44 protein-coding genes and 1 other RNA gene are annotated in these 57,671 nt (G+C 49.9%); 30 read left to right on the plus strand and 15 right to left on the minus strand.

Features of this window, described 5'->3' with window-relative positions; all coding sequences use genetic code 11:
- The coding region (locus IQ268_RS21470; RefSeq protein WP_193883547.1) for an AAA family ATPase at positions 1-924 on the plus strand (924 nt) is incomplete at its 5' end.
- Positions 925-1,080: 156 nt separating this feature from the next.
- Positions 1,081-1,707: a late competence development ComFB family protein gene (locus IQ268_RS21475; RefSeq protein WP_193883550.1), complete on the plus strand. Its 627-nt coding sequence runs from the start codon at positions 1,081-1,083 to the stop codon at positions 1,705-1,707.
- An 81-nt stretch (positions 1,708-1,788) separates the two neighbouring features.
- Here the strand turns inward: IQ268_RS21475 and IQ268_RS21480 are convergent, their stop codons facing one another.
- Positions 1,789-2,106: a hypothetical protein gene (locus IQ268_RS21480; protein WP_193883552.1), complete on the minus strand. Its 318-nt coding sequence runs from the start codon at positions 2,104-2,106 to the stop codon at positions 1,789-1,791.
- A 330-nt stretch (positions 2,107-2,436) separates the two neighbouring features.
- Here IQ268_RS21480 and IQ268_RS21485 point away from each other — a divergent pair, with 330 nt between their 5' ends.
- The 4 genes from IQ268_RS21485 (at position 2,437) to IQ268_RS33025 (ending at position 6,482) form a co-directional block, all read left to right on the plus strand.
- The gene (locus tag IQ268_RS21485) at positions 2,437-2,967 is read left to right on the plus strand and encodes an orange carotenoid protein N-terminal domain-containing protein (protein WP_193883554.1); all 531 of its coding nucleotides are present in this window, start codon (positions 2,437-2,439) and stop codon (positions 2,965-2,967) included.
- 219 nt (positions 2,968-3,186) lie between these two features.
- On the plus strand, positions 3,187-4,425 hold the full coding sequence (locus tag IQ268_RS21490; protein WP_193883556.1) for an amidohydrolase family protein: 1,239 nt from the start codon (positions 3,187-3,189) through the stop codon (positions 4,423-4,425).
- A 178-nt stretch (positions 4,426-4,603) separates the two neighbouring features.
- Positions 4,604-6,214 (plus strand): ATP-binding protein, encoded by a 1,611-nt coding sequence (locus IQ268_RS21495; RefSeq protein ID WP_193883558.1) that lies wholly within the window; start codon positions 4,604-4,606, stop codon positions 6,212-6,214.
- A gap of 136 nt (positions 6,215-6,350) precedes the next feature.
- The gene (locus IQ268_RS33025) at positions 6,351-6,482 is read left to right on the plus strand and encodes a hypothetical protein (protein ID WP_255527244.1); all 132 of its coding nucleotides are present in this window, start codon (positions 6,351-6,353) and stop codon (positions 6,480-6,482) included.
- Positions 6,483-6,484: 2 nt separating this feature from the next.
- Here the strand turns inward: IQ268_RS33025 and crtD are convergent, their stop codons facing one another.
- Positions 6,485-8,017, minus strand: coding sequence for a C-3',4' desaturase CrtD (gene crtD, locus IQ268_RS21500; RefSeq protein WP_193883560.1), 1,533 nt, complete (start codon positions 8,015-8,017; stop codon positions 6,485-6,487).
- A 397-nt stretch (positions 8,018-8,414) separates the two neighbouring features.
- On the opposite strand from crtD, the gene IQ268_RS21505 reads away from it, so the two are divergent.
- Both IQ268_RS21505 and IQ268_RS21510 read left to right on the plus strand, forming a co-directional pair.
- Positions 8,415-9,716, plus strand: a complete 1,302-nt coding sequence (locus IQ268_RS21505; RefSeq protein ID WP_193883562.1) for a pitrilysin family protein — start codon at positions 8,415-8,417, stop codon at positions 9,714-9,716.
- A gap of 171 nt (positions 9,717-9,887) precedes the next feature.
- Positions 9,888-10,754 carry a fructosamine kinase family protein gene (locus tag IQ268_RS21510; RefSeq protein WP_193883564.1) on the plus strand — a complete coding sequence of 289 codons (867 nt, stop codon included), beginning with the start codon at positions 9,888-9,890 and terminating at the stop codon, positions 10,752-10,754.
- A 165-nt stretch (positions 10,755-10,919) separates the two neighbouring features.
- Here IQ268_RS21510 and IQ268_RS21515 read toward each other — a convergent pair whose 3' ends face one another.
- Entirely contained in the window at positions 10,920-11,069 is a 150-nt protein-coding gene (locus tag IQ268_RS21515) for an isochorismate synthase (protein WP_193883566.1), read from the minus strand.
- A 583-nt stretch (positions 11,070-11,652) separates the two neighbouring features.
- On the opposite strand from IQ268_RS21515, the gene ffs reads away from it, so the two are divergent.
- From ffs to IQ268_RS21540, 5 genes are all read left to right on the plus strand, one after another.
- An RNA gene (ffs, locus tag IQ268_RS21520) (signal recognition particle sRNA small type) lies at positions 11,653-11,749 on the plus strand.
- A gap of 260 nt (positions 11,750-12,009) precedes the next feature.
- A complete protein-coding gene (locus tag IQ268_RS21525; protein ID WP_193883568.1) occupies positions 12,010-12,372 on the plus strand; it encodes a phasin family protein in 363 nt (120 codons plus the stop codon).
- A gap of 73 nt (positions 12,373-12,445) precedes the next feature.
- Positions 12,446-12,907 carry a hypothetical protein gene (locus IQ268_RS21530; RefSeq protein WP_193883570.1) on the plus strand — a complete coding sequence of 154 codons (462 nt, stop codon included), beginning with the start codon at positions 12,446-12,448 and terminating at the stop codon, positions 12,905-12,907.
- A 119-nt stretch (positions 12,908-13,026) separates the two neighbouring features.
- A complete protein-coding gene (locus IQ268_RS21535; RefSeq protein WP_370584692.1) occupies positions 13,027-14,478 on the plus strand; it encodes a LuxR C-terminal-related transcriptional regulator in 1,452 nt (483 codons plus the stop codon).
- Positions 14,479-14,750: 272 nt separating this feature from the next.
- The gene (locus tag IQ268_RS21540) at positions 14,751-15,302 is read left to right on the plus strand and encodes a hypothetical protein (protein WP_193883572.1); all 552 of its coding nucleotides are present in this window, start codon (positions 14,751-14,753) and stop codon (positions 15,300-15,302) included.
- Between the two features lie 63 nt (positions 15,303-15,365).
- Here the strand turns inward: IQ268_RS21540 and IQ268_RS21545 are convergent, their stop codons facing one another.
- Positions 15,366-15,866: a hypothetical protein gene (locus IQ268_RS21545; RefSeq protein ID WP_193883574.1), complete on the minus strand. Its 501-nt coding sequence runs from the start codon at positions 15,864-15,866 to the stop codon at positions 15,366-15,368.
- A gap of 50 nt (positions 15,867-15,916) precedes the next feature.
- Here IQ268_RS21545 and aroA point away from each other — a divergent pair, with 50 nt between their 5' ends.
- The 3 genes from aroA (at position 15,917) to IQ268_RS21560 (ending at position 18,425) form a co-directional block, all read left to right on the plus strand.
- Positions 15,917-17,263 (plus strand): 3-phosphoshikimate 1-carboxyvinyltransferase, encoded by a 1,347-nt coding sequence (aroA, locus tag IQ268_RS21550; protein ID WP_193883576.1) that lies wholly within the window; start codon positions 15,917-15,919, stop codon positions 17,261-17,263.
- A gap of 127 nt (positions 17,264-17,390) precedes the next feature.
- Positions 17,391-17,879, plus strand: a complete 489-nt coding sequence (locus IQ268_RS21555; RefSeq protein WP_193883578.1) for a hypothetical protein — start codon at positions 17,391-17,393, stop codon at positions 17,877-17,879.
- A gap of 78 nt (positions 17,880-17,957) precedes the next feature.
- A complete protein-coding gene (locus IQ268_RS21560) occupies positions 17,958-18,425 on the plus strand; it encodes a DUF2358 domain-containing protein (protein WP_193883580.1) in 468 nt (155 codons plus the stop codon).
- 246 nt (positions 18,426-18,671) lie between these two features.
- Here the strand turns inward: IQ268_RS21560 and IQ268_RS21565 are convergent, their stop codons facing one another.
- Positions 18,672-18,971 carry a ferredoxin gene (locus tag IQ268_RS21565; protein WP_193883582.1) on the minus strand — a complete coding sequence of 100 codons (300 nt, stop codon included), beginning with the start codon at positions 18,969-18,971 and terminating at the stop codon, positions 18,672-18,674.
- Between the two features lie 18 nt (positions 18,972-18,989).
- On the opposite strand from IQ268_RS21565, the gene IQ268_RS21570 reads away from it, so the two are divergent.
- Positions 18,990-19,313 carry a hypothetical protein gene (locus IQ268_RS21570; protein WP_193883584.1) on the plus strand — a complete coding sequence of 108 codons (324 nt, stop codon included), beginning with the start codon at positions 18,990-18,992 and terminating at the stop codon, positions 19,311-19,313.
- 180 nt (positions 19,314-19,493) lie between these two features.
- Here IQ268_RS21570 and IQ268_RS21575 read toward each other — a convergent pair whose 3' ends face one another.
- Both IQ268_RS21575 and IQ268_RS21580 read right to left on the minus strand, forming a co-directional pair.
- Complete coding sequence (locus IQ268_RS21575; RefSeq protein WP_193883586.1) at positions 19,494-22,232, minus strand: hybrid sensor histidine kinase/response regulator; 2,739 nt, start codon at positions 22,230-22,232, stop codon at positions 19,494-19,496.
- A gap of 187 nt (positions 22,233-22,419) precedes the next feature.
- Positions 22,420-26,808: an amino acid adenylation domain-containing protein gene (locus IQ268_RS21580; protein ID WP_339383457.1), complete on the minus strand. Its 4,389-nt coding sequence runs from the start codon at positions 26,806-26,808 to the stop codon at positions 22,420-22,422.
- A gap of 1,362 nt (positions 26,809-28,170) precedes the next feature.
- Between IQ268_RS21580 and IQ268_RS21585 the strand changes: the two genes are divergently transcribed.
- The 11 genes from IQ268_RS21585 to IQ268_RS21635 all read left to right on the plus strand — a co-directional run bounded on the left by IQ268_RS21585 (position 28,171) and on the right by IQ268_RS21635 (position 47,453).
- Positions 28,171-28,491, plus strand: a complete 321-nt coding sequence (locus IQ268_RS21585; RefSeq protein WP_193883588.1) for a hypothetical protein — start codon at positions 28,171-28,173, stop codon at positions 28,489-28,491.
- Between the two features lie 450 nt (positions 28,492-28,941).
- Positions 28,942-29,178 (plus strand): hypothetical protein, encoded by a 237-nt coding sequence (locus tag IQ268_RS21590; RefSeq protein WP_228035606.1) that lies wholly within the window; start codon positions 28,942-28,944, stop codon positions 29,176-29,178.
- Positions 29,179-29,470: 292 nt separating this feature from the next.
- Positions 29,471-29,740 (plus strand): hypothetical protein, encoded by a 270-nt coding sequence (locus tag IQ268_RS21595; protein ID WP_228035607.1) that lies wholly within the window; start codon positions 29,471-29,473, stop codon positions 29,738-29,740.
- Between the two features lie 315 nt (positions 29,741-30,055).
- Positions 30,056-32,077, plus strand: coding sequence for a ShlB/FhaC/HecB family hemolysin secretion/activation protein (locus tag IQ268_RS21600; protein ID WP_228035608.1), 2,022 nt, complete (start codon positions 30,056-30,058; stop codon positions 32,075-32,077).
- A 104-nt stretch (positions 32,078-32,181) separates the two neighbouring features.
- Positions 32,182-34,923 (plus strand): S-layer family protein, encoded by a 2,742-nt coding sequence (locus tag IQ268_RS21605; RefSeq protein ID WP_193883592.1) that lies wholly within the window; start codon positions 32,182-32,184, stop codon positions 34,921-34,923.
- Positions 34,924-35,078: 155 nt separating this feature from the next.
- Entirely contained in the window at positions 35,079-38,450 is a 3,372-nt protein-coding gene (locus IQ268_RS21610) for a filamentous hemagglutinin N-terminal domain-containing protein (protein WP_228035609.1), read from the plus strand.
- A 120-nt stretch (positions 38,451-38,570) separates the two neighbouring features.
- On the plus strand, positions 38,571-41,147 hold the full coding sequence (locus IQ268_RS21615) for a CHAT domain-containing protein (RefSeq protein WP_193883597.1): 2,577 nt from the start codon (positions 38,571-38,573) through the stop codon (positions 41,145-41,147).
- A 212-nt stretch (positions 41,148-41,359) separates the two neighbouring features.
- Positions 41,360-42,277 carry a DUF928 domain-containing protein gene (locus IQ268_RS21620; RefSeq protein WP_193883598.1) on the plus strand — a complete coding sequence of 306 codons (918 nt, stop codon included), beginning with the start codon at positions 41,360-41,362 and terminating at the stop codon, positions 42,275-42,277.
- Positions 42,278-42,490: 213 nt separating this feature from the next.
- Entirely contained in the window at positions 42,491-45,391 is a 2,901-nt protein-coding gene (locus IQ268_RS21625; RefSeq protein WP_193883600.1) for a CHASE2 domain-containing protein, read from the plus strand.
- Positions 45,391-46,782, plus strand: coding sequence for a sensor histidine kinase (locus tag IQ268_RS21630; protein ID WP_193883658.1), 1,392 nt, complete (start codon positions 45,391-45,393; stop codon positions 46,780-46,782). Before IQ268_RS21625 ends, IQ268_RS21630 begins: the two co-directional genes overlap by 1 nt.
- A 395-nt stretch (positions 46,783-47,177) precedes the next feature.
- Positions 47,178-47,453: a hypothetical protein gene (locus tag IQ268_RS21635; protein ID WP_228035610.1), complete on the plus strand. Its 276-nt coding sequence runs from the start codon at positions 47,178-47,180 to the stop codon at positions 47,451-47,453.
- Between the two features lie 342 nt (positions 47,454-47,795).
- On the opposite strand, the gene IQ268_RS21640 is transcribed toward IQ268_RS21635, so the two are convergent.
- Positions 47,796-48,215: a DUF2267 domain-containing protein gene (locus IQ268_RS21640; RefSeq protein WP_193883602.1), complete on the minus strand. Its 420-nt coding sequence runs from the start codon at positions 48,213-48,215 to the stop codon at positions 47,796-47,798.
- A gap of 403 nt (positions 48,216-48,618) precedes the next feature.
- Here IQ268_RS21640 and IQ268_RS21645 point away from each other — a divergent pair, with 403 nt between their 5' ends.
- The gene (locus tag IQ268_RS21645) at positions 48,619-49,323 is read left to right on the plus strand and encodes a GntR family transcriptional regulator (protein WP_193883604.1); all 705 of its coding nucleotides are present in this window, start codon (positions 48,619-48,621) and stop codon (positions 49,321-49,323) included.
- Between the two features lie 36 nt (positions 49,324-49,359).
- Here the strand turns inward: IQ268_RS21645 and IQ268_RS21650 are convergent, their stop codons facing one another.
- The 3 genes from IQ268_RS21650 to IQ268_RS21660 form a co-directional block, all read right to left on the minus strand.
- Positions 49,360-49,629, minus strand: coding sequence for a hypothetical protein (locus IQ268_RS21650; RefSeq protein ID WP_193883607.1), 270 nt, complete (start codon positions 49,627-49,629; stop codon positions 49,360-49,362).
- 62 nt (positions 49,630-49,691) lie between these two features.
- Positions 49,692-49,925, minus strand: coding sequence for a hypothetical protein (locus tag IQ268_RS21655; RefSeq protein WP_193883609.1), 234 nt, complete (start codon positions 49,923-49,925; stop codon positions 49,692-49,694).
- A gap of 215 nt (positions 49,926-50,140) precedes the next feature.
- Positions 50,141-50,998, minus strand: coding sequence for a fatty acid desaturase (locus IQ268_RS21660; RefSeq protein WP_228035611.1), 858 nt, complete (start codon positions 50,996-50,998; stop codon positions 50,141-50,143).
- Between the two features lie 198 nt (positions 50,999-51,196).
- Between IQ268_RS21660 and IQ268_RS21665 the strand changes: the two genes are divergently transcribed.
- Positions 51,197-52,486 carry a TetR/AcrR family transcriptional regulator gene (locus IQ268_RS21665; protein ID WP_193883611.1) on the plus strand — a complete coding sequence of 430 codons (1,290 nt, stop codon included), beginning with the start codon at positions 51,197-51,199 and terminating at the stop codon, positions 52,484-52,486.
- A 365-nt stretch (positions 52,487-52,851) separates the two neighbouring features.
- Here IQ268_RS21665 and IQ268_RS21670 read toward each other — a convergent pair whose 3' ends face one another.
- From IQ268_RS21670 to IQ268_RS21685, 4 genes are all read right to left on the minus strand, one after another.
- Complete coding sequence (locus IQ268_RS21670; protein WP_228035612.1) at positions 52,852-53,919, minus strand: SpoIID/LytB domain-containing protein; 1,068 nt, start codon at positions 53,917-53,919, stop codon at positions 52,852-52,854.
- A gap of 408 nt (positions 53,920-54,327) precedes the next feature.
- Positions 54,328-54,717 (minus strand): VOC family protein, encoded by a 390-nt coding sequence (locus IQ268_RS21675; protein ID WP_193883613.1) that lies wholly within the window; start codon positions 54,715-54,717, stop codon positions 54,328-54,330.
- Positions 54,718-54,985: 268 nt separating this feature from the next.
- Positions 54,986-55,801 (minus strand): helix-turn-helix domain-containing protein, encoded by an 816-nt coding sequence (locus IQ268_RS21680; protein WP_193883615.1) that lies wholly within the window; start codon positions 55,799-55,801, stop codon positions 54,986-54,988.
- A gap of 558 nt (positions 55,802-56,359) precedes the next feature.
- Positions 56,360-57,013 (minus strand): peptidase M15, encoded by a 654-nt coding sequence (locus IQ268_RS21685; protein WP_193883617.1) that lies wholly within the window; start codon positions 57,011-57,013, stop codon positions 56,360-56,362.
- Positions 57,014-57,671: the final 658 nt, after the last annotated feature.

The raw sequence follows: 57,671 nt of genomic DNA on the forward strand, positions 1-57,671 counted from the left end.
ACCCCCGGCCCCCCCAACCCAGACCACCGCTATCAAGATGTTTTGTCTACCGAAACGCCCTTAAAGCCGTCAGTTAATCGCAACAGCATTCCAATTGACTCAATTTTGCATCGGTTGCAGGAAGTCACGGTTCTAAAGGTGCTAGGTTTCCTGGGGCAGCCAGACTTCATTATCCAATCCTATATGGATCAGCACTTTTACTACCCAACCGAGCGATTTGCCCGTTGGGAAGCACTGGAGGTGCTGGGCACTGTCTATGCCTACTGGCAAACACATCAGGTGTGGCTGCAAATTAGCCCCTCCGACCAACGGGGCAAGCGGTGGTATAGCCTGCTGGCGGAGGACTTATCGCCGCTTGTAAGTAAGGCGACGTACAATTTGGCGGTAATGCTCAGCGGTTATCAAAGTAGAGTTGGACAGGTACACAGCCAGTACTCGATTCGAGACTTCCCGATTGATATTCAGAATTTTACCGATGCGGTTCAGCAAGCGGTTCTTCATCAACATCAGCTAGCCGTTTTAGTGCAAGGAGAACCGGGAACGGGTAAAACGGCATGGGCGCAAGCGGTGGCAAAGGAACTGCTCTCGCCCCTGGGATACGTTGTTTTTGTTCTGGATCATGATGCGGTTGAACACTTTATGCCGCCCACCTATCTGGAGCGCATTTGTCTCATCATCAACGAAGCAGACAATTTAGCTAAAAACCGGGCGCTAGAAGTTGCCCAAAACAACAACAAAACAGAACATATTCTCAGTTTGTTGGATGGCACTTCCTATCAAAGCGTGATTGATACCACGGGCATTCAAAGCCAGCAGCAGTTGGTCGTTCTCATGACGTGTAACACGGCTGAGCGGCTCGATCCAGCCATCCTGCGTAAGGGACGAATTGATTTAACCTACGAATTTACCCACCGTTTTGTTTAAGCGATCGCCAACACCCCGATCAATACGGTCTTAAAGTCGAGTTTTATAGAAGCTTTAAAGGAACTGTCGGAATCTTTACCCACAGGATCGGCGATCGCTTCGAGAATGAATCTAGGTGTATTTAACTAGAACGGGCTTTTAGTCCGTGTAAACTTTATGGCATCTTACAAGAACATAATGGAAGTGCTGGTTGAAGAAGAGGCTAAAACGCAGTTAAAAGCACTTCCAGCACGGGTTGCTTCTTACATTAACCAGGTTGAGTTGATTGCCTATGCACTGAACCAGTTGCCGTCTCTGTATGCCACCAGCCAGCAAGGGCTAGAGTATCAAGTTCAGCGCGGCAGAACCAAGTTTGGTACCCAAATTACCCAAGCGGTTCAACGGGCGATCGCGGCGATTCGTCGAGATCCATTACGCACATGTGTGCCGCTACAGTCGCAACCGCAATCGGTTCCACTACGAGACGTTTTACATCAACTGCGGCTGGTGCTTAAAAATGACAAGGTAGATTGGGAGACATTACCAACCGCCGTTGCGGAGGCATTAGCCCAATCTGGAGCAGCGGGAGTTACCTGGGATGCCCGGTACGAAACCGCATCTAGCTCATCCTATGCCTCGTCCCGGCAGTCAACAGATGCCGTTTCGGTACCGACCGCTGATTTAACTCATCTGCACTGGAAAGGAAACGCAAAACAGCAGGTTCATCCTAAGCCAGAATACTCACCCCATCGGGCGGCTGATCGCTCTGATTCAGGGTGGGACGATCCGTTTCACAAGGTTTGACTACGAGAGTTGAGGGTATCCATACCCCTCAACCAACGGGGCACGGCTTCCCTCTGCTGCAATAAGGTGACAGAAGCGTGCCTATTCTTCTAGCTTCTCCTCCTGTTGCGAGGCGGTGAGAAGCCCCGATTTAATCATGAAATCAATCTGGGAGAAGGGCGAAGAGGTAGAGGGAGCGGCTACGGAGGTGGCTGCACTGCTGGGAGAATGGAGCAGGTTAGCCGCAGGATGGCAAATAACCGTAAGCAAACAGGAGCAAAAGGCTAGCAGCAGCAGATCCATGTCGCGGTTCGACACTAAGCGCCGAGTTGCGGTTACCGCAACGGCTGTTGGCTGCCTGTAGAGACTGGCAGTTTTGTTCGATCGATCGCTATTTTCTGGTCGGTATGTCTGGCTCATTTTCACCACGGTCACAACCCTCAACTGCATTTCAAACAAAATACTCTGACTGGCGAGTATCTGGCTTATCTAGCTTGCCCAACTTTGCGTAACAGCTGACGCTTAAAGCAAAGTACCAGTCTACTTTAAATAACGAAATTTGGTTTCGGGTTGTTTCCGAGAGCGGCAATTTGGCTCGATCGCTGGCTGGAAGCTGCACTCGGGTTGTTTGTTGCTCCTGGCCAAACAATCCCCCGATCGCAAACTCCTTCTCGCGGAAGGCGACTTGATGCTGAAACCCTGTTAACCCTAAAGAGTAGTATTTGCTTGTTTTACAGGAGATTATTTATCGTGTCCCCTAATCCGAATGCAAACCAATCTTCATATCTGCCTCAAGAAACCCAAAACGTGGTTGATGCATTTGAAGCATTGAATGCTGATGAAAAACTTGCGCTTCTTTATCTTGTATATAAAAAAATGGGCGATTCCATTACGCCTGCGGCTCCTTCGGTAACCAATCCTGAACTAGCGCCAGGGTTGTTGGGAGACGTATTTGAGCTGTCGGGTGACGAGCAACTAGCTGTAATGAGGGCGATCGTTAATCGTGAAGACACAGAGCTTTCTCGCTCTTATGCCGCTCTCACCGAAAATAATCAGTTAATGGTTTGGTACGCCTGGGCGCAGGCCATGGGGGACAGCATTGTGGATGTTCCAGGTGACTACCAATACACCGATGCAACTAACAGCTCCTTGAGCCAGATTGAAACGCTAGAGTTTCAAGAACAGATTTCTATGCTGCGTGAAGTGGCAAGCCACATGGGATTCAGCCAGGCTCAACCCATTCCCTCTCAGGCTGAAACTGGTAAAACATCCAGTTTGTAACCGTATAACCCCTATTTTCGTGGAATCAAGACGAACGATGATTGGGTAGGCAAGCGCCTACCTTTTCTTGTGTTGACCCTTGCAAATCGGGGAGGCGATCGCACCCTCGCTTAAGCAACAACCTGCCTGGCCGCTTGGCCTGATTGGGATTGGATCAACTAATACAGTCTGGCTACAGTGTACGGTTTACCTTAGGGTACGGGTCGAAGGGGGGACACGATGAACTTGAAACTCAATAATGCTCAGTTACTTGGGCGAGATGGGCTGTGGGATGTGTCCATCGCAGATGACCGAATCGTGGACATAGCACCCCATCTTTCAGTTGTGGCAGACCGAGTCATTGATGCCGGAGGGCAACTCCTGATTCCTGGTTTGGTTGATGCTCATATGCATCTCGACAAAGCGTTGTTGTTCGATCGCTGCGTCGCTGTTACGGGTGATTTCAATGAGGCCATGCATGTTACCTTGCAGGCCAAGCACTCCTTTACCGTAGCCGATATTCAGACGCGAGCAAGGCGGGCACTGAAGCAAGCGATCGCCTTTGGCACAACGGCAATGCGAAGCCATGTTGAGGTTGATCCAGTCATTCAGGTCACTGGGCTAGAAGCGTTGCTGCCGTTGCGGGATGAGTATGCCTGGGGGCTAACGTTGCAACTGGCAGTATTTGCCCAAGAAGGTATTACAAACCAGGCCGGAACCGTTGATTTATTGCAGCAGGCGATGGCAATGGGTGCTGATGTGGTTGGGTCTGCACCGTATGTCGATCCTGATCCAGAGCAGAATATTCGAATCATCTTCGACATTGCTCAAGAATTCGACTGTGATGTTGATTTTCACCTGGATTATCTGGACGACGATAGCCCCATGCTGTTGCCGTTTGTGGTTTCTGAGACGGTGCGACGAGGCTGGCAGGGGCGTGTTTGTGTTGGGCACATGACCAAACTGGCAGGGCTGCCGCCGGCTGAATTAGCGGCGATCGCCCCAACGATTCAAGAGGCCGATCTTTCAATCTTGGCGCTGCCTGCTTCTGATGTTTACATCATGGCTCGTAAGGATACTCACAACGTGCGACGCGGTGTAGCTCCAATTCACACGCTGGCGCAGCTTGGCGTTAATACTGCGTTCGCGGTCAACAATGTTCAAAATCTGTTTACGCCCTTTGGTGATGGCGATGTACTCAAAATTGCCACGTTGGTTGCTCAACTGCTGCAACTGGGCACACCTGCGGCTCATCAGCTCTGCCTGGAAATGGCTACAACCCGAGCAGCGAGGGCAATTGGCATTCACGGTTATGGCATTGCTCCAGGGGGCATTGCCGATTTGGTGCTGTTAAATGCCACCTCGGTGAGTGAGGCGATCGCCGCTGCCCCCCCTGGACGGATGGTAATTAAACGCGGACAGATCGTAGCGCAGAGCAAGCTGGAACAACAGTGGTTTGCTGAAACCGCCGTTCATTAAAACAGCAGTTCCGTGATTGCAGGACAAACCGAATCCCCTCGTCCAGGATATGGATGGATTCTGCAACTTTTTAATTGAGGGGTGCGAAAGGCGGGGAAAACATGGGAATTCTGAGCGGAGAAGACCACAGTTGATGCCACTGGTCGCCAGCGAAGTGCGCCTGTGCAGGAGAGCCTAAATGAAAGCACCATTTCCAGAGAATGAAGAGCAGAGAATTGCTGCTCTGTTGCGCTACCAAGTTCTCGATACTGCCATTGAAACGGCATTCGACGATTTCACTCAGCTTTCTGCCCACATTTGTCAAACGCCTATTGCGCTAGTGAGTTTAGTTGATCAGCATCGGCAGTGGTTCAAATCTAAAGTGGGTTTAGACGCAGCAGAAACCTCGCGTGACCTGGCCTTTTGCGCCCACGCCATTTTGCAGCCTGACCTATTTGAAGTTCCAGATGCACAGCTAGATGAGCGGTTTGCCGACAACCCTTTGGTGACGTCTGACCCTAAAATTCGCTTCTATGCTGGTGCCCCACTGACAACCCCTGATGGATTTGCGTTGGGTACATTGTGTGTCATTGACTATGCACCCCGGCAATTGACGCTGCCACAGCGTGAAGCGTTAGCCTCGCTGAGTCGGCAAGTGGTGACCCAACTCGAACTGCGTCACAAGCTGAGTGTGTTAGCCGCCGAAAAGACGGAGCGACTGCAAGCCGAAAAGCAAGTGCGGGCGCTGAACGCAGAACTGGAACAGCGGGTAGAGGAGCGTACCGCTGCGTTGCAGCAGTCTAACAACGAACTCATCAGTGAAATTGCAGAGCGAACGCAAACGGAACTTGCTTTACGTCAATCGGAATTGCAACTGCGAGATCAAGCCTTTCAGCTTGAGCAAGCCCTACAGCGCTTGCATCAGACGCAAGCCCACCTGGTGCAAACCGAAAAAATGACGGCCTTGGGTCAACTGGTTGCCGGAATTGCCCATGAGATCAATAACCCCGTTAGTTTTATTCATGGCAACGTGGCACATGCCATTGGCTATGCCCATGATCTGCTGCGGTTACTAGCAACCTATCGTCAACACTATCCTCAGCCCGTTCCAGCCGTTCAGGCTGAAATTGAAGCGATCGAGGTTGACCTCAATTTTATGATGGAAGATTTTCCCAAAACGCTGGCTTCCATGAAACTGGGCACCGATCGCATTCGGCAAATTGTGTTATCGCTACGCAACTTCTCTCGCTTAGATGAAGCAGAACGGCAGCCGATTAACTTACATGATGGAATAGATGGAACGCTGCTGCTGCTGCGCCATCGACTGAAAGAAAATGCTGGTCATCCCCAAATTACGGTGATTCAGGAGTATGGTCAGTTGCCTCCTGTTGCTTGCTTCGCAGGTCCACTCAATCAAGTCTTCATGAATTTGTTGAGCAATGCGATCGATGCCCTGGAGGAGGAAATGGGACGGACTCCCAGGGATGTTTCTGGTGTCGATCCGGCGACTCATGCTGCGGTTGCAGCCCCCTTCATTCGGATTCGCACCGAAACCGTTGATGCCGATTGGGTCAAGATTCAGATTATAGACAACGGGCCAGGCATGTTAGAAAGCGTTCGCTCTCGCCTGTTTCAGCCCTTCTTTACAACGAAAGCATCTGGAAAAGGAACGGGTCTGGGGTTGTCGATTAGCCATCAAATTGTCGTTGAAAGGCACCAGGGCAAAATCGAAGTGTCATCAGCTTTGGGTCAAGGAACAACCTTCACAATTTTGCTACCCGTTGGCTGCAAAAAAACAGCGGTGTTGTGATGGGTTGTGTTGCCATCCAGGACTGAGCTAAGCGGCGGAAAATTCGTTGTGAGACTAAAAAATATTAAGAAAAAACATTAAGGAAATCTAAAGCACTAAAATATTCTCCAGGAAAACAATATAGAGATAGCGTGCTATGCGAAACAAAATTCCCTACCAAAGCGGCGCTAAGGTATCTCAAAGTGCAACGGACAATGCAACCGATGAAAAGAAACTGATGCCCACGCCGCTACAACTTCGCCATCGGCAGCTTAAGTGGTCTCGCTGAGGTTAAGGATTCGCTTCAATCTGCCGAACGACCGTCCAGGCCGAATAGCTGACCCCAGCCGTTCCTTCGCCGGGGTGGGTTGAATCGCCGACCAACCAAAGGTGTTGAACCGGAGTGCGGTTGGCAAAACCAAAGGGGCCAAAGGTGGCAACCCGCTGGCCGATGCCGCCGACGCTGCCCTGCTCCCGCCCGGTGAAGTGAGCAAAGGTGCGGGGGGTGGCTGCTTCAACGTGAATCATGGTTTCGTCGGTTAAGTTGAAGACAGCGGAAAGACGCGCGATCGCCTCCTGAGTGTAGTGCTGCTTCAAGACTGAATAGTCGTCGTTCTGCCACCACAGAGCCGTATCCGTGAAGGAAGAGGCAATGATTGTGGCTTTGCCTTCTGGGGCGCGGCCATCCCCTGGGTGACTTACCGACACAAACAGAGAGTTGTTTTCGCCAATGGGGCCGTTGTAGTCGTACAAAAACTGTAAATGAGGTGGACAGTTGGCTGGAACGGCTGATTGGTCAACGCCCAGGTAAACCACGAACGCACCAGAGGCCGGAGGGAGCTTATCGACGCGCCGTTGATAGCCCGTCAGAGGATGGCCTGTAGAAGACGGGGTTCCGACTAACTGCACCAGATTTTGTGCCGTGACATTCGCCACAACGTGGTCGGCTGGCTCTGTCCACACCTCGCCTGTCTTCTGGTTGCGAATGCGAACTGCCGTGGCCTTACCGTTTGTGGTGTCGATCTGCTCAACTGTGTGACGCATCAGGAGCGTGCCACCGTCACGGGTGAGAGCCGCAACCAGGCGATCGCTCAACACCTGCATACTGCCTTGCAAATGATACAGCCCTTGCGGCTCTTGCGACACGCCCAACGCCGTTGCAGCATAGAGTAGAGCGGTTTCTTCAGCACTCACCTGAGAGTAAAGCTTCAACTGCAAATCTAAAAAGGTTTTGAGCCGTCGATCATCGCCCAACCCATACCAGCGCAAAACTTGCCCAACCGTGGAGAAAGTGTGGGGCAGCGTTAGCAAGGTGCCCGGTCGCACGGCGTGTACCGTTTGCCACACATCCCATAGGTTACGCGGCGGCAAGACGGGGTCACGCGATTGGAACTGCCAACTGTGGCGGAATAGGGTGGCTAATAGCTGCCAAAATGGTTCGCTGCCTGGAAATTGACGTTGCCGCTCTTGTTGCCACCGCTGCGGGTCGCGCCAGACCTGAATTGCGTCTGTTTCACCAGGCAAATATACGGCACAGGCTGGGTCGCAGGGAGTTGCTTCGGGCAAGTCTATCTCTAATTCAGCAAAAATGCGGTGATGGATGCCTCCGGGTTCCAGTCCAGCGACTTGAGTCGCGCCTACATCGAACGTGAACCCGCGCCGCTTAAAGGTAGAGGCACACCCCCCTGGAACGATCGCCTGATCGAGAACTAGAACCTGGTACCCTCGACGAGCCAACAAAGCGGCTGTTGTCAACCCTCCAATGCCTGCGCCAACTACGACAACACGGCAAGACGAAGGGGTGTGAGCGGAGGGGCGTGGCATTAGATGGTTTACATTGCTTAATACTGCTCTTATTTTATCGCGTACCCTGCTGCAATGGGCTGAGGGAATGAAAGAGTGCCAGTTCTTTTAGAGTCGGGGGAGCCAATCACCAGAGTTTGATTAAGCCGCGTTCATCTTTGAACGGTACTGAAATGGGCGATCGCTCATATCCTACGGTGACAAACAGCCGTTACCCTGAATATCCCGTACCTGTACTGGTTTTAGTTGCAGTAAAAGTAAGGAACCGCTTAGTGGATTTCACTGAGGCGGACAAACTATGGGGCGGTGAATTTCACTGAAATATCAACTAAAACTGCCGAAATGTCGTCTGAGAACCAATACTGCTGAACTGTGACGATTAAGATGGGTAAAGAATGTACTGGTCTTAGAGAATTTCATGACCTCAATCCTGATTGACTCCCCTGTTCCCCGGCTAAACTCCCCAACGGTGCGTCGTCTGCCTAACGGTTTGACGATTGTGGCAGAACAGATGCCCATTGAGGCGGTGAATCTGAGTCTATGGCTGCGAGTTGGTTCAGCCGTTGAGACAGAAGACATTAATGGCATGGCTCACTTTTTGGAGCACATGATTTTTAAAGGAACAAGCCGTTTACAAAGCGGTGAATTTGAACGGCTGATCGAGCAGCAAGGTGCTGTAACGAACGCAGCAACCAGCCAAGATTACACGCACTATTACATCACTACGGCTCCTAAAGATTTTGCAAAGCTGGCTCCGCTGCAAATTGAAGTCGTGATGAATGCTGCCATCCCGGATGAGGCGTTTGAGCGGGAACGGTTTGTCATCCTGGAAGAAATTCGGCGGGCAGAAGACAGCCCACGCCGCCGTTCTTTCTATCGCTCTATGGAAATGACCTTTGAGCGATTGCCTTATCGTCGTCCGGTGCTAGGCCCCATGTCAGTGATTGAAAACTTGACGGCTCAGCAAATGAGGGACTTTCACGCGACCTGGTATCAGCCAGAGTCAATTACAGCGGTGGCGGTTGGTAATCTTCCGGTGGAAGAGTTGATTCAAACAGTAGCCGATGGATTCGCGTCTGCTCAGCGACATACTCTCAAAAGTCCCAGGGTTAATGTACCAGCATTGCCGCCTGCTGCAGTGGAGCCAGCATTTGCGGGCATCAATCGGCGCGAATATGTGGATGATACGTTACAACAGGCGCGGTTGATTATGACCTGGCGCGTTCCAGGCATCGTCAATTTACCAGAAACCTATGGTCTCGATATCCTGTCATCGGTGATGGGGCGAGGGCGAACGGCTCGTCTATTCCGAGAGTTGCGGGAAGAGCGAGGACTGGTCACCAGTATTGCCGCCAGCAATATGACCTACACCCAGCAGGGGGTCTTTTACATCTCGGCGCAGCTTCCGGTGGAGAATGTGCCTGTTGTTGAAGCGGCGATCGCCGATCATATCCGTCGTCTGCAAGCGGAACCGATTTCGGTCGCTGAAATTAACCGAGTTCGAACGCTGGTTGCCAATCGCTATGTTTTTGGTAACGAAACACCGAGCGATCGCGCTGGGGTTTACGGCTACTATCAATCTGTGGTGGGTGATTTGGCTCCAGCTCTTGACTATCCAACCCAGATTCGGGCAATCGACGCAGATGAACTAATGGCGGCAGCCCAACGGCATCTTTCGCCCGATGCCTATGGCGTGGTTGAATTAAAGCCAGCCGCGTAGGAGCGGATGATAACAGCAAGCAAGAAAACGAATGAACCAGCGGCAAACGTGTGAAACGAGCGGCATTGGCTTGTAAGATGCAAGCATAAACAGCGCGGTTGAGTGTAACCTGGTGCTGATTAGCGTTCTTCGATCGCTTACCTTACTGCCCTTGTTTGGTTGCTGTCTGTTATGTGGAATCAAATTGCGGCACACATTAGCCAGGTTACGGGGCAATCCTTTACGGGAACCTATCGCCGTCCGGTGGGAGGTGGAAGCATCAATCAAGCCTGTGCTTTTGCAGATGACGATCGCGCCTACTTTGTGAAGACGAACCAGGCCAGTCAAGTTGCCATGTTTGAAGCAGAGGCTCTGGGGCTGCGACAAATTGCCGATACCCAAACCATTCGTGTTCCTCGACCCATTTGTTGGGGAACCGCTTCGAGTTCGGCCTATGTGGTGCTGGAATGGCTAGACCTCGGCTATGGCGATCATCAGGCATGGGAAGCGATGGGGCAAAACCTGGCGGCGATGCATCGAGTGATGAGCGATCGCGGCTTTGGCTGGCAGCAAAACAACACAATCGGTTCAACTCCCCAACTCAATCCCTGGACAGAGGGATGGACTGAGTTCTTTGTAGAACATCGGCTTGGCTACCAGTTTCGGTTGGCAAAACGGCGAGGAGGACATTTCCCAGCCCAAGACCGTTTGCTAGAATCCGTCCCCACCATTCTGGCAGGGTACGAACCTCAGCCGTCGCTGGTACATGGCGATTTGTGGTCAGGTAATGCGGCGGTAACCAAGACAGGAGAACCCGTAATTTTAGACCCAGCCGTTTATTTTGGCGATCGCGAAGTTGATATTGCCATGACTCAGCTATTTAGCGGGTTCCCGGCTGATTTTTATAGCGCTTACAACGACGCGTTTCCGCTAGAACCGGGGTTTAGCCGTCGCAAAACTCTGTACAATCTCTACCACATCCTTAACCACTTCAATTTGTTTGGAAGTGGTTACGAATCTCAGGCAAATCAGATGATTCATGAACTGGTCAGCGGTTGATTGCATGGGAACGCACTGCTTAAGCAGAGGGCACTATTATTCAGATAAATAGAGCCAATTAGCTACCTAACTGGCTCATTGTTTACCTCTCAAGAAACAGCAGCGATTAACAGCGATCGCCGAATCTAAATTGATAAATGGACTGGTTGTTTTTGCTAATAAAAGTTAGTAGAAACGGTCGTCATCTTTGGCAGAATCGCCTTCAAAGGGTTGAACGCCTGTTTTAGGGTAGGCATCGTCGCTCGGTGCAAAAATGCGATTTATGCCTTCCCAAAGATACTGAGGAACTTGTTGAACCCAACGGAAGCCAGACATATCTTCCTCCTTGTATTTCAAAGATTAAGTTGAGCCAGAAACAGGAGATGTCGATGGAGAGCTTTGTTTCAATATTTCCCTACATCTCTACTGTAAGTTGATGTTCCATATTAGTTGCAGAACACTTACCCTTCTTTACACTTATTACAACTTACTAATGTTACAACTCGCTAACTACAGCCCACAGGAGATCCTCTTAAAGTCAATTGTTTTTGTGTTGAATTGTAAGGTGATCTGAAACGTACGTACCGTTTTGCGTTCGCTCCCTAGATGTTGCTTTATAAAGTGCTGGTTGTCTTCGAACTGCCCCCTTGCTAGCTTGTTGCAGATGCTAAGTCCCCAACTCTGGGCGACTTTGAAACAGAATCGGCTCGGAAGTTCCCTAGAGTGAAGGATTGAGGGGACGCGTGCAGCCCATTTAATCCACTGCAAACCGTCTCTTAAACGATGTCCACAGCAGGTGCTGTCTGTCATTCTGTAATTCATTGAACTGAATTAAACAGCACTTTTTGTCTTCGTGGTGCAGGATGTCAGGTGGCTGAGGGTTAACTGGTCGCCCAAAATGCGTGTTATGCTGTTAAGTGACCTGGACCTACGCGATTACAACGCCCAAACTTTGTCAGGACCGGAAGGTAGCAGCAATACGGGATGCTTGTGATAGGCGTAGTCTCCGGGTCTTTTAGTTATTAGTATTGGTGAGGGTTCGCCAGGCTGCTTGGCGGCACGAAAGACCCAGGTTTGCCAGTGGTGACTTCCAGAAGGGAGGTTGGCTAAGGTAGGCTGGGCAGCTCATTCGATTTGCCTCTATGCTAGAAGTGACTCCGCTTAATCATCTGCTAGCTCAACTGTTCTCTGGTTTGCTACGCCTCGACCGTGAACGGCCAGATGAGCTGATGAGAGAGGTGTCAACTAATCCCATTGTGAAGGAGCCGCAATCGTCATGGCTGGTTTCGGAGATTTAGTGCAAAAAGCGTTTTATCTGGGTGTTGGAATTGCTTCCGTGGCCGGGGAGAAGGCTGGAGGCACAATTTCAGAACTGCGATCGCAAGCTCAAAAGCTGGCAGACGAAATGGTCGCTCGCGGTGAAATGACGACCGAAGAAGCGAAGCGAATGGTAGATGAAATGGTGAACCGGGCACAGCAGCGTCCTCCTACCACAGAGCCGCAACGAGATGGGCAACCCCGTCGGATCGAAATTTTGGACGATGAGACGGTAGCGACATCAGAAAAGCCTGCGGCAGATGAGTTGCGCCAGCAGGTGACCAAGTTGCAGGAAGAATTGCGCCGCCTCAAGCGTGATTAGGTCTACAGATTAACCGGAGGCCAAAGTTTAAACCGAGGGTCTAAGATGACAGCATCCTCTTGTTTGAGCAAATATGGAAGGTTGGCAACAAGATTGGCTAAAAATGTTGGATACCGTTGCTCATGAAGTAGAGCAACTCTTTCGGGAAGCGTCTCAGGGAATGGTGGAGGCGATCGATGCCCTGGTTGAGTTTTCGGCTGATGTCGTGGAAGAAATTGAAGCGGCAGTGGCTCCTGAGCTAGATCAGCTCGATCCTGCCTTAGACGATTGGATTGAGCCGATTTTACAACTGGTATTAGGGTTAGAAGCCAGTATCGACCATGCGGTAGAACCAGTTACGCGCACGGTAGAGCCGTTTTTGAACGATCATCCCGTCTGCGTTGGCTGTCGCCATTATCATGGTCGAGTGTATGGTGGTACTTTGTTGGTATGTGCAATGCACCCCTATGGCATCACCGACGGAGCAGACACCTGCCCAGATAAGGAAGCCAGTCAGTGGGGCTTCATGCCGCCCTCGGATGACGAATGGGGCTAATGGCTGAATCTGTTTAATTTCCGGATCTTGTCAAGATTGTTGAGTGATTGTATCTGGGGCTACAGAGTTAAGCTCTGGAGTGCTTCTCAATTGAACTAGTTTTCTTGGCGAATATTGCCGTGTCTGAGGCGATTTCTGGATTCTTAGATGCGACGCGTCTACTGTTTGGATTGCAACGGAGCTATAAAATTGCCCAGCATTTTGTGGGCTGTGCTGAGCCTCAGCTCATTGCTCGGCAAGCGACAGATGGTTTAGTGGATGAGTTTGACTGTGCCCTGGCGCGGATCTGGTTGGTTGAGCCGGATCGCAAAATGCTGCGGTTGGTAGCTTCTTCTGGTATGTATACCCGTGTCGATGGTTCATTTGCCAGAGTGCCAATGGGGGCGTTTAAAGTGGGCAAAATTGCCCAAAACCGCATTGCGTTTCTAAGCAATAATTTGGCTGAGGAAACCTGGGTTAAGGATCGAGAATGGGCGATCGCCAACTGCATTTTTGGATTTGCTGGGTACCCGCTGGTTGCCGCCGAGCAAGTAATTGGTGTATTAGCTGTCTTTAGTCGCCAGCCCCTTGCTCCAGAGTTTTTGGAGGTGTTGCAAGGGTTATGTATGACGGTGACGGTGGCGTTAGAAACGGCACTGCGCTATCAACATGAAAAACAAATGTGGCTAACCAGCGCAGCCGCATCATCACTGGCGCTGCCCCTATCCGAACAGTTGGATCAACTGTTGAACCAGGCTCGTTTCGTTTTAGTAGGAACAGAGCGATCGCTTTCAACGGCTGTAACCTGTCTACTGCTGCGAACCACTGAACGCTTAAACGAGCTGAAGTGTACCTACTGTCGCCTCACCTATGGTTTGGGTGAGGTCTCACTAGAGGCATTGATTCCAGCGACAGCCGTTTCGTCTGATGCCGTGTTAGCCGATGTTCCTCCCTATATCGTGGCTGCAATTAACACTCTTCAGGTGGCGATCGCCTGCCTGGGTGGAACTTTACAGACCTATATCGGCACGAATCAGAATGCGATTCGAGTGTTGCTGCAACTACCCTATCTCAGCCCGCTTAGCGAACTGCGGCTCCGGGTGCAGTGTGAGTCGCCCGTTCTTCAGGTGGCGTTTACTCAACTGGCTCATCTAGCTGGGCTGACGGTTTGTAGTGCGATTGATGCGGCTGTGCCATTGTTAACCGATACGCTAGTGGGGCAACCGCCACCGCAAGTGCTATGGGTTGCGATCGGGAACCAGCCTGCTCCTAAAGGAATTGCCGCCCGGATTGACCTGTCGATTACTTCAGCGCAACTGCGTGAAGCGGTAGACGTTGTGGCTCAGGGCGGAAGCTGGAATCTGGAGCCTGTGGCCAACCGCCAACCGCACCTGTCGGAGCGAGAGCAGGAAATTTTGGCTCTGTTGGCGCAGGGGTTGCGCGATCGCGACATTGCCAACCAGCTTTACATTAGCGAACGCACCGTTAAATTTCACGTTAACAACGTTTTGACCAAGCTCAATGCTCGAACTCGGTTTCAAGCACTCTATCGCGCTACCCTTAACGGCTGGCTTGGAACAATTTCACCCTGAACGGGAATCTTAACCAAGATTGGGAATACTAGCTGAGGTTCGGTAACGGCACACTGCTTTTGATCAGAATCATCTCAACACTTATTTCCAAACCCGTCTCCGACAAGGAGTGATGCCAAAAGCAGTCGGTCATGCCAGTGCCGCACAGGTTGTGCTACCTCTAATCTTTTTCATACCAATGGTCAGGAAAGCCAGCGTTGATGCCTTTCCTCGGGCCAGGCTCTCACCAGTTGGGAGTATGGCCGTCATTTAACTTTAGGAGAGTATTGCTAATGTCTTTACGTAATCGCGTAGCGCTAGTGGGTGTTGCTTTAACGACGGTTGCCTGTCTTGGGATACCCCATGCTGCGATCGCACAGTCCTTGGTTGAGCGAACCGATGGGACACAGATGAGCCAACCTCAACTTGAGAACGTTACAGCTAAAGTGGTTGCTGTCTCCAATGATGGCGATATTCGAGTTCGACTGGCCAACGGGTCATATCGGCTCTTGCCCAATGTTAATCCAGATGTGCGATCCAGATTGCACCCTGGCGATCAGGTCATTTTGACCACAGCAAACAATAGGGTATTGAACGTGGCTTTAGCTACAGATGATGTTCAACAGGCTGCTGCTGAAGAGACGGTTGAACGTGAAACCATACAAGCGCAAGAGGAATCTGAAGCGCAAACGGTGCAGTCTACGCAAACTGAAGTTCGTACAGAAACCACCATTGAGCGCCAACAGGCGACACAGCAAACCATCACACGCCCTGCGGTGGTGCAACAGCCTGTTGCTCCTGCCCCTGTACGGTCTGCGCCCCAGCCTGTGCGGGCATTGTGGTAAGCCTTGACTGGCTAACAACGCTTTGAGTTGACGTGGCAATAGGGACGTTGCAACACAATGTCCCTATGCCTGAATATCTAAATTGATGACGTAGTGTCCTAAGTGAACCGTATCAGCCCACAACTCGTAGTCGATCCGCAACTGGCGAGGAATCGGATGTCCTATCAGGGTCAGGCTGCGCGTAAAGTTTCGCAGACGGAGATGATCGCTGCGGGTTAACGTTTCGTTTTGTAACCAGTAGCGGCTCAGGCCATAAACGCCTTGTTCCCAGAAGTGGCGATAGCTGAAATTGCCGTTTCCTTGCATAGTCATGGTGACGCGATAGGGAGAAAGTTCTAACCAAATCAGGCGTGGGGTTTGGGGAGATGTGGTGATGACACGCTCTGCCGGGTTGCTTCCTGAACGATACGGCTCTTGAAAATCGTGGACTAATGGCTCGGTAAACAGCAGATGAAAGCGATCGTGCTCGTTTTGATAAAGGGTCGCTGCGCTTTCCACCACTGACCAGAGCGGCAGATCCAGCGACATTAACGATAAACAGACGGGTTTGTAGTGAGTCAGCATATTAAAAACGATGTACGATTGCTAGCGCTACTTCTTGTCGTATTATCCCAATGCCAACCGCCACTATCACCCTCGATCTTACGGAACATCACCAATCCCTGACGATTTGCCCACCGGAGGCGCTGGCGTTACAGGGTCAGATTCAGATTCCAGGTGACAAATCAATGTCCCATCGCGCCTTGATGTTGGGAGCGATCGCCCAGGGAGAAACGCGAATTCAAGGCTTGCTGCTAGGAGAAGATCCGCGCAGCACCGCGAACTGTTTTCGAGCGATGGGAGCCACTATTTCTGAACTGAGTACCGATTGGGTGACGGTTCAGGGCATTGGGTTGGGGCAGTTGTTAGAGCCTGCTGATGTGCTAGATTCGGGCAATTCTGGCACCACCATGCGGCTGATGTTAGGTATTTTAGCCTCTCATCCTGGACGTTTTTTTACGGTGACGGGCGATCGCTCGTTGCGATCGCGTCCCATGTCTCGCGTGATTCAACCCTTGCAGCAAATGGGGGCACACATTTGGCATCGCACGGGGGGATTGGCACCGTTAGCCATTCAAGGACAGGTTCTTAAACCAATTCACTATCGATCGCCCATTGCTTCGGCTCAGGTAAAATCCTGCGTGTTGTTAGCCGGACTGATGGCCGACGGTAGAACGACTGTGACGGAGCCTGCTTTGTCTCGCGACCACAGCGAACGAATGCTGCGGGCATTTGGGGCTGAAGTTGCCGTTGACCCAGACACCTGTAGCGCTACGGTAACAGGGCCAGCGACGCTAACAGGGCAGACGGTCGTTGTGCCGGGAGACATCAGTTCTGCGGCGTTTTGGCTGGTAGCCGGGGCGATCGTACCCGGCTCTGAAGTGGTGGTTGAAAATGTGGGTGTGAATCCAACCCGCACAGGTGTTTTGGATGCGCTGGTGGCGATGGAGGCCGATATTACCCTGGAAAACCAGCGTACTGTGGCAGGTGAACCCGTTGCCGATATTCGCGTGCGGCACAGCCAGCTCAAGGCTTGTACGATTAGCGGTGATTTAATTCCCCGTCTCATTGATGAAATTCCCGTTTTAGCCGTGGCTGCCGTGTTTGCTCGGGGAACAACAGTGGTTCGAGATGCGGCAGAGTTACGGGTTAAGGAGAGCGATCGCCTCACGGTAATGGCAACGCAGTTGCAGCGGATGGGCGCTCAGGTGACGGAGTTGCCAGACGGCTTAGAAATCGTCGGCGGAACGCCCTTAACTGGCACCGAAGTGGATAGTTTTACCGATCACCGAATTGCCATGAGTTTGGCGATCGCGGCTCTAATGGCTACAGGAACAACGACCATTCAACGAGCTGAAGCGGCAGCTATTTCCTATCCTGGCTTTACCCAAACCTTGCAGCAGATTTGCGGCACGATTTGATACCAGGTTCCTGGATGACGCTTGCTGTAGACTGATTGACAGAGGAGTGTATTGGGGCGCGAGATCCTTGAACTAGAACAGGTTATTTTTGCAATCTAGTTTAACCGTACATCGTATGGAGGGTTGTATGAACTATCAAGATGTCGGTCAGGATGTGTTGGATGCCATTGTGACAGAGTTGGGTTCTCTGGTTGCTGAAGATGAAAGTTTGAAACGAGAAATTCTTCAACTGCAACATGAGGTGGGAGAACTGAAAGCCAGAACCACGACGACGGAATCTGAATTTGCTCAGATGAGGTCGGATACCGACCGGATTCGGACAACTCTAGCGGATATGCGGGCGGCGGCGGCACAACGCCGAGCCGATGAAGCGCAACGCCGAGCTGATGAAGCGCAACGTCGAGCCGATGACGTGCAAACCCAGGCTGACCACATCCAGGAGATGGCTGATGTCGCCCGCGCTCAGGCTGAATCAGATCAGGCAGACCATCTGCAAGCGGAAGCAAATTTAGTGCAAAATAAAGCAGATCAGGCGCAAGTGCTTGCTGACGAAGCTCAGAATATGGCTGAATACGTTCAGGATGTGGCTCAGCAGCGTGAAGATACAGGGGAATGAGGTAAAACTCGCCAAAACTGCTCGACCTCGAACTTTACTTTACCTCTGAATCTCAATGCCAGGATGCAGGACGTTGCAATGGATACTCATAATACGCCAATAGAGCCAGTTGGGCGGAGCGATCGCCTCCCGCAAATGGAGCAGGTTATCACAACCCTGGAAGCAGATTTGCCCACGTTGTTTCAGCAGGATATATCCTACGAGATTTACAGCCAAAACATCTACTTTCGAGATCCGGTCAATACGTTTAAAGGTAAGTTCAATTACCGCATTATTTTCTGGACGCTGCGGTTTCATGCCCGGTTATTTTTTACTGAAATCTATTTTGATGTTCACACTGTTTTACCCGCCGCAGATGACATGATTGTGGCGACGTGGACAGTGAGAGGCACGCTACGTGTGCCCTGGAAGGCTAAGGTCTACTTTAATGGCTACTCCAACTACAAGCTTAATCAGGACGGCCTCATTTACGAACACATTGATACATGGGATCGCAAGCCAACGGAAATACTCAGGCAATTTGTGCAGCGAGACAGTTCTGGCTGAGTGCTACCTTTTTGTGGGTTGTCGTTCGATTATGGTTCAATCTCTTGTGTTGTAGGAGTTGTGTTGTAGGGGCGATCGCGTCCAACAGGTTCAGATACTTATCACATAAACTTTTATACATACAACTCGCCGTTTGTTGTGGCGGTTGCTTTAAATGTGCTGAATATAGCTCGATCGCCCCCTAAATCTCCAAAATTGGGAATCCAGGGGGCGAATGCAGCGCATGGGCTACTTCTCAAATACCTTCTAAAAGAGGGCTTCCTCTTGATGCGTTTGAATGGTGCAATCAGAGGTTGGGTAGGCATAGCAGGTGAGTACATTGCCAGCCGCAATCTGCTCATCATCTAAAAACGACTGCTCGGATTGATCCACTGAACCTGAAACCAATTTTCCGTTGCAAGTAGAACAGGCACCGGCACGGCAGGAGTAAGGCAAATCAAAGCCCTGATCTTCTGCGGCATCCAGAATGTATTGATCATCAGGAACATCAATTGTTGTATCTAAACCTTCAGCTTCATTGACTAACCTGACTTTGTAAGTTGCCATCTAGCGATCCTTCAAATAATGGAACAGCAGCTTGAGTATCATCCAGACAACCTGTATAGCTTGCCCTTAGCAGGAAGCAGTGATTCTACAGACGTTCAGAGAAACTCAAAGCTTTTGTATCTTACCTTACAAAAAGCTCTGAGCAGAGCTAACCAGAGAAGGAAGACGGGAAAACTGGTCTCCAGCTATGTTGCGAAGATGCTGCCCTTGGAGAGCAGTGCTGTCCGACTGAGCATATCGCCATTCAAGCTTCATCGAATGGAACTTAACCCTCTTTTATGGTTCTACTCAGTTGAAATTGACGAGGTGCAGGATGAGGAAGCCATCCTGGAACCGGATTAATGCGCTGGATTAATCTCACAAAGCCAGGTTGTAAACCAGAAATCTTAAACACACTCGGCCAAGGCTGAATTGAACAGAAAAAGATAAATGGTGGCATCAGCACCCGAGGATTATTGAGCCGCCGTTGTCATCCCTGCCGCCCATAATGTATCTGACGATTGACCTAATGTTGATGGAGTCCTACTTCAAATCGTTCAAGTAAGGCTCTATTAACTGAACAATAGCCTCGTCTTCAAACTCTTCGGCCAACAGAAAAACCTTATCGGCAAATAGCGCATATTTGGCATCCAGTTGTTTGAACCGATGTGCTTCGTCTTGAACCTCTGCCACGTAGCCTGCTTTTGCCATTTGATAGATAGTGACCAGATCCTCTGCTGGGGGAACCACCATCTCTAGGGAACGAGAATGGCTGGTTGTCCCGGTTACAGCTTCAGCAGCCCGTGATGCAGAGTCAGTCGTATCATCCACAGGAATGGGCAAGACTGATGGTTTAGAAGAGCCATTACCGCTTTCATACATCCACTCTAGTTCCAGGTATTCTTTGAGCAGATCCAGGAGATCTGAAGCCTGCACAGGCTTCGGCAGAAAATCATCACACCCCGATTCCTGGCTTTGTTCGCGATCGATGTTAGCGACACTGGCAGACGACGCGATAATCGGTGCATTCGCAAAAGCAGCTAACTGCCTGAGCCGCTGAGTCATCTCAAAGCCATCCATCACTGGCATAGCCAGGTCAGTGATAATCAGATCTGGCTGTAATGCCTTGGCCGTGTCTAGCCCCTCTCGACCATTGCTGCTTTCAACGACCTTAAAGCCAATAGGTTCTAGTAAATTAACAATCACCGAACGATTTTCCCAACGGTCATCTACAATCAAAATTTGTCGCTGTCTGCCCGAATAACCACTAATACTTCCAATGCTAGTCGTAGTACTCGTTCGGATCCAATCCTTGGCAATAGGACATTCAATCTCAAACTCGAAGATGCTGCCTACGTCCAATTCACTCTTAACCTGAATGGAACTCCCCATCATCTCGACAATATTCTGGCTAATGGTCAGCCCTAAACCGGTTCCATCGGTTTGAGATTTCCCTTTGCCTACTTGTTCAAACGGCAGGAATATCGTTTCAAGCTGTACTGCATCAATTCCCACTCCAGTATCCTGCACAGCAAAATGAAGCCGTACCGTCGAAGCCTCTAATGGATGGGGCTGAACAGTGACGTGAAGGGTTACACTACCCGTTTCAGTAAATTTGACAGCATTGCCCAGTAGATTAATCAAAACTTGGCGCAGGCGCTTCTCATCAAATATCACGCCAATCGGCAGATTATCTGGAGGGTGATAGATAAATTCAAGTCCCTTCTGCTCAGCCCTGATTCGACAAATTTCAATGACTCCCTGGATAAACGCGGGTAAGTGAAGCGCATGGGGTTGAAGTTCCAATTTTCTGGCTTCAATTTTAGAGATATCCAGAATGTCATTGATCAAAGTCAATAGGTGCGAGCCACATTGATGGATGATGTGAACACCTTTTTGCTCCTTTGGTAACATGTTTTTTGATCGTTCCAGGATTTGAGCATAGCCCAAAATTCCATTGAGAGGCGTTCTCAGCTCATGGCTCATGTTAGCCAAAAATTCGCTTTTAGCATGGTTGGCTGTATCCGCAGCATCCTTCGCTTCCTTTAGCTCCCACGTGCGTTCTGCTACTCGCAGTTCCAATTCCTCAAACGATTCCTTCAATTGAGCAGCCATCTGGTGAAACGTTTGCTCCAGGACTTCAATTTCGTCTGCACCGTTCATATCAACGTGAAACCTGAGCGGCGGCTGATCGACTGACTCAGCATCCTGAGACAGACGCAGCGTTCTCTCAATATCGGCTGTGGCCAACCTGCGACATTCATCTAAAATTGGCTGCAATCGCTGATTCAGACGGCGCACAAATAAACCAACCACCAGGGATAGGATGGTGCCAGCTCCTACGGCTCCTCCTACAGCAATGGTGACAACTGGGCCTAGAACCACCCATCGAGGTACGGATGCCAGCATCATCCAATGGGTTCCCTGAATACGTTGATAGGCCCAGTAGTTTCCCTCGGCCTGAATTAATCCCGTTTCATCAGCGCTGACTCGCTGCCATATGGTTCGAAGTTGCGGTACATCCTGGTAGGTTGCCAGCGCTTCTGCTTTTTGTGGATCGGGCGGATAAGCTAATACATTGCCCTGGTCGCTGATGATCGCAAAGTAGCCACCGTTCCAATCCTTAGGTGCCTGAACTTGTTTAGCTAAAGCCGTAACGCTGATATCTAACCCAATCACACCCAGCAGTTGGTTATTGTCATCCAGAATGGGAGCCGTGAGATTGGTAATTGCAAGCCCGTACCATTGAAATGGCTCTAACCAAATGGCATCTCTTGCCGCTACAGGCAGGTTGTAATATTCGAGCTTTGAATAATCTTCAACCTCGAATACATCGACATAGCGGACGTTACTGTACGGAGCAGGTAACACTTCTCCGACTTGCCCTGGAGTTCGTTGATCGGTGTAGAAATAGGGCCAGTATAACTCGCGATCGGTTGCCAACTGATAGGGAGCTTGTCCAAACCCAACTCCAGTTGTTAAAGGCGATCGGTTTTGATAGAAGTTAAACACCAATTGCTTGTAGGCATCTGGATCGCGAATATCCAGAGCATCCATCGTTTTTAACGTTGCAGCAAGGCTTGCCATTGCTTGCTCGACTTTCGCCAGGTCTGTTTCGATAGACTTAACCTGCGTGCTGAGATTTCCTTGAATTTCGTTTTTGGCTCGATTCTCTAAAACCTGGAAAAAGTAGTAGGACATGCTACTCAACCCTACCAGCGCACCGCTCAAGACATACAGAAATAGGCTTGATCCAATGGACTTGCGCGCAAATTTTTTCATGGTCTTCAGGCGGTTCTACTTCAATTCTCTAGCCGTTTTACATTTGTTGCATGTAAATACACAATTCCCAGATGGCTCCAAAAACTCACATTCCTTTATTCTGACATTAGATTGCAATGCTCACAAAAAGTGAGCACAAAGAAGGCTGGCACTGATTTTAGTGCCAGCCTCATTTTCAACGTGTCGCTCAGAACACTTTTGCGACCCGTTTAGATTGTAATTGAGCCAGTTCTGTTGCAGGATTCTGGTTCACCAAGCTCTTTTGCTTCATGGTTGCAGGAGAATCTAGAAACCCGCTGCCAACAAAATAGGAGAGATATGTACTCAACAGTTGAGTGTCAACAGGAGGGCAGGTAATGGATGTTCCATCAAGGCCATTGAGCGTGTTTTGACAGTCGAAGGCTTGAGCGGTCATCAGGAAATTTTCTAAATAAGTCAGTTGGGTCTGCGTTTTCTCGGTAAACAGCGCCTGGATTGGGGTTAACGCATTATCCTGGGTGCTGTCTACGTTGAGGAGTTGAGTTTGCCATTGCTGATAGGGTAAACGTTGTAGTGGATATCCCAGGTCGCGGATCTTATCGATCAATTGGTTCCACGGTAATGCATCTGGATTAACAATGTGGAATGCTTTCCCCAGAGAGGCGGGCTGCTGCGACAGATGGACGATCGCCCGACTAGCATAGTCTACCGGAGTCATGTTCACCCATTGATCTAAATCAGGTGCGGCTCCTAGTTGAATCATGCCTTTAATGATCCGGCACATCAGATCATTGGTTTGAGAGGCTCCTGTTTGGCTATGGCCTGTCAACATACCCGGTCTATAAATACAAGCAGGAATCCCTCTCGCCTGAGCGGCCATCACCAGTTTCTCAGACACCCATTTGGTTTGAGCGTATCCTTTGTCAATCTCCTGTCCATGCGCGAGGTTGTCATGCTCTCGGATGACTTTTTTCCCGGCCAATCCCAATGGTTGCAGAACATCAATTGTCGAGATGAAATGGATAGGCGTAACCTTACCCATTTTTGCTAACCTCAGGATTTCTTTTGTTCCCAACACATTGGCGGCTCGCAGTAAGGCATAAGGATAAACCAGATTGACAAACGCACCGCAATGATAAATCAAGTCAAGTTTGCTGGCCAGTTCTCGGAACTGTTGGTTTGTCAAACCGAGGAGAGGATGTGATAAATCTCCTGCAACAGGAATGATCCTGGAATTGAATTCGTTTAAACGAAGATTGTAGCGCTCTAAGTTCGTCTGGATTTTCTGCCACCCCTCCTCCTGGCAGGAGGCTCGAACCAGGCAATAGATCTGAGCCTGGGTTTGTTGCAGTAACTCTTGCAACAGGAACGCTCCCAGAAACCCAGTTGCCCCGGTTAGAAAGATATGCTTTGGTTCTGTAGGGAGCGCAACAAAGGAGGCTTCAGGATAGATGGTTGGCTCTAAGCTCGTTTCAATTTCCCAGGCTATCTGCGGTTCTTCTACAGCCGGGATGGCAACGCCTGATTGCTGAATCAGATCTATTGCCTTAATTAATCCGGCGATCGTGGGTTCTCGCAGCAGGTAAAACAGCGGCAACTCTACATTAAGCGTAGCTTCAACTTGCGCCAACAACTGAGCTGTTAATAGTGAATGCCCGCCCAATTCAAAGAAATTATCGTGAATGCCAATGTGTTCAATATCTAAGACTTGAGACCAAATCTCGGCAAGCTGCTGTTCGAGCGGTGTAGATGGTGCAACATATGCTGCTGCTAAGGCAGGTCGATTTTTCTTTGGATCGGGAAGCGATCGCCGATCAATTTTGCCGGTGGGGGTTAAAGGGAAGGCTTCCATCACGACAAAGGAGGATGGCACCATGTAATCGGGCAGTTTTTCCTGCAAAAAGGTTCGGAGTTGAGGAATTAAATGTTGGGTTCGATTGACCTGAAGCGGATTGTTGGCATAGTAATGTAAAGGCTGAAAGGTATCCGTTCGTGCAAGACTGCAAAGAACGCTCGCAGTTGGCTTGGCAGCAATGGGCGATCGTCGCTGCAAGACGACCTCATAATATCCCTTACTTCCCGGATTAGACCAGTCGATGCCGATGTGATAATGTACCTGCTGACCGAGATTCCACCAGACTTCGGGATGGATGCCTTGCCCATCCTGTTGTGCCAACGCCTGACGCAGATCTCCTACTGTTTGAAATGAGTCAGGATGGGTCAATAGCTGAGCAGCCTGGATTTCTGCGGCAATTCGCGCATTAGGAACGTGGGTAATTCTCAATGTTTCTAACGTATGAGCCTTGAGCAGGTTTTCGATCGCCGACACGGTAAGCCGATGCTGCTCCCAATTCAGACAGGACACGTCCCCTACGGTTAATGCCACCTTACTCTCAATGTGAAGTACAACATCATAACGAAAGCGGATTAACTCGTTTTGAGTTCGTCCCCGTTTCATTGGCGTTTCAACATGACTAATGCGGGGGCTATGCTGCTTGAGCGCAAAAAAGAACGTTGGGTCTAAAATTAATTCTTGCTCTTGAGCCATGCGCTCTCGAATCCGTTGCTGAAGGTCGGCGGTAGATAGCGAGTTGGGTGCATGGCACAGTTGAACAGAGGTGTGAAATGCTTCCAGCAAGGGCAAGCTGCGAACATCACCAATGAAAATCTGCCCTCCCGGCTTCACTAGCTGAATGGCTTTCTCTAGAACCTGTATCAGGTAATCAACGCTGGGAAAATATTGAATCACTGAGTTGATAACGATCGTATCAAACGATTCCGCTTCAAACTCATTTAACTCATGAGCCGCTTTGTGCGCCAGTTGAACGTGGTTAGGCCAGTCGTGTTCGCTCTGGCTCAATTGCTGCTGAAGATGGGCGATCGCGTTTGCCGACAGATCGACCCCTGCGTAGTGAGCGCAATGGGGAGCAATGCGAAATAGCAGTAACCCCATGCCACAACCAATTTCCAGTACCCGTTGGGGTTTGAGAGACAAAATTCGCTCAACAGTACAATCAACCCACTCATGCACCTCGTTGGCGGGCATGGGTTGCCCCGTAAAACTATCATTCCATCCGGTGCTATCAAAGGCGGCTTCCTGGTGAGAAGATTGGCCATACGTTGTATTCCACACATCCTGCCACTGCAATACCTGTTCTGTTTGGGAGGTCTCCTCCAGAGCAGTCAACGCCACCTCTGTATCATGGTCTGCTGGAACAACATACGCCACCAGTCGTTGATTGCCAAATGCATCTGCTTTGGCTACTACCGCCGCCTCTCTCACGGTGTGAGCTTGACTGAGCGCGGCTTCAATATCTCCCAGTTCAATGCGAAACCCGCGAATCTTGACCTGATGATCGACTCGTCCAATGAATTCGATCGCCCCATCTGGTAAGTAACGAGCCAGGTCACCCGTTTTATAGAGACGCGCTTCTGGATTGGCACTGAAGGGATCAGGCACAAATTTTTCATTGGTCAGGTCTGGTCGGTTGAGATAGCCACGAGCCAGGCCAGCTCCGCCGATGTAAATTTCACCTGGCTCTCCAATGGGAACCGGGTGAATGCGATCGCCCTGCTGTGGGGCTGATTCGGGCAGTAAATAGATCTGCGTGTTGGCAAGAGGACGACCCACCAGCCCGCAATGCATTCCTGGCAAGACTTGATAGGCGGCTGACCAGACTGTTGTTTCCGTTGGCCCGTACAGATTCCATAGTGCCCCCCCTTTGGCAAGTAATTGTTGAGCGAGCGATCGCGTCATCGCTTCTCCACCGCAGAGCATCTTCAACTGCTTGTTTCCCTGCCATCTAGTGCTGAGAAGCAATTGCCAGATCGATGGAGTGGCTTCCATGACTGTAATTTTGGAGTCTGCCAATACCCTGGCCAACTGGTTGGGATCAATGACCACCTCGCGTCGTACCAGTACAATTCGCGCTCCCACTATTAGCGGCAAGTAAAGTTCTGGAACAGAGATATCAAAGGAAATGGTATTCAACGCCAGGAACACATCCTGAGGGGTAATTTCGATCGCCTGTGCCATTGAATGGAGAAGATTGACAACAGCACGATGGAGAATCTGTACGCCCTTAGGCTGTCCGGTGGAGCCTGATGTATAGATGGTATAGGCCAGATGATCGGGAGTAACTCTACTATTGAGATTTTCTGTATTGTGTTGAGTAATAATAGACGATTCGGTTTCAAGGCATATCACGGTGGTTGTGTCGTGAAGCGGCGGCAGGCTTTGCAGCAGATGCTCCTGCGTTAGCAGCACGGGCAGCCGAGCATCTTCCAACATAAACGCCAATCGCTCTTGAGGATAGCTTGGATCGATAGGAACATAGGCTCCTCCTGCTTTTAGCACGCCTAACAGGCTGACAAACATTTCTGGCGATCGCTCAACACAAATACCAACCAACCCATCCGGCTGTATGCCCAGTTGTTGCAGGTGATGGGCAAGCTGATTAGCACGACTATTTAATTCCTGGTATGTAACGTGTGTTCCTTCAAACTCAATGGCAATGGCCTGAGGCGATCGGGCAACTTGAGCTTCAAATAAGCGATGAATGAGTTCAGCATCCAGAACAAGTTCGTACTGTTGCACGTGGTATTTCTCCTTAATAACAGAAAAAACTGTAGGCTTGAGCGATCGCCATAGCGCTTTTAGCGGTTGGTTCAATCCATCAAAAATGGGTTAAACTAACTGCATTTTCTCGATGGTTTTACATATTGAGAGCCTACTTTTACGTCAAGCAGCATCGGCACCTAGTCCAATCAACCCCACTACAGTTGGGTTGGGCTCAGGCGAAGACGCACTACAAATTTGCACGGTAAATTTTCAGGAAACGTCCGTAGAGCTAAAAATGAGTTCAACCTACTTAGCGTTTGAGCGAATTGGAAAAGTGACGAATTTACCTAAATCAAATAGGAACCATTGATATGGCAGCTAATTTTTAGCAGAGATAGTTCACTCAAACATATCCCAGTTAAATAAGGCGACACGCTTAGAAACGAACTCACTTAATGGCTTCGTTGCACGGTTTGATGCAACTAAACGTAAGTGACTGTGTATATTGTACGGGTACTTAAAAATCTGTAAACTAAACACGATTAAACTTTATATGCTGTATTTAATGAACCGTAAAATTACGCAAGTGTCCTTAGTTTTAATGAAGGTAAATCTACTGAGATTTTAATCCTTTTGGCAAAACAAAATCTCTTTCTAAGTGAAACTACTGCTTAATTCATCTGAACAGATTCAGTGGAGTTACACAGAACAGCTCAAGTTTTAAAAATGCTATTGATATAAAGCGTATTTTTACGGATTTTTGGCAAGGATTAGACATTTGATAAATAGACATTCAATGAATAGTTAGAATTCGCTGATGTTGTGTTGACGTAGAAAATTATGCAGCGCATCATGAAGATGGGACAGCGGAGGTGTTGTTTTGTCGATGATTTACCTCACGATTCGGTTCAGCTCATGCGCTGCTCTCTAAATGGGGTTTCGAGCTTCAGTTCGAGCTTCAGAATGGGTCAGTTAATCGAGCGTATTGGCTAACGTATTTAGGTTTGAATGAAATAAAGTAGTAGCTTTGCTTTCTGGTAGCCGCAAAGTCTGGAGTGTGCTCAAAAGCACACCACTTGCAGTCAGTATGAGGTTATACTGAAACTACTACGCTGAGGCAGAAGTGAGTATACTGTTTCTGCTCTGTCATGGGTCGTTCGCTCTTTTGTGCAGATTAACCAATGATCTAGATTTCTGCCTGAGCCTATTAAACCTTTCATGTTTAACTCCCTTTTTAACCCCCTTTAAATTCTGCTCTTTAGCTGCTCTTTAATTGTTACAGCGGTTGTTGCTTGAATCAGCAACACGAGATGGGAACTTGAGACGCTTTGTTCGATGTTTTCCTGTGGCTTGCTAACCTGAAAACCGCTGTCTGTAAGATCTCATGTATGCAGTCTAATGTTTCCAGTTGTTCCTGAGTATTTAGTGCGTCGCTTCAAGTTTTGGGCGAATGGTTCGGTTCAAGAGGGAATGTGTCAGGCAGCCGAACTGTATCACATGGTCGCCTCTTTTACGCCGCAGCAGCGGCAGCAAGCTTATAGCCTGGGGATAGATTTATTCAACCACGGCAGAATGGTTGTCATTACTATGTCAAAGCATGAGTATGTGGTTTGGTCGGGATTGCGATCGAGCCAGCCACTGCATCCAGAAAAGGCAACAGGTAGCGATACCCACAGTGGTATAGCGCTTGTATCAGCACATCACGAGGTACCCAATTAGTCAGCCCCTCATTCAACAACAATGGTTCAAACCGTCTTCTGGAGTGCTGCACGGAACCATCCCGGCGTAACGTTTCTCTGCTGATTTTACAGCCATTTTCATTTGCATTCACCACACCTCGAACCCTACACCTCACACCCATCCTGGCGAGACGGTGGCTTACTCGATTGAGACCTGCTGTAATTAGCCCTGCTCAAGGTTGGGGCTGCATCAAGTGGAACTAGCTAAAGCCTATAGCGATCGCATTCTTGGCATTCGGTTGGGCAAATTGATGCTGGATGTTCCCACCTATCCGTTCAGCAGTGCAGATGCTGATTTAATTTACAAAGACTAATGGACGTGGTTTAGCTTGAGAGAACGCTATGATAACCCCAACGATTCATCTGCACTCATTCCGGGCTTCCCTGGATTCGTCAGCTCGATCACGGACGATTGGCCGTAAACGGCGGTGTGGTGGGCAAGCCAGATCGTGATGGCGATCCGGCGGTTCACTATCCCTTGCTGACGGTTGCTAATGGACAGATTGCGGCGACCATTCAGCGGGTCAATTATGACTATCCTGCCTGGGCTGAAACATTAGAGCAAGAAGGGGTTGATCGAATCTTTATCGAACCGTCCCGCACGGGGGACTGGACAACCGGGGCTTCCAGTCTTCCCCCGCAACAACGGCACCAGCAGCCAGCATAGTGCCCTACTCTATCCGCAAAGATATTGACTCTCCCCAAGAGATGCGATAGGGTCAAATCTTACGCTATTTTCCGAATTAGCGTAGTTCCGCCCAAAAATTTAGTTAAACGCGACCCGAAGTTGCGACCAACAACTTCGAGCCGCTGACCCAGCCAAACTGAAACAGGCAGTTGGTGGGCTAAGGGAGCATTGTAGCAACTCTTAAGCCACCCCGATTTGCTGTGAGCATTGGTAAGGGGTGGCTAAATTTTTGGGTTTTCCTCACCGACTCAACCCAAAGGAGCGAAAACCCATGCCTCAAGCCCTGTTGTCTCATCCTGGAGCAGCGGATTCTCCAGCGTTTTGCCCGCCATCGACTCAGCCCGATCGCGACCCCTTGAAGCATTTGTTGATTGGGTCACCGCGTGCCATTCGGCAAACGATTCACCTGTTACATAACCTGCGCTATGCCGAAGCAGGGCTGTGGAGTCCGCTGATTGCCATTCCCAATCAGCAATTGATTGTGACCCCCAATGACGGAGAGATGATGAGCTTGCTCATGCGATACATTCGTTTCGAGTAGCGGCAAATTGGGGCGATCGCTTGATTCAATGAATAATTGAGCGATCGCCCTGCTTCTAATTTCGTTTGTCTGTCCCGCCGCTCTCGCTGCAATTCACCTTGACCTACAGAACAAGAGCCTCTACATCCGCGCCTGAAATGGCACTACTATATGCCCATTTACGCAGAGACTCTGGGAACAAAAAATAGTACATACCCGTATTAACACTGATCTTGGTAGGGGTATAAGATTGGCGGGAACCCTAGAAACTAGCCGCTAGTTGCTGATCCTTCGGCGTAGTATGTGGCTCTACCTGAATGTATCCCTCTAACTATTATGAACGTCCTTGATTTCCCGTGTCGCTTATCAGCCACCCGCTCTTTTATCTATCTTTGCTCACTGGCCAGTATTTTAGTCGTCGCGCCTGGAGCTGTTTACGGTTTTCAGGAACCCGACATGGCTCAAGACCTCGTTAAAGTTCACCTGCCACATGATGCTGGAATTACTAAAGCAACTGAACAGAAAGACAGTGCTACCGAGCTACCAATTCAAGCATCCCGATTCCTGCCCACAGTAACGCTCCAACCGCAGACGCAAGCCGCAGAGCAGCAGGAGGTTCCTGCTTTGTCCATCCTGCCAGAGCAACCAGAGCAACTAGTCATTCCCGCTAATTTTCCCAGTGCCCCAGCCCAAATTGCACAAGATCCATTGGCTCCTGTATTGCGGCAAGACGCTGAACCACCCTCTGTAGCGCCTCTGCCAGACTTGGAAGCCCCTGTGCCTCTACCGCCACCTGGAGAACTGCTGCAACCGTCCCCTTCTGCCCCCATCATCCCACCCGGCACCCCTTCAGAAGACGTACCCGATACCATTACCGTAGAGCGATTTGAAGTCCTTGGCAGCACCGTTTTTAATGCAGCAGACTTTGAAGCCGTGACGGTTCCCTTCACGGGTCGTCCCCTGACATTTACAGAATTGTTTCAGGTTCGTAACGCTATTACTCAGCTTTATGTTGACCAGGGATATGTCACCTCTGGGGCTTACATTCCACCCCAAACGTTAAACGACGGTGTTGTTCAGATCCAGGTTGTGGAGGGTCAACTAGAGGAGATCAATATCACGGGCAACCAGCGATTGCGCCCTGGCTATGTGCGGAGTCGGCTGGAGCTTGCTGCGGATGAACCGCTGAATGTTGATAGTCTTCTGGAAGGGTTACAACTGCTGCAACTTGATCCGTTAATTGACACCATTTCGGCTGAGCTTGCTGCGGGTGTTCGCCCAGGAACCAGTGCGCTCAATGTTGAAATTAGCGAGGCTGATGCGTTTAGTGGTCAAATTGCGTTAGACAATGGGCGATCGCCAAGTGTAGGCAGCTTCCGGCGGCAGGCATCCCTGACTCATGCCAACTTGCTAGGGTTCGGAGACAGCTTGAGCATTGGCTATACCAATACAGATGGTAGCAATGGGGGAGATATCAGTTACGCCATTCCCATTAATCCCCGCAACGGCACCCTGAGCTTCAGCGCTGGTTTTAGCGACAGTGAAATTATTGAAGAACCATTTGATGCACTGGATATTGAATCAGAGTCTCGCTATTACGAGTTGACCTATCGCCAACCCATTGTGCAAACGCCGAGCGAAGAGTTTGCCCTTAGCTTAACGGCCTCTCGCCAGGAAAGCCAAAGTGAGTTTTTAGGAGACTTTGGCGATCCGCTTCCCTTCCCCTCCATTGGTGCTGATGATGAAGGCCGCACTCGGATTTCAGCAGTGCGGTTTGCTCAAGACTGGACGAGACGTGGAGAACGACAGGTATTTGCGGCGCGATCGCAATTTAGTCTTGGCCTGGATGCTCTAAACTCCACCGTTAGCAATGAAGGGCCAGATAGCCGCTTTTTTGCCTGGCGAGGTCAGGGACAGTGGGTTCGCCTGCTGGCGGAAGATACGCTGTTTGTGCTGCGTTCAGATTTGCAGCTCACTGGAGATGAACTGGTGCCGCAGGAGCAGTTTGGCATTGGTGGGCAGCGAACCGTTCGAGGCTATCGGCAAGATCAACTGCTAACAGACAATGGCTTCTTAGCTTCAGCGGAGGTAAGGTTGCCAATCTTGAGGGCACCCAACATCGATAGCATTCTGCACATCGTTCCGTTTGTTGATTTTGGCATCGGTTGGAATAATGGCGATCGCCCTGATCCCGATCCCAGAAGCCTCCTCTCAGCAGGGCTGGGGTTGCAGTGGCAGATGGGCGATCGCTTTTCTGCTCGCGTGGACTGGGGCATTCCCCTCATTAACGTCAGCTCAGAGGGAGATTCACTACAAGAGAATGGCCTACATTTCTCCCTTATTTTGAACCCTTTCTAAAGCCTTGTATTTCATCCCATTGAGTACGGTCATCTGGAGGAAGCCCAACCCAGTTGGCTCACTCTTGCATCGTTCTAATTCTAATTCCAAGGATTATGGTTTCTATGTATAAGGGTTTTTCGTGGGTATTCACCACTGTTTTTACAGTAGTGGCTTGTCTAACGGCTCAGGTAGGGCGAACTCAGGTCACTCCAGATGGCTCTCTCTCCACCGCTGTCACCTCAGTGGATGGGCGCAATTTTACAATTGATGCGGGCGATCGGGCTGGACGCAACTTATTCCATAGCTTCCGTGACTTCTCCGTTCCCAGGGGTGGTTCTGCTCTGTTCAACAATGCTCCTGATGTACAGAACATCTTTGGTCGTGTCACGGGTGGCAATGTTTCGAGTATTGATGGGCTGATTCGTGCCAATGGCAGTGCCAACCTGTTTCTGCTTAATCCATCTGGAATATTGTTTGGTCCCAATGCATCACTGAATGTCGGTGGATCATTTGTTGGCACAACTGCTAACCAGGTTCGCTTTGCTGATGGCACTGCATTCCAGACTAGCAATTCTATGCCCTCGCCCTTACTCAGCATGAGTGCGCCAGTGGGGCTGCAACTCGGAGCCAATGCCGGGGCGATTCACGTGCAGGGCACTCCAGCCGAGAACTTCCTTTTTCGAAATTTCTTTGGAACGTCACAAGTCTTTCAAGCTGAATCTGTAGCACTGGTAGCCAGCAAAATCGATGTGAATGAATCTACTCTATCCGTGCCAGACGGACGGGTTGAGTTGTGGGCGGTGCGAAATGCTGAAGTTGCCATGAATAACCAAACCGGATGGCAACTAGCTAGCCCTGCTGCTGCTGCCGATTGGGGAACAATTACACTGCGGCAAGCCTCGCTCATTGATACCACTGGAGTTTTCTTTAGCGCTGGGACGAATGGGGGAGCCATTAATATTCGGGCACGGGGACTAACGCTGAAGGGCGGTTCAGGCATCTCTTCTGGCACCGGAGCAAATGGGCAGGGACCGGGTATCACCGTTCAAACGACAGAGTTTGTCAATCTGTTAGGCATCTCCAGTCCAGAAAATTATGCGACCCCTGGGATATTTACAAGCGCCTTTGGAAGTGGGGCTAGAGCAGGAGATATCACTATCGAAACAGAGCAGTTACGAATAGCGAATGGAGGTTGGCTTCAGTCCATCATTAACTTTGGCTTTGACCCTATCACGTTCATGCCTGCTCCTATTAACGACTCTACAAGTGGGAATATCACAGTTCGAGCCTCAGATGTGGAAGTGCGTGGATACAATCCATTCCCAATCAGCGGGTTCCAGTCTAGCTCTATCACCACTGTCATTACCGCTGGCAGTCGTAATGAGAGTGGAAGTATCAACATTGAGGCCGACCGGGTTCGCTTACTCAATGGCGGTCGCATTACCTCCGATCTGCTCGGCTTCAGCTTTCCTGGTTTTGGTCAATTTATTACCACTGGGACGGCGGGAGATATTTCAATTCGGGCAACCGATCGCCTCGAAATTTCAGGAGTAACACCGGGTGGAGTAACGGGTGCAATTAGTAGTTCAATTCAGCCGTTTGCAGAAGGTCGAGGCGGCAACATCTCGATCGACACAGGACGGTTGCGGCTGTTCAACGGTGGCACTATCTCTAGCTCATTATCCGGTCGTGGTGAAGCAGGAAATATCGACATTCGGGCACGTGATGTTGCCGTTAGCGATCCCGTCATCGATAGTGTTAGCCAACGGGTGAGTGGCATTACCACTGCTGTCGGTGAAGGTGCAGTGGGTCAGGGTGGGACGGTTGCGCTCAACGCTGATCGCTTGCATGTCTTCAACGGCGGACAGATTACCTCATCCACCGCAGGCGATGGATCTGCTGGCAATGTCAACCTGCGTGTTAACACCATTGATGTACAGGGCATCTCTCGTCCCCTATCCGATGGTCGTCAGCTCCCCAGCACCATTACGGCATCCTCCACCACAGCGGCGGATGCGGGTTCAGTTAATATCACATCAGATAGCTTGCGTGTTCGAGATGGCGCAACCGTCTCAGTTAGCAATACGGGTGCTGGCAACGCTGGCAACCTGAGAGTTACGGCGAATCGTATCCAACTTGACAATAGAGGCAGCCTCCAGGCTGAAGTCAGTGCAGGCGATCAGGGTAACATCTTGCTGGATGTTGCCGATGCGGTTGTGTTACGTCGAGGCAGCCGCATCACCGCCAACGCCAGTGGTGATTCCACTGGGGGCAATATCGCCATTAACACCCACTTCATCGTTGCGGTGAGTGATGAGAACAGCGATATCACGGCCAATGCGGAAAACAGTTTTGGTGGGCGGGTTTCGATTGATGCCACGGGTATCTTTGGCACCGAGTTTCGATCGCAGCTCACGCCCATGAGTGATATCACAGCCTCATCTGGGTTGGGAGCCGCCTATAGTGGCACCGTAACTATCAGCAACCCCGATGTTGATCCGGGTTCCGATCTGGTGCAATTGCCAGAAAACGTCGTGGATGCGAGTAATCAAGTGGCAACGGGTTGTGGCGACTCTGCCAACAGTCGCTTTGTTGCCACCGGACGAGGTGGGATTCCGCTCAATCCGAATGAGCAGGTGTCCAGCGATCGCCCCTGGAGTGATGTACGTGATATCTCCGGCTTTGTGAACGCCGACCAGAACCATGCAACGATCACAGCCCCATCCCCAGCCACGACCGCTCAGATCACTGAGATCAATAGCTGGGTCAGAAACGTAAATGGGCAAGTGGAGTTAGTTGCAACGTCTCTTGCTCAAGCCCAAACGGTTGCTTCGGTAACCTGTTCGGTAGTTAGTGAGCATTGATAAATGCGATCGCTATTTTCTCCTTAGAAAGTATATGCGTGTATTTACTAGCGTAATGGTTTCCAGATTGGGAACTCTAACACGTAAAGCTGCTGAAGTTGGTGGTCAATCTCACCTCAGAATATCTGTTCTTCTATCTGACTATGTATCCGACTATGTATAAAAGTTTCTTGTTGGCGTTAACGACTGCATTCGTATATGTAACGTGTTGTACGTCCCAGTCAGGACTAGCTCAGGTTACTTCAGATGGAACCTTGTCCACGACTATCACTTCACCCGACGGACGCAATTTCACAATTAATAATGGCGATCGGGCTGGAAACAATCTGTTCCATAGCTTTCGCGATTTCTCTGTTCCTACAGGTGGTTCTGCCTTCTTCAACAATGCTGCTGATGTGCAAAACATTTTCGGTCGCGTTACGGGTGGCAACATTTCTAATATTGATGGACTGATTCGTACTAATGGCAGTGCCAATTTGTTTTTGCTCAACCCCAGTGGAATTTTGTTTGGTCCTAATGCCAGATTAAACATTGGAGGCTCCTTTGTAGCCAGCACAGCCAATCATGTCCTCTTTGATGATGGGGTGCAGTTTAATACGACCGGCGCTACAAAATCACCCTTATTGACCATGAGCGTGCCGATTGGGTTGCAGCTTAACTCGTCTTCAGAACCAATCACAGTGCAGGGTAGTGGCTATAGATTATCAAGAGATCGATCAACATCTAGATATACCGTTAACAGTGCTTCTAATCTCAGGGTTGGTAGCGGTAACAATCTCGCTCTAATCGGCAATGGTGTGACGCTGAACGGTGGTAGAGTTTCAAGTCAGCAGGCTGGGCAAATAGAACTGGGCGGTGTCAACAACGGGATAGTAAATTTCAATTTGGCGAACTGGGACTGGGATTATTCCAAAGTTTCGAGTTATGCCGATATTCAGCTCTCTCAAGCGCTCATTGATGCAATCACACCCGGTGGTGGCACGATTCACTTGCAGGGGAGGGATGTTTCCTTGCAGTCAGACTCACAGGTAGTGATTCAAAATCAGAGCGCTCAACCCGCTGGTGGAATTACTATTAATGCTACCAGAACATTTACATCCAGTGGTACAACCGGGTCTACGCCGACCGGGTCATTTACATCTAGAGGTTCAATCAGGTCTACACCGAGGGGTAGCGGTGTGGTTGCAGAAAGCCTACTCGGACCTGCGGGAAATATCAACATAACTGGACAACAAGTTCTCTTCCGGGGTGGTAATGGACTGCAAGCATCTGGATTGCTAGCAGAGAGTAACAACATTCAGGTTACTGCGACAGATCTAATTTTGCTTGAGTCAGACCCTGACAATTTAACAGATGCCAGCGATATTGTTAATTTAGGACAAGGCAGTACGAACGCTGGAGATATTATTCTCACAACCGATCGACTGATGGTACGGAACGGTTCCAGTATCTCGACAATTTATAGGGGTGATGGTCAAGGTGGTGACATTTGGGTCAATGCTCGCGATGTACAGGTGCTGGGGAGTGGAAGCAACGCTCTTTTCGGCATTGGTTCGTACATCAGTTCTGGCACTATAGGAGCAGGGAATTCGGGCAATCTTACAATTAATGCTGAAACAGTAGCGGTTCGAGGTGGGGCACGCATCGATTCTTCCGCCACCTTCAACAATGGAAACGCTGGTAGTGTTGTCGTCAATGCCTCCGAATCAGTTGAAGTGACAGGTAGTGGCGATCCGAGGTTACGCAGTGCCATTATCTCCAGTGTAGATTCGTTGAACGGTTTGTATAGTCCAGCAGGCAATGCTGGTAATGTCACTATCACTACACCCTCACTCACGATTAGCAACGGTGCGGAAGTGTCTGTTCGTAATGATGGTACGGGGCAAGGCGGCACACTCGGCATTGAGGCAGACCGAATCTTCCTCGACCAGGGGCAGATCACAGCATCAACTCAGTCTGGTGACGGGGGTGATATAAATTTGCGAATCGAAGGAGTACTGCTTGCTCGTCATGGCAGTTTGATCTCCGCAGAGTCTAGCGGTACGGGCGACGGTGGACATATTACGATCGCCGCTGACAGGGTCAATCTTAGGAGTAATAGTCGCATCAGTACTCAAGCCCAAGGGTCAGGAAATGCGGGAACCCTTAATTTACAGGTGGGTCAGTTAGCGCTAAATCGTGGACAAATTCAGGTTGAAAGCCAGGGAACTGGAAACGCAGGACGTTTAGCCATTCATGCCAACTCTGTACAACTGAACAATCGCAGCCTGATCAATGCTTCAACGCGAGTCGGACAGGGAGGCGATGTTCAATTACAAGTCCGCAACACTCTGCAACTGAACAATCAAAGCCAGATTCTAGCTAATGCTCAACGATCAGGACGAGGGGGTAATGTCAATATTGCAGCAACTAACATAGCCTTGCAGAACAGAAGCCAGATTTCCACTAATGCTCAAGGTACTGCCGTGGGAGGAGAATTGTCTCTGGAGAGCGATCGCCTCTCGTTATTGAGCGGTTCGCAGATCACAGCTTCTACAACGGGAACAGGCAGAGCCGGTAGTCTTACCATTAACGCCAATGATACGATTCGACTCAGTGGTAACAACACCCGTCTGGCGGCAACTTCTACCACCGATGCCGTTGCGGGTTCCATCCTGCTCCAAACGCCTGACCTGCAACTGGACGATCGCGCTACCGTTTCTGTTAGTGGTCAAGGTCAAGGGGGGGCTGGAAACTTAACGGTACGCGCCAACACGATTCAACTGGATCGGCAAGCCGCGCTACGGGCAGATGTCGCAGGTGGAGATCAAGGCAATATCACGCTTCAGTCTGACACCCTGCTGCTGCGTCGTGGAAGTAGCATTAGCACCAACGCAACCGGAACGGCAAGTGGCGGCAATATTGACATTGATAGCGATTTCATCATTGCTGTCAGTGGTGAAAACAGCGACATCACCGCTAATGCTGAAAACAGCTTTGGTGGACGCATCTCGATCGATGCCACAGGTATTTTTGGTACCGAGTTTCGATCGCAGCTTACACCAATGAGCGACATCACCGCTTCGTCTGGATTGGGAGCCGCCTACAGCGGCACAGTCACGATCAGTAACCCGGATGTTGATCCAGGTTCCAATGTAGTGAAACTGCCTGAGAACGTCGTCGATGCCAGCAATCAGGTTGCCACGGGGTGTGGCAATTATGCCAACAGTCGTTTTGTGGCGACCGGACGAGGTGGGATTCCGCTCAATCCAAGTGAGCAAGTGGCTAGCGATCGCCCCTGGAGTGACACCCGTGACCTGAGTGAGTTTGTGCATCAAGAGCAGGGTCGTATTGCCGAAACACCGGCAGTTCCAACTGCCGCTCCAACGGCTCAAATCACTGAGATCACCGAGATCAATGGATGGGTGGTGAACGAGGAGGGGAAGGTAAACCTGGTTGCTGTTACACCTACTAACGAACCAACCTTTGAACATGCTACTTGCTCAACAGAAAGTGGCTCTGGAGGAGGCGGGCGATCGCACTCCTAACTGTTCTACCTACGTTGAGGGTGTTGGTATCTCCGGCGCAATTCACCCAACGTTGAATCACGATCGCAGCCACTATTTGTCTATTTGTGCCTCTAAAATCAGCCTACCTGGTAATTTTCTATGAAAACCATTTGGAAACTCATCGCTTTAGGCGTCCTGGGTGCTTGTTTAACCCTTGTGCCTGCGGCTGTACAAGCCACAATCGTTACATCTTCGGCTCAAAGCGTAGAGCTGCGCTCTCATTCTGCAATGGAGCCAGCCTCTATCACAGGTCACACAGCTTCAAATTTAGAAGCAGGGCGAACGTTTTACACCGCAGGTCAATTCTCTGACGCAATAGCCGCATGGCAAGTAGCAGTTGCATACTATGCCGCCAGCGGCGATTCCCTTCAGCAAGCTCTGGGTCTGAGCTATCTTTCATTGGCTCATCAAGAGTTAAACCAGTGGGATGCCGCACAGGACGCAATTACCCAAAGTGTTGCATTACTAGACAATGCCAACAGACCCGTCAGTCCTATTCTTTGGGCACAAGCATTAAATACGAAAGCCAGCCTATTGCTGCATACAGGGCATCCCGAAACTGCTCTAGAAACATGGGAGCAGGCTCAGACATTCTATGAACAAGCAGGCGACTCATCTGGGGCACTGGGCAGTCAAATCAACCAGGCTCAAGCCCTCCAGAATTTAGGCTTTTATCGACGTGCCCGCCAGCACTTAGAAAAGATCAATCAACAGTTGGCTGTAATGCCCGACTCAGACTTAAAAATTAGCAGCCTGCGGAGCCTGGGTATAGCATTGCAAGTCGTTGGCGATTGGAGAACCAGCTATGACGTGCTAGCCCAAAGTTTAGCGATCGCCCGACAAATTGACTCGACTAAGGAACTGAGTTCAACCCTGCTAAACATCGGCAAACTGGCGGCAAACTTGGGTGAGATCGAAACAGCTATCAGCTACTTCGAAGTTGCAGAACAAGAAGCCATCAATCCTATTGATCAGGTACATGCTCGGTTGAGCCATCTTCAGTTGTCTATTCAGCAAGAGCAGTGGCAACAAGCCACAGCGCTCATTCCTCAAATTCACCAACAGCTAGTTGAACTGCCCCCCAGCCGTGATTCGATTTATGCGGTCGTTCATTTTGCTCACACCCTGACCGAGACATCCATTTCGGCTCAACTGTTGTCCAATCAAGCATTGGGGCAATTGTTAGCAAGCTCTATTCAAGCGGCTAGAGAGCTTAAAGACCCCAGTGCCGAAGCTCATGCCCTGCGACAGTTGGGGCAGGTGTACGCCCAAGCTCACCAATGGACAGAAGCCATTGACCTGACACAGCAATCGCTGGCGATCGCCCGCACAACTCAGGCGGACGATATTATTGCTCAATCAGCTTGGCAACTGGGACGACTTTTGAAACAGCAGAGTAAGCCTCAGGAAGCCATTGCAGTTTATACCGAAGCGGTCAATGCTCTGCAATCGCTACGGGGAGATTTAGTTGCTATTAGTTCGGATATTCAGTTTTCCTTTCGAGAAAGCGTCGAACCTGTCTATCGTGAACTGGTAGCGTTACTCATTGATGACACTCCGAGCCAATCCGCGCTCGTCCAAGCACGAGAACTGATCGAAGGGTTGCAACTGGCCGAACTGGACAACTTCCTCCGGCAAGCCTGTTTGGATATCCAGCCTGAACAAATTGATCAGGTCGATCGCCACGCTGCAATCGTCTATCCCATTATCTTGCCCGATCGGTTGGCCGTGATTCTATCAATGCCGGGTCAGCCTCTACGTTACTACACCACGTCTGTTAGCCAGTCGGAAGTAGACAGTACCCTACGCAAACTACTCGCCGCACTTCACCCATCGTCCGATACTGGAGAGCGCTTGCGCTATTCTCAGCAAGTCTATAACTGGTTAATTCGTCCAGCGGAAACCGATCAGGTGTTGACTGAAACGCAAACGCTTGTCTTTGTTCTGGATGGCCTGCTTCGAAATGTGCCGATCGCAGCACTCCATGATGGTGAACACTATTTGATTGAAAAATATGCAGTTGCGCTCTCACCAGGATTGCAACTGATGCCTGCGCGATCGCTCGACCAGCAGCAGGTTCATGCGGTTGTCGGCGGAATCAGCGAATCTCGGGGAGGATTCAGCGCTCTGCCTGCTGTAGGTGCAGAGGTTAATAACATTGCCCAGTTAGTTTCAGCATCAACATTGCTGAATCAAGAGTTTACGAATGACGAGATTGCCAAACGTCTGGAGACAAGCTCAACGAACATTGTGCATCTTGCGACTCATGGGCAGTTCAGCTCCAATCAAGATGAAACCTTCCTCCTCACTTGGGAGGGACAAATGAACATATGGGATTTGGCCGAACTACTACAACGTCGGGAAAACAGCCGAGCAGAGGCGATCGAGCTATTGGTTCTGAGCGCTTGCGATACCGCCGCTGGAGATGATCGTGCTGTACTAGGACTGGCTGGATTGGCTGTTAAATCGGGGGCGCGCTCTACTCTGGCAACGCTCTGGCCTGTGAAAGACCAGGCCGCATCTCAACTAATGATTGAGTTTTACCAACAGTTGCAAGAACCGGGTGTGACCAAGGCAGAAGCTCTACGCAGGGCACAACTGACCTTACTTGCGAATCCTAGCTATGATGATCCATTCTTCTGGTCGGCCTATGTCCTGGTAGGCAATTGGTTGTAGGCAATTGGTTCTGTTTTTTAAGTAAAAACACGTATGCCATTAGTTCAGTAGATACGTGGAACCACCGCATCAATATCACCGCATTGTTTCTAATATCAAATAGAATACTTGTCTTGCAGGCTTCAGGCGTTTCAGATCGATGGATCAGACGTTTGAGCTTAGAACGGCGATGTGTTCAAAGCTACATGTATGACCGATATACGGTAAACACCATGAAACCTAACTTTCTTGTTAATACCCTGGGGGTAATGGTTCTGGTGGTAGGAATGATGGACGCTGCGTTAAAACCAGCCTATGGTATCTCATTTACTCCACCACCAGACAACTCAGCACCTCGCAGCGGTAGCGGCGGCGCTTCGCGCGGTGGGTTTATTCCACCACCAGACAACTCGGCACCTCGCAGCGGCAGCGGGGGAGCCTCACGCAACGGGTTTATTCCACCACCAGACAACTCGGCACCTCGCAGCGGCAGCGGGGGAGCCTCACGCAATGGGTTTACTCCACCTCCTAACCAGCCTGCACCTCGGTATGCTGCTGGAGGGGCTTCCAGAACGAATCTGTATGGTTCCAATCTTGCGCTAGCCGCTCAACCCCTTGCGATGATGGCGCTCACTCCTGAGAGCTTTTACGGCACGACCCTATCCGCGCACCCAACCATCTTGACGTATCTTCCAGCCTCTAATGCCCAGGAAGCTATCTTCAGCTTGAAAGATGAAGAGAAGAACCTGCATTATCGGATGGTGATCCCGGTTTCTGGTCAGGCGGGTATTATAACGGTTCAGCTACCAGAAGATGCTCCTCCACTGGAAGTGGGTAAAGATTATCAGTGGTATATCACCTTGAAGCTGGATGGCAACTTGACCCCTGGCAGTCCCTTTGTAGATGGCTGGATTCAGCGAATTGAACCTGATGCTGCTTTAGCTCAGGCATTAGCTCAGGGCACTGCTCTAGAAGATGCTGCTGTATTGGCTGAAAGGGGAATTTGGTATGACACTGCTGCTATCTTTGCAGAGTTGCGGAGAGAACAGCCTACCAGTGAAGCAATTGCCCAGGAGTGGGAAGAATTGCTAAATTCTGTGGGGCTTACCGAAATGGTGGCTGCGCCCATGACGGCTGTTCTACCTCGGTAGGAGCCCGGTTGGCGAACGTATCTGCCAAACAATGACTTAGATCCCCCTAATGTTCTCCCGAATACGCAACTAATAGTCTCCGCTAATAGTTCTGGTTGCGGGAAGAATGGGGGATCTACATCTTGCAAAATCCGTTGTGGTGTTGGCTAAAGCCCCAATCTCATCAAAAAATCTATACGGTTATTCACAACTTGTACTGCTCACTAATCACCCATGTGGCTCAAACTTAAAGCGACTATTCAGCAACATCAAAGTGTTTGGATTATCACGCCTAGTGTTGCAACTGCCATTATCATTGGCAATCTTTTAGGTACCTTTAATCTATTAGAGTGGGCGGTTCGAGATAAGTTTTTTCATCTGCGCCCACAAGAAACCGTCGAAGATCAAGTCGTTGTTGTCACGATTAGTGAGGCAGATATCAAAGCGGTTGGAGATTGGCCTATTCCGGATCAAGTCCTCGCAGAATTGCTGCAAAACATTCACGCTCAGCAGCCGCGAGTCATTGGGTTAGATCTGTACCGGGACTTACCAAAAGAGCCTGGTCATCAACAACTCTTACAGACGTTTGCTAACACACCTGAACTGTTAGGGATTGAGAGAATTACGAGTGGACGTGTTGCTCCACCGCCCGGATTACAGGAAACGAACCAGGTTGCCCTGGCGGACTTAGTTCTAGATTCCGATCGTCAAATTCGACGAGGGTTGCTCTCGGCTGAAGACCCTGAGGACCCGGGCAACGTCAAAATGGGACTGGCTGCGGCATCTGCACTGAAATATCTTGAGGCTGAAGGGATTACTTTAGAACCTGTTGATGTCAATCAACAAAAATTTCGGCTAGGAAAGGCCATATTCACACCGATGAAAAATCAGGTGGCTGGCTATGCATCTGAAGACTTAGGTGGATACCAAATCCTGATGAACTGGAGAGGACCTGAGTCTTCCTTCCCAACGATATCGATGCAAGCTGTTCTATCCGGCCAGATTCCCCCCGATTTGATGCGCGATCGCATTGTCTTGATCGGCTCAACGGCAAGCAGTACTAACGACTTTTTTGGAACACCCTATAGCAACTCATGGTTTGTTGCCACCGATCCCACACCTGGAGTATTCATCCACGCTAACCTGGCTAGCCAGCTCATCAGAGGTGCAATGGAAGGGCGCTCCATGCTACTGGGGTGGTCGGGAATCCAGCAGTGGATCTGGATTGTGATTTGGTCAGCCACCGGATCGGTTGGCAGTTGGTGGCTGGAAAATATTAATCACCAAGAGAGAAGCCGTAAGCGTTGGGCATCCAGACCCTTTGTTGCGGCATTTGGGGCAGGCTGCCTTCTCTTAAGTGGAGCTTACCTGACTTTCTTAATAGGAGTACTCGTTCCTGTCGTTCCTCCGCTCATTGCTTTGGCAATCAGTACCATTGCGACCACCTCTGCCTTTAAACAACAACGGCTGAAGCTGGCTAATCAACAACTAGAGTTTGCTAATCATCAGCTTTTCGATTACTCCAGAACACTGGAAGCAAAGGTTGCAGAACGAACCCAAGAACTGGCTGAAGCAAAATATGCTGCCGATGCAGCTAATCAAGCTAAAAGTGAGTTTCTAGCGAACATGAGCCATGAACTCCGAACCCCTCTCAACGGTATTTTGGGGTATGCTCAGGTCTTGGAACGCTCTACCAACCTTCTTCCTAAAGAGCAAGAGGGAATCACTATCATTCATCAATGTGGTTCTCATTTGCTGACGTTGATTAACGACGTGCTGGATCTCTCTAAAATCGAAGCTCGGAAATTGGAACTTTATCCAACCGATGTTCACTTTCCCCTCTTCCTGAACGGTGTTGCTGAGATCTGCCGGATTCGAGCTGAGCAAAAGGGGATTGCCTTTAAGGTGGCGATCGCAGATAACCTGCCGCAAAGAATCTATGTCGATGAAAAACGGCTCCGGCAAGTTTTGATCAATTTGTTGGGTAATGCTGTTAAGTTTACCGACCAAGGCAGCGTCACCTTCAGGGTTGAAGTGCTTGAAGATAGGGAACAAAGTGTAGAGAAGCAACTGCTCCAGGGGAGTAATGGACACCGGGAGCGCAAGGAAATTCATGCTCCTGGATCACCGATGGAAGGGAATGAGACGGCAACCATTTCACCGCACCTCCCTTACAGTTCACACCTGACCATTCGCTTCCAAATTGAAGATACTGGCATCGGCATGACCCCTGAACAGGTGGAGAAAATTTTCTTACCCTTTGAGCAGGTTGGCGATTCATCTCGTAAAGCAGAAGGAACTGGCTTAGGTCTTGCTATTAGCCAAAAAATCGTAGGACTTCTGGGAAGCCAGATGGATGTACAAAGTCGATATGGGGAAGGGAGCGTCTTTGGGATTGATTTAATGGTGCCAGTTATTGTTGATTCGATGCTCGCCGAGCCAGTCGTCCAGACTCAGGAAATTGCTGGAATTAAGTCCGAGCAGCCAACCATTCTGATTGTGGATGACAGTTCCGAAACCCGCTCCATGATGGTTTCTTTACTGGAGCCTATTGGGTTTGAAACCATTGAGGCCGATAACGGCCAGGTTGGGCTTGATCTAGCTGCTGTTCATCACCCCGATCTGGTTTTGACTGATTTAACGATGCCTGAAATGAACGGTTTCGAGCTGATGCGTCAACTCCGTACTCATCCTCAACTGAAGGATGTAGCGATCGTGGTTGCCAGCGCCAGCGTGTTTGAAGCCGATCGCCAGGAAAGCCTGAATGCTGGTGCCAACGCCTTCTTACCTAAACCGATTCAGATGGATCATCTGCTCAATGTTTTACAGAGTCAACTCCAGTTAGAGTGGCTTTATCGAACTCACCCGCAGAGCACGCAACAGACAATAGCAACCTTCCCAACCAGCCAGTCCAAAGCCGAGTTAATTGTCCCTCCACAAGAGGTGCTTGACCAACTTCATCACCTCGCGCTTATGGGAAATCTACAGGCAATTGAGGGAATACTAGAAGAGTTAGCAGCCAGTGACCATAAACTTAGTGCCTTTACGGAAGAATTGCGGTCGCTAACAACAGCCTTCCAGACGAAAAAAGTTCGGGAATTTTTAAAGTCATTCACTACGTCAGAGCAATCATGATGACAACCTCCTCTGACTCAGTCCGGATACTCCTTGTCGATGATAATCCCACTAATTTGAAAGTGCTATCCGAAGCCGTTCGTGATGAACACTGGACAACATTGGTGGCAACCGATGGGGAATCTGCAATTGAACAAACTGAGTATGCTAGACCTGACCTTATCCTGCTGGATGTTATGATGCCAGGGATAGATGGGTTTGAGACCTGTCGTCGGCTGAAGATGAAGGACGAGACTCAGGCCATTCCCGTTATTTTCATGACGGCTTTATCTGATGTGGTTGATAAGGTCAAAGGTTTAGAGCTAGGAGCAGTTGACTACATAACCAAGCCCTTTCAGCAAGAGGAAGTTCTGGCTCGGGTTAAGTTACATCTGAAACTCTATCATTTGACGCAACGTTTGGCAGAACAAAATGCGTTGTTAAATCAGAAAATTGTTGAGCAAGCTACAACAGAAGCCCAATTGCAACAACTCAACCAGGAGTTAGAAGTACGCGTTGAGCAAAGGACTCAGGAGTTGTCTGATTTTTTACATCAACTGCAACAAGCCCAGCTCCAGCTTGTCCAAAGCGAGAAGATGTCCACACTAGGACAACTGGTGGCCGGTGTCGCTCATGAAATCAATAACCCCGTGGGATTTATCAATGGTAATCTGAAGTGCATTCAGGAATATACTCACGACCTGCTGAACCACCTTCACCTCTATCGGCAAAAGTATCCTAACCCCGATCCGGAGATCGAGGAACATGCCGAAGAGATGGACTTGGAGTTTGTGCTGGAAGATCTGCCCAAGTTAGCAGCCTCTATGCAGGCGGGAACCGATCGAATTCGCAACATTAGCACCTCTTTAAGAACATTCTCACGGTCTGATACATCCAGTAAAATTGCGTTTAACTTACATGAAGGACTGGACAGCACATTGCTGATTTTGAGACATCGGCTCAAAGCCAATGAAATGCGTCCTGAGATTGAGATCATTAAAGATTATGGAAAGTTGCCTCTGGTGAACTGCTATCCAGGCCAGCTCAACCAGGTGTTTATGAATATCCTTTCTAATGCGATCGACGCTCTGGATGAGTCAAGCCACATGAGGTCGTTTGTGGAGATTGAAGCAAACCCGAATCAAATTATGATTCGCACCGAAGTTTCGGCAGACAATCAAATGGTGAAGATTCATATTGAAGACAACGGCCCAGGCATTTCCTCTGAAGTTAAGGAGAAAATATTCGAGCATTTATTCACCACAAAGGCCGTAGGATGCGGGACTGGATTAGGGTTATCTATCAGTCGTCAGATTGTGGTCGAGAAGCATGGGGGTCACATTAGCTGTGATTCGCAACCGGGAAAAGGAACTGAATTTACAATTGAAATTCCAGCATTGCTGAGCGAGTGATGCCTGAAGACCGTGTGGCAAGAACGTGCCTGGAGATCCTGCTCGTCTGAGTGAGTGAACAAGTAAACACCAGACGTTTACCACACACGCTAGCAGAAGAATTCACCGCTTTCCACCCGCAGGATATTGACTCTGTTTTAGAGATGCGATAGGTTGAGTTCTTATCGCGACTCAGCAGAGTGGCGATCGCACCGCCCGAAAATTTAGTCAAACGCGACCCGAAGTTGGTGTCAACAACTCCGAGCCGCTGACCCAGCCAAACTGAAAACGGCAGTTGGTGGGCTAAGGAAGTATTTTAACTCTTCCCAGCCACCCCGATTTGCTATGAGCATTGGCACGGGGTGGCTAAATTTTTGGGTTTTCCTGGCCTGTCCTATCAAAGGAAGTGAAAACCCATGACGCAATTCTTACTCGATGCTCCTGAAGCCGCCAGCGCTCCAGCGTTTTGCCATCCCTCGACTAGCCCTTTGCCCGAACGCGACCCGCTCAAGCATCTGCTGATCGGCTCTCCTCGCGCTATTCGTCACACGATTCACCTGTTGCATAACCTGCATTATGTGGAAGCGGGGCTGTGGAGTCCGCTGATTGCCATTCCCAACCACCAACTGATCGTTACTCCCAACGCTGGAGACAAAATGAGTTTGCTGCTGCAGCAGATTCAATTCGAGTAACTGTGCCGAGGAGCGATCGCAGTCGTTGCTGAATCAGAGTATGAACTTGCCCCAACTCTGATTTCAGGGGAGATCTGAACCATTCAGATCTCCCGAAATTGCAGATGGCGATTGAAGCAATGGCCGCTCAATGATTCATCCTTCATTCAGCAATGCTCGACTGCACCCCATTGACGTAGGGCGTGTTTTAAAACTCCTGATTGCTTGGTTACATTCTGCTTTTCGCCCCCTAAATTCCCCAAAATTGGGGGACTTTGAATCGTTCAAAAGTCTATAGAGTTAGGACTTCCGGGATTTAAAACACGCCTTAGGGACTCGCTCCGGCTCATTCACCAGAGGTGTCTATGCCTCTCTCCAAAAGTCATTGATTTCTCCGGGTAAATACCCGGCCACCTCTTCAATCCGTTCTGAAGACAACTGATCTTTAGTGGCAGAAAAGACCGCCTTAATGATGGTTTCTGCATCCGCACCCGGTAGATTAGCTTCCTGCCGTAGCCGCACCAGAAAATTTTCAGGTTTAATGTCAAGCTTGGGACGAATCTGGCTCAGAAACAGCACCAACGGATTGGTATCAGTCCACAAGTTTTCTGCGACATCCGGTGCGTTTGCGTCTAGCTCCTGGTCAACGTGCTCGACTGCCTCATTAGACATAACATCGCGCATCGTGCGATAGACTACCTCTGCGGCATGACGGGCTTCCTTTAAGTCTTTCAAATTGCCCTCAGCTCTGATTTTTTCTAGAAAAGATTGCTGCGTTTCCATTGGTTTCCTTTAATTTGTAGGTTTAATGTATAGTGATTGACTGCAAAATAGTAAGAAATTAGAAAGCAAAGAACTTCATTCTCAGGAGGGAAATAACAGCTTCAGAGGTGGGTGAGGCGGCCAACGGGAGAGCAAGTATCTCTTGAGGCGTAGCATTGGCAGATAGCCCTGCAATTGATCCAGCCGTTAGATCCAGCCGTTTTGCCTGTAGCTTGTTCCCGCAGAGTAGGCCATGCTCCTTTAGGGTGTCGGGCTATCCATTGGACATCTAGCCATCCTGTTAGACGGCTGAGCCACAGCTTGAAATTCCGGCCTGTTGTTTTGTATTCTGTATACATAAGCTGTATGGTAGACAGCACAGAGCAATAATCCCAGCCGCACTCTAGTTCAAGGAGCGTCAGCTTTGGTTTTATCAGACAAACACGTCCAGCGGAACAAATCGCTTCACGAACAAACCTACCAGGCTTTGCGCGACAGCATTTTGGCAGGGGAACTGGCTCCGGGCGATCGCTTAATTGAACTGCAACTGGCTGAACAGCTAAAAGTGAGCCGCACTCCCATTCGTGAGGCTATCCGGCAGCTTCAACGAGAAGAGTTAGTCACCGCCGATGATATTGGTTGGCTACGAGTTACCACCCTGTCTAGCGTAGAAGCCGCTAACTTGTACGACTGCCGTATTGCCCTGGAAACGCTCTCTACCACGGGTGCCTGCGAGAACATTAGCCCCGCTCAATTAAAAAAACTGAAAGACTACGTTACCAAAGCCGAGAAACTCAGCAAACGCAAGCTGACCAAACAGGTTAGCCAGGAGCTTTTAGAGGTCGATTATCAATTTCATTGTTTAATTGCCCAAAGCTCTGGCAACCGCTGCCTGGTTTCGCTCCTGGATCAGGTTTTTGGCAAAATGGCGCTGCTGCGGGCACAAACGACTCAACATAATCCCAACGTGTTAGATGTTCGAGTAGAGCATCAGCAAATCTATGAAGCGATCGCACATCGGGATGCACGAGCTGCCACTCAGGAAATACAGCACCATCTCAGCGCCAGCAAGGCCAGAGTTTTGCAAGAGTTAGAGAGCCTGAAACACCACGCCGAAGCGTTGCCATAACTCCCACATGCATCGGTTGAAGAGGGTTTGATGCATTTATTCCTCTTGCTGTTTCTGCTGTTGGTCGTGTAGTTCTTTGAGCGAGCGGTGAATCAAACGACACGGCCACGAAAAAGCGCCGCAGATGGTTACTGTTGCGATCGCGGTGAAAACATGCCACTGGCTCAACTGTGAGTCAGCACCTGGCTCGCCTTCATCCTTGGCTAGCTCTGGTGCAGAACGAAAAAGCTGATTGGCTGTGTTCACCCCTTCGATTACGGCTCCAGCTAAATAAGCAACGAAGGCAATGAGCAACCAATTATTCATGTTTTCCTAATACGACCATCCAGAGGAAGGCTTCGTGAAAATGCTTGAATGAGAGCCTAATATTAATAGCTATCCGTCCGTACAGACTCTCTGGCTTCAGCGGTGTCGCGGATGAGAGGCAGCCTGGATTGAATGTAGGTATTCAGTGTGTTGGTATCCTGCGCGTCGATCGGTTGTCTGGCTTCAAACTGCTTGAGCAGCAGTTGCACCAGATCCGAGTCGTTCACCTGTAACAAGGTGTTGACTTGAATGGATTCGATTACAGCCCAGAACTGCCGCATCATGTTGGGAGTCATCTGAAATCCTGAATGTTTAACACTTTCTTTATACTCGCATGGATTCTTCTATTGCGCGAGCTTTCTACTCCTTTGGAAGTAATGTGATTTGAGCAGGAGAAGTAACCTTTTGCTGCCGATAACTTGAAGCATTTGGGGGCAAATTCGGCCACAACGGAAAAAGCGAACCGCAGTCCGCTTTTTCGTGGGGATGTTTTTTGAGTTGAAACCGAGGCTTAAACCTCAGCCAGGGCATCCGCTGGCGGACGAACAATCCGCTTTGCCAGACCCAGCCGTTCCAACCCCCTGATTGCCCACCAGGTCATATCCAACTCCCACCATTTCCAACCCGCTTTTGCCACATTGGGATAGGCGTGGTGGTTGTTGTGCCAGCCTTCACCGTAGGTTAGCAGAGCCGCCCACCAGAGATTACGCGAGCCGTCTTCAACCTCAAAGCGGCGATCGCCCATCATATGCGTTGCCGAATTGATCAACCAGGTGGTGTGCCATAAAATCACCGCTCGCAAAAACACACCGTAAATGACAAATGACCAGCCGCCAACGGCATAGAGCAGCAAGCCAACCGGAATTTGCAGCAACAAGAAGTTGCGATCGAGCCATTTATAGTACGGATTACGCGCCAGATCGGGAGCATACTTTTGGTACGTCTCCCGCTCAAAGAACTCAGCCCGTGGGTAGAAAATCCACAGCATATGGCTCCACCAGAAGCCTCGGCTAGCCGCATAGGGATCTTTTTCCGCATCTTCTGTGTGCAAGTGGTGCTGGCGATGACCCGCCACCCAGAAGGTTGGGCCACCCTGCATCGCCAACGCGCCAATGGTCGTTAAGATATATTCCATCCATTTTGGTACCTGGAAACTGCGGTGAGTTAACAGGCGATGGTAGCCCAAACAAATCCCAATGCTGCCAAACAGCCAGTGAAGCACAATCATCGCTCCCAGGGCAGACCACGAGAAAAACCAGGGAGCCAGCAATGCCAGTAGGTGAATCGTTCCGAAAAAGGCAACATTAACCCAGCTTAATTTCAGTGAGCTTAGGGATGTATGAGCCATTCTTGTCGAATTTGCAGTCATAAACTTTCCTTGTTTCAAGCCTTGCATCTGTCGTGGTGCCTGATTCAGAACGAGGTTGCACTTCCCTGTTAACTGGCCTGGGTTGCGCTCGATCGATTCCTGGACTGTCGCTACACTAAAATAAAGATGCAAGTAACGCTTACATTTATACGGTAGCAACTTTGCTGTTAACCTGCAAGTGTCACTTGCAATTCTCCTATGGCTGCTCAACGCAAATCCACCCGACAACGATTAGTCCAGGCAGCGCTTCAGTTGTTTGCGGCTCAAGGCGTTACTGAAACGACCACCAAACAGATCGCAGAACTGGCTGATGTGAACGAAGTTACATTGTTTCGTCACTTTGGCAGTAAGCATGGGTTGCTGTTGGCGGTCATTGAAGAAGCCGAGGTGTTTACACAGCTTGGAGAAGCTCTGGGTCAGCGAGCAGACGATCTACACAGCCTGCCGCAGGCGTTGCAAGTGTATGCAGAGGGACATTTACAGGCGATCGAGCAGATTCCAGAATTTGTGCGATCGCTGGTCGGCGAAGCCGGACACTATCCAACCGAAAATCGGCAGGCGATCGGACGAGGGCTAAGCCAGATTCATCGCTATACGGCTCAGTATTTAGCGACGGTGTTGTCCCACAACCAGATGAATGCCTCGGAAGACACGGCGTTACTGATGCCGCTGTCTGCTGCAACGTTAGCAAGTTTAATGAATGCCTTGCTGCTGGGATATGCCGTGATTGAGTTCACAACGGAATTTCATGAACTCTGGCCCGACCGGGAAGCCTTTATTGCCGATTTGGTTAGCTTGTTTCTGGGCGCGGCGACGGGGCGAGCCGGGGCGATCGCGCCAACAGGCCGTTTGGCTCAGTTTGTCCCAAGCCAAACTGGTTCTAGGGGCGAGATTTTAGATTTACCCGCTCCGCTAGTCCGGGAGATTTTGCAAACGGCTCGCAAGTCTGGCTCCCAGGATTATGCGCTGGCCTATGTTTTGTTTGGTGCGGGTTTGAGTCCGGCTGAAATGGCTCGTATGCAGCGATCGCATTCCATCAGCGACGACCAGCAACATCTGCTGCACGTCGTTCAAGGGGCAACCCGTCAGGTTCCGCTCAACCAGTGGATTATGGGTCATCGTTATGGGTCTTACACCAAAAACCCTCTCACCCAATGGCTGCGCTCTCGGAAGGATGACCAGCCTGCGCTGTTCATTAATGAAGCGGGGCGATCGATGTCGGAAGTAGAAATTCGCTTACGCTGGCAGACCATAACGGCAGAGATCATTGCACCGTCCGGCCATCCTCCGCTAATTGAACAAGCTCAGCAAACCTGGTGTGTTGAGATGCTGATGCGGGGAATTAGTTTAGAGAGCTTGAGTATTCTCACGGGTTCCGCACCGGAACAACTGCAACCCTACGTCCGCCGAGCGCAAGAAAAAGCAGCATTAGAACAGGCGATCCGGCTTGATCAGCGTTCCAGTATTAAGAGTGATGCTTCCAGTTGATACAGCAGTTCTCAAGTGAGTAAGCTACAGTCTCGCTAAGATGGGTTTGGGTTTTGGGGTTTGGTGAATGAAAATGAAAATGGCTGCTGCATGGAAGCATGAAGTGTTGGCGGTCATGGTTTGGATCGCTCTCAGACTCGCCTCCACTATAGGGATTTTGAAGCTTCAGATGTTCCCTGGACTTGAGGGTTGGGAGGCTGGTTTAGCCTGCGATTCAGCCACGCCGAACGTTTGATGATGAGAGATGAGTGCGGTAGGGGAACTGGAGAGGGGTGATGCTGAACCCTGGGAATGTGTCAACCCAATTCTGAGTATGCACAGCATTGGTTGGATTGGCTCAAGCTATTCAGTCAAATCCCCAACCGCTAATCCATGTCTTGTTCGATGCGGCCTACCTCAGTTCCAGGGTAATAGTTGCTCAAAATTTGCTGATAGGTATAGCCCTGGTTTGCCAGGTTGAGCGCGCCGAGTTGGCTCATTCCTCGCCCTTGAAAGACTTCCATCACAATGTCATCTGATGCGGCATATAACGACTCCACAACACCCCCCCGATGGCTAACAAATTCGCCTGAGGTGGCATCAACCGCCTGCCGAATGGTGTCTGCTTCACGAGCGATACCGCTGTACACCTGATAACGCTGTGTTGCACCCAGATCGAAGGCCGGATGAACAGGCTTAAAGTGGTACGTTAATGCATAGGAGCGGGCGGCGATCGCCTGTGCTTTTAGCGCTTCCATATTCCAGTTTGGGGAAACTTCACTGCCCACCACACTGTAGAGATAACTTCGCATATTGACAATATTGATGCCCCACAAATTGCCAGAGTCGGCCACCAGTGCCAGCCGTCCTCGGTAACCGCGATCGCCCAAATAAAAGAGTCCACTCGGTGACGGATCAATGATCACGATTTTGGGCAACCGAGATGAGTTTAACTGAATTGCATCACCAACGGGTTGTGCTGTATAGGTTGATCCGGCTTCCAGGGTCTGTAGTTGCTTTCCGGTATTATCAAATACAACTGCTTGCATGGATGTGCGAATAGCAAGGGACGAAACGCCTTCTGAGATCGCAACCCGCATATCTATCAGCGAGTCAATGGATGGACGAGATGCAAGAAAGGCTTCTATGTTTTGGCGGTTCATAGCGTCTTGCTCAGGTGTCAAAGCGGGCGGTGCGGTTGGCGTAGGAGAAGATGTGGGCGAGGGTGATGGCGCTGTTGCTGGGGAAGGGGGTGTGGCTGGAGAGGGTGCGATCGGTGGTGCAACGGTGGTGGATGGTGCTGGGATAGGAGAATCGATCGACGCATCGCTTGGTGTTGGGCGATCGGAGAGCAGCACTACACCTAACGGAACGCCCAAACCAATACCCAACACCGGGAGTAATAGCCAGCGGTAAGGGGTTAACCATTTGAGGAGTTGCTGTCTTGTCATCATCCTTTAAGCATAGACACCATCTACTAAGCTCAACCTGATAGGTCGATCTCTATGCTAAATCTAGCAGGGCAACTGAGAATTGCACCATAGAACCCATTCAACCTCGGTACTCCTTGTGCTTAGTTACAGGGTTCATTGTTGATATCAATATCAATCTGGCTAAAGCCATGTTGATTTGAGAGTTCCTTTACCTATGGTTGTATCTGCAACGCGGTTCGCTACAAATGGTTAGCAGAAACCCGCTGCTGCGAGAAATTGTCATTGTCGAGAGGGTCGCAAACAACGGTGACGAGCTAAGAGGTTACTTTGAACGTATCAATTCTAGATGATGTCCATTTGTGACGAATGACAACACAACGGTGTTCACATCCTGCCGCAAGGGTACGGTGCAAAATGTCCTTACGAGATTCATGCTGGCTCGGTCATCCACTGCACTAGTTGAAGTACAACACCATTTGGATCGGTAACTTGAAAGAATCGTTCTCCCCAGGGTTCTGTGGCGATCGCTGTCGTAATCGCTACACCTTCGGCTTGCAATCGGGTGTATTCACGCTCAATATCATCTACCACAAAGGCAATTAGCAGACCATCCGCTCGATGTCCGCGCATGTGAGTTGGCTTGAAGCTTTCCAGGTTGGTCTGGAGGAAGATCAAGTTGAACCCAGCGTCCTGTCGAGAGAGCGAGATAAAGCCGTCGGCTGACATCTCTTCGCTGAAGCCAAAGTGTTGCTTAATGAATGTAGCCGATGCTGTGACATCATCGACATTCAGTGAAATCGCTGAAGCAGTAATCTGCATAGATTGTCCTCAATGACACTCATTTCGTGATGAATCAGGCCGATCGACAGCGTTGCTAACGACAGAATGAATGGGGCGCTTAAACGCCCACCGGAAGGGTAAGGCAATACCCCTACAAACTTCATGACATGCGTTCAGCGGCGTTGCTGAGTTACGGCATGAGTTCGCTCCCCCATCCTTCATTCTGGGATCAGTGGGACAGTCAATTGGCGAATCAGGTCTTTCATTGTGATGCAACCCTGGTTCAAAGGATTGTAAAAAATTGACCTCAATCGGGCAGTGTAATGTGACAGGGATGGAAACTTCGCTGCACTAAGTATTCGGTGGGGGTGCAGTTGGCAAAAGCCCGAAAATCATGAATGAAGTGGGCTTGATCGAAGTAGCCGCAGGTAAACGCAATATCCAACCAATCGATTGGCTCTTTGTCGGTCAGCAATTGGAGGGCTTGCTGCAAGCGCTGAACCCGACAATACAATTTGGGAGTTAGACCTACCTGATCGCGGAAGAGCTGGTTGAAATGGCGAGTGCTGAATCCGGTTTGCTCGACCACCGATCCAACTTTAGGAATGGGCGATCGCTTGAACTCGTGTAAGGCAAAATTAATGGCAGGATGATGTTTCGGTGGTTGCATCATCGTCAGCAGGAACTGTTCCAGCACCAGGAGACGAGTTGCCAGGGTTGATGATTCCAATAAGCGATCGCGCAATTCTACCGCACGGCTCTGCCACAGTTCATCTAACGAGATGATTTGGTTGTGCAGCTCCCCAGCAGGCAGCATAAAGAAGGCAGCACTGCCACCGGGTTTGAAATGGACTCCTACAGCAGAAACCGTTTGATCATTACTGATAATGAACCCTTCGGAATGGACACCGCAGATCCTTGTACCAGATGTATTGCCGCGCTTTGCCCGACTGTGCTGATCGAAAAGTGGTATCTTGTCTTCGCACAGGTTAATGACCAACTCCATTGAGCCAATTGGCAACAGGCGCGATTGCGTCTTTGGCAGGTTCTTGCCTTCTCGAATCCACAAAAACTCTACAAATTGTGAGAGGGGCGATCGGGGTTGGTAAATCTGGTAAATCATAGGATTTTGAGCAGATCTTAGTGGTGCAGAAAAGCACTAAAAGGCTTGCTATAGGGTGAGTCTTTCAATCGAGTAAGCCACAGTCTCGCCAAGATGGGTGTGGGGTATAGGGTTTGGGGTGTGGTGAATGGCAAATGAAAATGGCTGTAAATGAGACGACGATCGCTTCAATGGGGCATTTTATGAGACACCGAAGTTCTCCCACAGTAAGCAAACCTCATAGAACCCTTTGTATTGACAGATTCATCTTTGATGGGACAGCGTGAGGGATGGAAACGTCACTCATCATTGAGTAAAAGTTAGCAGAAGCCATAGTAGCCAAACGCTCACCGTAATGGGTGAGTCTCTGGTGTGGGGCTGAACCTTGAAGAGCCGGGAGGCGCGGCAAAGATCGACAGGGCGATGAACTCGGATGGGGGAGCTTGAAGTTTGTAGCCAGCCCTGAGCCTCAATTCTCCGGGGTTGAACGGGGCTAGACCTGTTTGAGGAAACGCTCCATACGAATCCGCATGTGGGTGTTGGGGGAAATGGAGGGGATAAACCCTCTGGCGATCCGATTTAGCGGGCTGGCAACTGCTCAATAAAGGTCTGGTAACATGGCTCATGCGAACCTGAATAATTGTCCATTCCCTCCTTTGTTAGGTATCCACTTTTGCCTGTATGTGGATGCTTAACATAGCTATAAATTATTTTTGGGACATCAGGATTCTCATACCACCTTATGTTACAGGCTGCATACTTTGGGAAGAAGGTCATCTCTGTGTAAGCGTCAATGTGGTCGTGAATCCACCATGCTAAAGCCGTCCAATCTTGAGTCTGTTCATAGTATGGAATAAATGAGGTGACAACAATACACGCTGTTGCGCCCATATACCCCTCTGAGTCTTTTTTGTCCCAAATATGCCCTGCGTAGTTAGACTCGTTGCGGCTGCAATTGTACTGATTCTTATTCTCTGCACCTTTAGCATTCACTGAAGAAGAACGATAAGCCGAGCGAACACTGATGCGACCAAGAACATCCTGGATGGGTTCAAGCACCTTCTCGCACAAGTTCTTGCCTGCCGCGATCGCCAATTCAGGGTTATCAGGAATATTGGCAATACCCTCAACTTGCGAAATTTCTGAATACAAAAACTCACGCATGAAAAAGCTTTTCGAGAGCTGAACTCGCCCTAACTCTTCCAAAGCTTTAACTGTTTGCGGTTTCTTCATAAATTAACCACAGCGATTAAAGATAAACGTGAAGCCAGTTACTTAGCACCAACAGACCATTTGGAAGCACTGTCCCAGCCCACAGGCGAAGCCAGCTAACGGCAGAAAACAGTGGTTGTCAGTAGCGTTGCCACCCCACATACGATCGCCCGTCTGACCCGGTTAGCCTTTAATCCTGTGCGATCGCTCTCACTCATCTCACCGACGCTCTCACTCTGACCCAGAAGTATTGGAAACGCAACTGTTTGTTAAAGTCGTTAACCCTTTGGGTGTCGTAATTGAGCCGTTAACATGGGCTTACTCACGCTTAAGTGGAGTGCGATTCTCTACGCGACGGCAAGCCGAACGCATACCCACAGTCAACACAGACTCACCTTAAACGATGACGGTTAGTTATGCTCTGGCGATCGCCCTGATATTTCTGCGGTGAAAATGCGATCGCAGTTAACTGTTGTGTAAAGTAAGCTTGCTGAGACAAGTATCTTTTGAGGGCTACAATTGAGTCATCGACCTGCGCTTTTGAATGAGTGGCGAGTGGGCGATCGCACCTCACACTCACGACAAAGCATCAACCTCTGTAACTAACAGTCAAGCAGTGTATGTCGCCTCAACTCCAGATGAAGGCTAACGGCAAAACGCAGCGGCGGCAGATAAGCCT

Origin of the sequence: Oculatella sp. LEGE 06141 (assembly GCF_015207605.1) — a bacterium.
Lineage (GTDB): Bacteria > Cyanobacteriota > Cyanobacteriia > Elainellales > Elainellaceae > Oculatella.

Excerpts from the sequence above, each read along its gene's own strand:
- IQ268_RS21600 (WP_228035608.1), top strand. The coding sequence starts at position 30,056 with ATGAACGTCCTTGATTTCCCGTGTCGCTTATCAGCCACCCGCTCTTTT.
- IQ268_RS21570 (WP_193883584.1), top strand. The coding sequence starts at position 18,990 with ATGGAACAGCAGCTTGAGTATCATCCAGACAACCTGTATAGCTTGCCC.
- IQ268_RS21475 (WP_193883550.1), top strand. The coding sequence starts at position 1,081 with ATGGCATCTTACAAGAACATAATGGAAGTGCTGGTTGAAGAAGAGGCT.
- IQ268_RS21675 (WP_193883613.1), bottom strand. The coding sequence starts at position 54,717 with ATGCAGATTACTGCTTCAGCGATTTCACTGAATGTCGATGATGTCACA.
- IQ268_RS21545 (WP_193883574.1), bottom strand. The coding sequence starts at position 15,866 with ATGCTGACTCACTACAAACCCGTCTGTTTATCGTTAATGTCGCTGGAT.
- IQ268_RS21515 (WP_193883566.1), bottom strand. The coding sequence starts at position 11,069 with ATGTCTGGCTTCCGTTGGGTTCAACAAGTTCCTCAGTATCTTTGGGAA.
- IQ268_RS21525 (WP_193883568.1), top strand. The coding sequence starts at position 12,010 with ATGGCTGGTTTCGGAGATTTAGTGCAAAAAGCGTTTTATCTGGGTGTT.
- IQ268_RS21620 (WP_193883598.1), top strand. The coding sequence starts at position 41,360 with ATGAAACCTAACTTTCTTGTTAATACCCTGGGGGTAATGGTTCTGGTG.
- IQ268_RS21510 (WP_193883564.1), top strand. The coding sequence starts at position 9,888 with ATGTGGAATCAAATTGCGGCACACATTAGCCAGGTTACGGGGCAATCC.
- IQ268_RS21670 (WP_228035612.1), bottom strand. The coding sequence starts at position 53,919 with ATGATGACAAGACAGCAACTCCTCAAATGGTTAACCCCTTACCGCTGG.
- IQ268_RS21595 (WP_228035607.1), top strand. The coding sequence starts at position 29,471 with ATGCCTCAAGCCCTGTTGTCTCATCCTGGAGCAGCGGATTCTCCAGCG.
- IQ268_RS21480 (WP_193883552.1), bottom strand. The coding sequence starts at position 2,106 with ATGAGCCAGACATACCGACCAGAAAATAGCGATCGATCGAACAAAACT.
- IQ268_RS33025 (WP_255527244.1), top strand. The coding sequence starts at position 6,351 with ATGCGAAACAAAATTCCCTACCAAAGCGGCGCTAAGGTATCTCAAAGT.
- IQ268_RS21555 (WP_193883578.1), top strand. The coding sequence starts at position 17,391 with ATGAACTATCAAGATGTCGGTCAGGATGTGTTGGATGCCATTGTGACA.
- IQ268_RS21685 (WP_193883617.1), bottom strand. The coding sequence starts at position 57,013 with ATGAAGAAACCGCAAACAGTTAAAGCTTTGGAAGAGTTAGGGCGAGTT.
- IQ268_RS21530 (WP_193883570.1), top strand. The coding sequence starts at position 12,446 with ATGGAAGGTTGGCAACAAGATTGGCTAAAAATGTTGGATACCGTTGCT.
- IQ268_RS21565 (WP_193883582.1), bottom strand. The coding sequence starts at position 18,971 with ATGGCAACTTACAAAGTCAGGTTAGTCAATGAAGCTGAAGGTTTAGAT.
- IQ268_RS21665 (WP_193883611.1), top strand. The coding sequence starts at position 51,197 with ATGGCTGCTCAACGCAAATCCACCCGACAACGATTAGTCCAGGCAGCG.
- IQ268_RS21615 (WP_193883597.1), top strand. The coding sequence starts at position 38,571 with ATGAAAACCATTTGGAAACTCATCGCTTTAGGCGTCCTGGGTGCTTGT.
- IQ268_RS21625 (WP_193883600.1), top strand. The coding sequence starts at position 42,491 with ATGTGGCTCAAACTTAAAGCGACTATTCAGCAACATCAAAGTGTTTGG.
- IQ268_RS21495 (WP_193883558.1), top strand. The coding sequence starts at position 4,604 with ATGAAAGCACCATTTCCAGAGAATGAAGAGCAGAGAATTGCTGCTCTG.
- IQ268_RS21660 (WP_228035611.1), bottom strand. The coding sequence starts at position 50,998 with ATGACTGCAAATTCGACAAGAATGGCTCATACATCCCTAAGCTCACTG.
- IQ268_RS21655 (WP_193883609.1), bottom strand. The coding sequence starts at position 49,925 with ATGACTCCCAACATGATGCGGCAGTTCTGGGCTGTAATCGAATCCATT.
- IQ268_RS21650 (WP_193883607.1), bottom strand. The coding sequence starts at position 49,629 with ATGAATAATTGGTTGCTCATTGCCTTCGTTGCTTATTTAGCTGGAGCC.
- IQ268_RS21680 (WP_193883615.1), bottom strand. The coding sequence starts at position 55,801 with ATGATTTACCAGATTTACCAACCCCGATCGCCCCTCTCACAATTTGTA.
- IQ268_RS21585 (WP_193883588.1), top strand. The coding sequence starts at position 28,171 with ATGTTTCCAGTTGTTCCTGAGTATTTAGTGCGTCGCTTCAAGTTTTGG.
- IQ268_RS21630 (WP_193883658.1), top strand. The coding sequence starts at position 45,391 with ATGACAACCTCCTCTGACTCAGTCCGGATACTCCTTGTCGATGATAAT.
- IQ268_RS21540 (WP_193883572.1), top strand. The coding sequence starts at position 14,751 with ATGTCTTTACGTAATCGCGTAGCGCTAGTGGGTGTTGCTTTAACGACG.
- IQ268_RS21635 (WP_228035610.1), top strand. The coding sequence starts at position 47,178 with ATGACGCAATTCTTACTCGATGCTCCTGAAGCCGCCAGCGCTCCAGCG.
- IQ268_RS21640 (WP_193883602.1), bottom strand. The coding sequence starts at position 48,215 with ATGGAAACGCAGCAATCTTTTCTAGAAAAAATCAGAGCTGAGGGCAAT.
- aroA (WP_193883576.1), top strand. The coding sequence starts at position 15,917 with ATGCCAACCGCCACTATCACCCTCGATCTTACGGAACATCACCAATCC.
- IQ268_RS21575 (WP_193883586.1), bottom strand. The coding sequence starts at position 22,232 with ATGAAAAAATTTGCGCGCAAGTCCATTGGATCAAGCCTATTTCTGTAT.
- IQ268_RS21560 (WP_193883580.1), top strand. The coding sequence starts at position 17,958 with ATGGATACTCATAATACGCCAATAGAGCCAGTTGGGCGGAGCGATCGC.
- IQ268_RS21605 (WP_193883592.1), top strand. The coding sequence starts at position 32,182 with ATGTATAAGGGTTTTTCGTGGGTATTCACCACTGTTTTTACAGTAGTG.
- IQ268_RS21490 (WP_193883556.1), top strand. The coding sequence starts at position 3,187 with ATGAACTTGAAACTCAATAATGCTCAGTTACTTGGGCGAGATGGGCTG.
- crtD (WP_193883560.1), bottom strand. The coding sequence starts at position 8,017 with ATGCCACGCCCCTCCGCTCACACCCCTTCGTCTTGCCGTGTTGTCGTA.
- IQ268_RS21610 (WP_228035609.1), top strand. The coding sequence starts at position 35,079 with ATGTATAAAAGTTTCTTGTTGGCGTTAACGACTGCATTCGTATATGTA.
- IQ268_RS21505 (WP_193883562.1), top strand. The coding sequence starts at position 8,415 with ATGACCTCAATCCTGATTGACTCCCCTGTTCCCCGGCTAAACTCCCCA.